The following is a 57671-nucleotide window of genomic DNA, read 5'->3' as shown; positions in this document are numbered from 1 at the left end:
GGTAGTGTTGCTTGTGGCCGCCACCGATATGACGGGTGGTGATGTGACCGTTGTTGTTACGACCAGCGGTCTTGGACTTCTTTTCGATCAGGCCGGCAAATGGACGACCCTTGTACAGGTCGCTGACGACCTTGACCATGCCACGACGACCAGGCGAGGTTGGTTTAACTTTTACGAGTGCCATTATTTAGCCTCCTCGGTGAAGTTGATCTCTTGACCAGGCTTCAGGCTGACAAATGCGCGACGTGTATGGTTGCGACGACCAACCGAACGGCCGGAACGCTTTTGCTTACCTTGACGATTCGCGACCTGAACGGACTCCACTTGGACCTTGAACAGCAGTTCGACCGCAGCCTTGACTTCCAGCTTGGTCGCATCTTGCATCACCAGAAAAACGACTTGCTCGTTTTTCTCGGCGACGAAGGTTGCCTTTTCAGAGATCACCGGCGCCAGCAGCACTTTCAGCAAGCGCTCTTCGCTATGTTTAATTGCGTTCATGCCAGCAACTCCTCAATCATGGCCAGTGCTTGCTTGGTGATCAGCACTTTCTTGTAGAACACCAGGGAGACTGGATCAGCTTGACGTGGCTCGACAATCAGCACGTTCGGCAGATTGCGCGATGCCAGCAACAGGTTTTCTTCCAGGCTGTCAGTAATGACCAGCACGGAGTCCAGACCCATGACCTTCAGCTTTTCCGACAGCAGCTTGGTCTTCGGTGCTTCGACCGAGAAATTCTCGACGATCGACAGACGACCTTCGCGAGCCAACTGGGACAGAATCGAGCAGACACCTGCGCGATACATCTTCTTGTTGACCTTGTGCGAGAAGTTTTCGTCAGGCGAGTTCGGGAAAATACGACCACCGCCGCGCCACAGTGGCGAGGACGACATACCAGCACGAGCGCGGCCAGTACCCTTTTGGCGCCATGGCTTCTTGGTTGTGTGGTGCACTTCTTCACGGTCTTTTTGCTTGCGGTTACCGCTGCGAGCATTGGCTTGATAAGCCACGACGACCTGGTGAATCAGCGCTTCGTTGTAGTCACGACCAAAGATCGTGTCAGGAGCAGCGACGTTCGATGCGGCTTGACCTTGATCATTCAGGAGCTTGAGTTCCATGAATTAGGCTCCCTTCTTGGCTTTAACTTTGACTGCCGGCGACACGACCACTTGGCCGTTCTTTGCGCCTGGCACGGCACCCTTGACCAGCAGCAATTGACGCTCAGCGTCGATGCGTGCGATCTCGAGGTTTTGCACTGTGCAGGTAACGTCACCCAGGTGACCGGTCATGCGCTTACCAGGGAAAACACGACCTGGATCCTGCGCCATACCGATGGAGCCTGGAACATTGTGCGAACGGGAGTTACCGTGGGATGCGCGACCGGATGCGAAGTTGTGGCGCTTGATCGTACCAGCGTAGCCCTTACCGATGGACACGCCTTGCACGTCCACTTTCTGGCCAGCTTCGAACAAGCTTGCAGCGACGATGTCGCCAGCTTTCAACTCGGCAGCCTTGGCTGCGTCAATGCGGAATTCTTTCAGGACGGTACCAGCTTCAACGCCAGCTTTGGCGTAGTGACCGGCAGCAGCTTTAGTCACACGCGAGGCGCGACGCTGACCGTATGCGACCTGAACAGCGGAATAACCATCCACTTCAGGCGTTTTGATTTGGGTCACGCGGTTGTTCGACACATCCAGCACGGTCACAGGAATAGAATCCCCGTCTTCCGTGAAGATACGCATCATACCAACCTTGCGACCAACAAGGCCTAGGCTCATTGTTTTTCTCCATTCCCGCCTGCGATTGGGCGGGGCTGATGTTTGTACTACTAAAATATGTGAAATCGCCGGGACAAAAAGCCAGCGCGACTCCACCGAAGCCGATCAGTATAACCGGGTAAATTTTTATTTGCAATACCCGATAGTGTCGTGGTATGTCAAAGCCTTATCCGGTCATACTTTTTACAACACCTGCCGCAAAAGTTTATTGCAGCTTGATTTCTACATCAACGCCAGCCGGCAGATCCAGCTTCATCAACGCATCGACAGTCTTGTCGGTCGGATCAACGATGTCCATCAGGCGTTGGTGCGTGCGGATTTCGAATTGATCGCGCGAAGTCTTGTTGACGTGCGGCGAACGCAGAACGTCGAAACGTTGGATGCGTGTCGGCAGCGGAACCGGACCCTTGACGACGGCGCCAGTGCGCTTTGCCGTGTCGACGATTTCCTGTGCGGATTGGTCGATCAGACGGTAGTCGAATGCCTTCAGGCGGATACGGATTTTTTGGCTAGGAGCTGACATGATTTTCCTTTAAAGAACGAACCGCGGATGACAACCATCCGCGGCAATGATAAATAACTACTACTGAAGCTATTACGCGTCTGGCAGGATCTTGGCAACCACACCAGCGCCGACGGTACGACCGCCTTCACGGATAGCGAAGCGCAGGCCTTCTTCCATCGCGATCGGGTTGATCAGCATCACGGTGATCGACACGTTGTCACCTGGCATGACCATTTCCTTGTCCTTCGGCAACTCGATCGAACCAGTCACGTCCGTTGTACGGAAGTAGAACTGTGGACGATAGTTGTTGAAGAACGGAGTATGACGGCCGCCTTCGTCTTTCGACAGAACATAGATCTCGCCGGTGAAATGCTTGTGCGGCTTGATCGAGTTCGGCTTGGCCAACACTTGACCACGCTCCACGTCTTCACGCTTGGTGCCGCGCAGCAGCACGCCGACGTTGTCGCCCGCTTGACCTTGGTCCAGCAGCTTGCGGAACATTTCAACGCCTGTGCAAACGGTGTCTTGTGTGTCACGGATTCCGACGATTTGCAGAGCTTCGCCGACCTTGACGATACCGCGCTCAACACGACCGGTCACAACGGTACCGCGGCCGGAGATCGAGAACACGTCTTCCACTGGCAGCAGGAAGGCGCCGTCAACAGCACGTTCCGGTGTCGGGATGTAGGTGTCCAGTGCTTCTGCCAGGGCCATGATCGCTTGCTCGCCCAGTGGGCCAGTGTCGCCTTCGAGGGCCAGCTTCGCCGAACCCTTGATGATTGGCAGGTCGTCGCCTGGGAATTCGTACTTGGTCAACAGCTCGCGCACTTCCATTTCGACCAGTTCCAGCAGCTCTTCATCATCCACCATGTCGGCCTTGTTCAGGAACACGATGATGTAAGGAACGCCAACTTGACGCGACAGCAGGATGTGTTCGCGTGTTTGCGGCATCGGGCCGTCTGCTGCGGAGCAAACCAGGATCGCGCCGTCCATCTGCGCGGCGCCGGTGATCATGTTCTTCACATAATCGGCGTGGCCTGGGCAGTCAACGTGAGCGTAGTGACGATTTGCTGTTTCGTATTCAACGTGGGCGGTGTTGATCGTGATGCCGCGTGCTTTTTCTTCCGGTGCCGCGTCAATTTGATCGTAGGCCTTCGCTTCGCCGCCGAATTTCTTCGACAACACGGTCGCGATTGCGGCTGTCAGTGTGGTCTTGCCGTGGTCAACGTGACCAATCGTGCCAACGTTCACGTGCGGCTTGGTCCGCTCGAATTTACCTTTTGCCATTTTGCATTTCCTTCAAAAAGAACGATTTTCTTAACAATTAAAAGCGCATCCCCGGCCAACGCAGGGGATGCGCAAAACTTAAATTACTTGGTCTTGGAAGTCACGATCGCGTCGATGACGTTCTTCGGCGCTTCCGAGTAGTGCTTGAATTCCATCGAATATGTCGCACGACCTTGTGTTGCCGAACGCAACGAAGTCGAGTAACCGAACATTTCCGACAGCGGCACTTCGGCCTTGATGATCTTGCCGCCACCGCCGGCGATTTCATCCATGCCTTGCACCATACCGCGGCGGGACGACAGATCGCCCATCACGGTACCGGCGTAGTCTTCCGGTGTTTCCACTTCCACGGCCATCATTGGTTCCAGAATGACCGGGCTGGCTTTGCGGCAACCATCCTTGAACGCCATCGAACCGGCCATGCGGAACGCATTTTCGTTCGAGTCAACGTCATGGTAGGAACCGAAGAACAGGGTAACCTTGACGTCAACCACTGGATAGCCGGCCAACACGCCGGAGTTCAGTGTTTCACGCACACCCTTTTCAACTGCCGGGATAAATTCGCGAGGAACGGTACCGCCCTTGATCGCGTCAACGAATTCGAAGCCCTTGCCTGGTTCTTGCGGTTCGATCTTCAGAACCACGTGACCGTACTGACCACGACCACCGGATTGCTTGACGAACTTGCCTTCGATTTCTTCGCAAGTCTTGCGGATGGTTTCGCGATAAGCAACTTGTGGCTTGCCGACGGTCGCTTCGACGTTGAATTCACGCTTCATGCGGTCGACGATAATGTCCAGATGCAACTCGCCCATACCGGCGATGATCGTTTGACCCGATTCTTCGTCGGTACGCACGCGGAACGACGGATCTTCTGCAGCCAGACGGTTCAGCGCCAGGCCCATCTTTTCCTGGTCAGCCTTGGTCTTTGGCTCAACAGCTTGCGAAATCACAGGCTCAGGGAAGACCATGCGTTCCAGCACGACCACAGCCTTGTCGTCGCACAGGGTGTCGCCGGTTGTGGTGTCTTTCAGACCAACCACGGCAGCGATGTCGCCTGCCAGCATTTCCTTGATTTCTTCGCGTTGGTTGGCGTGCATCTGAACGATACGGCCAATACGCTCTTTCTTCGACTTCACCGAGTTGAACACGGTGTCGCCCGAATTCAGGGTGCCCGAGTAGCAACGGATGAAGCACAGCTGACCGACGAACGGGTCAGTTGCGATCTTGAATGCCAGCGCCGAAAACTTCTCGGTGTCTTCCGCTTTACGCACGACCGGCTCGTCGTCTTCATCCAGACCTGGGACAGGCGGAATGTCGACTGGCGACGGCAGGTATTCGATCACGCCGTCCAACATGGCTTGCACGCCCTTGTTCTTGAACGCGGTGCCGCACATCATCGGAACGATTTCGCTGGCGATGGTGCGTTGACGGATCGCGGCCTTGATCTCTTCTTCGCTCAGATCGCCGTCTTCCAGGTACTTGTTCATCAGCTCTTCGGATGCTTCAGCAGCCGCTTCGACCATGTTCTCGCGCCATTTTTGAGCTTCTGCCTTCAGATGCTCAGGAATGTCACGGTAGTCGAACTTCATGCCCTGGCTGGCGTCATCCCAGTAAATCGCGCGCATCTTGACCAGATCGATCACGCCTTCGAAGTTGTCTTCGGCGCCGATAGGCACTTGCATAGGGATCGGGTTGGCCTTCAGGCGTGCACGCATTTGATCGTACACCTTGAAGAAATTCGCGCCGGTACGGTCCATCTTGTTGACGAACGCCAGACGTGGAACCTTGTACTTGTTCGCTTGACGCCAGACTGTTTCCGACTGTGGCTGCACGCCGCCGACTGCACAGTAGACCATGCAGGCGCCGTCGAGCACGCGCATCGAGCGCTCAACTTCAATGGTGAAGTCAACGTGGCCCGGGGTGTCGATGATGTTGATGTGGTGAGCCGGGAAGTTGTTCGCCATGCCCTTCCAGAAACAGGTCGTCGCAGCCGAAGTAATGGTAATACCGCGCTCTTGCTCTTGTTCCATCCAGTCCATGGTGGCGGCGCCATCATGCACTTCACCGATCTTGTGGTTCACGCCCGTGTAGAACAGAACGCGCTCAGTCGTCGTTGTCTTACCGGCGTCAATGTGAGCGGAAATACCGATGTTGCGGTAGCGCTCAATGGGGGTCTTGCGAGCCATGATTTATTCCTAAGTCTTTAATGCGCGAAACCGAGCGCCATTTTTGTAAAATAGTCGCTCGGCTCGAACAAATTTTAGATACAAGCGAAGTCTTTCCAAAAAGCCCGGAAAGCCCCGCACAGTCTTGTTAGAAGCGGAAGTGCGAGAACGCCTTGTTCGCTTCGGCCATACGGTGAACTTCGTCACGCTTCTTCATCGCACCGCCACGGCCTTCAGCCGCTTCGATCAACTCGCCACCCAGACGTTGCGGCATGGACTTTTCGCTACGCTTGTTTGCGGCTTCGCGCAACCAACGCATCGACAACGCCATACGGCGGACAGGACGCACTTCCACTGGAACCTGGTAGTTGGCGCCGCCAACGCGGCGGGACTTCACTTCGACCAGCGGCTTGCAGTTGTTCAGTGCAGCGGAGAACACTTCCAGCGGGTCTTTACCGGTTTTGGTTTGGATATGGTCGAACGCACCGTAGATGATGTTTTCAGCGACCGACTTCTTGCCGGACAACATCAACACGTTGACGAACTTAGCAACTTCAACATTGCCGAACTTTGGATCAGGCAGGATATCCCGCTTGGGTACTTCACGACGACGTGGCATTTCAATTCCTTTCAGTCTTCAGTTGAGCGCGCAGATAAACTCTTGCCGCACTCGCGGCGGCCATCATAGCCAACCACTTACTCGGCCCGTTACGGACCGACACATTTCACCAGGCTTGCGCCCGACAAAAAACAAATTACTTCTTAGCTGCCTTGGCGCGCTTGGCACCGTACTTCGAGCGAGCTTGCTTACGATCCTTGACGCCTTGGGTATCCAGAGCACCGCGAACCATGTGGTAACGCACACCCGGCAAATCCTTCACACGGCCGCCGCGCAACAGCACGACACTATGTTCTTGCAGGTTGTGGCCTTCACCACCGATGTACGAAATCACTTCGAAACCGTTGGTCAAACGCACTTTTGCAACTTTACGCAAAGCGGAGTTTGGCTTTTTAGGAGTCGTTGTGTAAACACGGGTACACACGCCGCGTTTTTGCGGGCTGTTTTCCAGCGCCGGCGATTTGCTCTTCACGATCGCGGAGACGCGTGGATTGCGAATCAATTGATTGATGGTTGGCATCGTTTTATATCCAACAAAATTTACGACGTTAATAACATTAATTCCAGGAACGGTTGCTTGGAATTAAACAAGAAACTTGCACGAAAGAAACCTGTGCACACCGATTTTAGAGAAAACGAGAGAAGCGCCGAAGAAAGCCGGAAGCAGACCAAAGAACGCTTAAGCCCAGGAGAGCCTAAATTCGAGAACTCGCGAGTATATGCCTGAAACGCAAAAGGGTCAAGGGCGGCTCCCCGCGCCCTGACCCCCGTGTCCGTTTTACGACGTTTTTGCCACTTTTTTCATCAAGCGGCAAAAGCATCATGATGCTTTTGCCAGACTGGCAACAATATTGCGCCAAGCTGTGGTCTCTTCCTTGTTGCGATCGCGACGCGAGAAGAAGTTGACAACCTGCTCACCCTTGGCGTCGTAGAACTCCACCGAAGTGATCACGCCGTCCTTGGCCGGACGCTTGACCACCCAGCCATGGTCGATGCCGGCCTGGCGCAGATGCAGGTTGAAATCCGGATCCAGCACGTTGTACCACTCTTCGGTCGCCTTCACTTTCGTGATCTTGCCGCTGAAGATCTGCGTCATGCCCGGATTGCTCACGAACACCATGATCGGCTGACCCTGCTTGGCGGCACTGTCGAGCAGGGTCAGCACCGACTGCGCACTGATGCGATAGGCGGCGTCCTTGCCGATCAGGTCCAGCGCCTGTTCACGCGTGATGCCGAGGTCCTTGAGCAGGCGCGGGAACTCATGCACGTCGCTGAGCTCGTTCCAGGTGTCGCGCAGCTCCTTGACGTCGACTTCGCCGTTGGGCTTCTTGACAACCTTGGTCGGCGCCTTGTCCACGCTCAGGTAAGCCAACTGCTCGGGCGCCTTGAAGTCGGCGACCAGCTTGTCGAACGCCGCCACGCCGGCTTCGTTGTCGAGATACACCTTGTTCACTGCGTTGCCGTGCACGTCGAAGAATTGCAGACTGCGGCTGGTCTTGCCTTCGCGGCCCGGCTGCACCACGGCGAATGCCGAGCGCCATTGGTCGGCGCCAAAGCGCAGATCGATCGGCCCGCCGGCGAATCCGGTGCCCGGAATCACGCGGCCGTCTGCATTGAGCTTGGCCTGGGTGACCGTGCCGACGCGCTCCAGCACGGCGGTGTCATTGCGCGTAATGGCCTTGATCTGGCCGAGCTCGTGCAATCGGTCGTACACCGCCTTGTAGGCGGGGCCGCCGTCGCGCAGACGGGTCACGCCCTTGCCGACATTGGTCGCCACCAGCTCGGCTTCCGAGACGTTAAGCTTCTGCGCGGCATCGCGCGGTTGCAGTTTGGGCTGCTCCACACGCAATGCCGACCAGCGTTCGGCCAGGTTGCTGTTCGGCGTGGTCGAGCACGCCGCGATGCTGATGACGCCTGCAGCCAGCAGCATCGCGCCCAGTTTGGTGTATTTCATTTCTTGCCTCTTTTCGGTTAAGTGGTTTTCAGCGGTTGACGAGTGATCAGTATTCGAACTTCATGCTGACGTTGAAGCTGCGGCCAGGTTCGGTGTAGGCATCCTTGTTGGTGGCACTGTCGGCCAGCGACAGGCCGCGGATATCGGTCCAGTTCCAGTACTTGCGATCGAACAGATTGCGAATGCCTGCGTACAGCACGGCGTTCTTGCTGAAGCGATAGCCCGAGCGCAGATCCATGACGAAGAACGACGGCGAAACGAAGTTGGTCGGCGTCACGATGTCTTCCTTTTTCTTGGCGGCGTTGTAGACCACATCGCTCTGCACAAACCACACCTGGCTGGGCTCGTAACGGACACCGGCGACCACCGACAACGGCGCCACCGATTCAAGTCCGGTCTTCTTGCCGGTCTGGTCGGTTGTCGTGCCCTTGGTATAGGCGAAGCCGGTCTTCAGCGAGATGCCGTTTTCCATGCGCCAGTCGAGACGCCCTTCAAAGCCGTGGATCGATGCTTTGGCGGCATTCACGTATTGGAAGATGGTCGGGTTGAGCACCGTACCGGCACCCGCCACGGACACCGAGTCGATGAAGTTGCGATACTCGCCGGCATACGCTGCGGTGCTGTAGCTGAACAGACCGACCGAGCTCGGCAGTTTGCCGCGGAAGCCGATTTCATAGGAGTTGCTGGTCTCCGGCTTCAGGTTCGGATTGGCGATTTGCGAATAACCCTGCGACGCATTGTTGAAGTAGGAGTTGACCTCGTGCGGCGACGGCGAGCGGAAGCCGCGCGCATATTGCACGTACGGTGCGAACGCTGGCGCGACTTCATAGATGAAGGCCAGGCGCGGCGAGAATGCACTGTCCTTGCTGGTCGACGCCGGCTGCTTGTTGGCGACGGCCTGCGCGTCGTATTTGGCGCTTGCTTCCGGCTTGATCTTGTAAGCGTCGTAACGCAGACCCGGGACAATGCTCAATGCGCCAATGCGCATGTCGTCCTGCACGTAGGAACCAAACACGCTGTATTCGGTTTTGGGGAAGTACTCGCAATATTGTGTGCCGGTGCAGGTAGTCCAGCCCGTGCCCGATGCCGCCATCTGCAACTTGGCCACACTAAGGTCGACGCCGTAGGTCAGCTTGTGCTTGACGATGCCGGTGTTGAAGCCGCTCTCGGCCAGCACGCCGCCGCCGAAGATGTCGTCCTGGTAGGTGATGTCACGGAAACGCGGACGGGTCGGCGCAGCGCCGTTTTCGAACGAATACTGATTGGTCTTCGAGTCGCGGTAGTAGAGGTTGGCGCGCAGTTTCTGGAACGCCGGATTATCTGCGTCGTCATGCTCGAATTGCAGTTGCAGCTTGTTGCTCTTGACGTCGCTGGTGCTTTGATAGCCGGTGATGGTGGGCGCTGCCACTGCGGACAGGCTGTCGCCGCGCAGTTTGTTTTCCACCGTTTCGAAACTCAGCTTGAGCAGATTGCGCGGATCGATCTTGAACACCAGCTTTCCCAGCGCCGAGCGATTATTGTAGGTGAGCGGATCAGCCTTGGTGCGCGCCGCTCCGGTGCCGCCGACGCTGCCGTTGGTTTCGGTTTCGTTACCGTGGCGCGCGTTCAGGACCAGCATGCCTTGCACGCGATCGTTGCCGAACGCCATGGTGCCCGTCGCACCGTAACTGCTGTCACTCGAATCGTAAGAAGGACGCAACGCAAAGTAGCTGCTTTTGCCGAAGACATTGAGCAGGTCTTGCGGGTCTTTGGTGACGAAGTTGACCACGCCGGTCAGGCCATCGCTGCCGTACATCGATGACGCCGGGCCACGCAGGATTTCGATGCGTTGATACAGATCGGTGTCGGTGTAGGCGCCACGACCGGCGCTCAATGTGCCTTGGCTGAATGCGCGCGGTAAGGCCACGCCGTCTTCCAGCAACATGACGCGATTGCCTTCCAGACCACGGATATTGATGCCTTCGTTGCCGCCGCGCCCCATCGTGGCGGACGCACCGGTCACGCCACCGACGCGATACACCGAACGACGCACTTCCACGCCCGGCTCATAGCGCAGCGCATCCTTGATATCCTTGGCGTTCTGTTGCTCGAGTTCTTCGGCAGTGATCACCGAAACGGTGGCTGCGACACGATTCAGGTCGCTGTCGACGCCGCGCGTGGCGGTGACGGTGATTTCATCGAGTGGGCGATTCAGCGCCGCCAGTTGTTGCGTGGTCTGTGGTGCGGCCTGTTGTGCGATCGCAGGCGCCATCGCCCATTGTTGCAGGACGACAGCCGTCGCCAGGACGAGTTTTTTCTTGCATAGCTTCATGATAACCATTCCCCTGAGTGAGTTCGGTTACTGGCATGTTGCTAGCTGGCTACCTGGATATTAGTACGAGATTTTTTGCCTGCCTCGCGACTGCACCGCGACATGTTGATCGCGTAGCGTCGTTTTATTTTGGTCGCGCGCGACGTCCGGTCCGATGAAATTGGAGGGCGGCGTTGCCGGGCATTCCTGAGGCGGATTATTTTTAATAAGAATAATTCTTATTCAAAGATTGTAGGACAAAACCTGAATCAGCTCAAGTTGATTCGTCAACATTTACGCTGCGATACATGGCGCAGCCGCACCGCAGTCCTTTGCCATATTTCCACCCATAAAAAAACGGCGCCGGAATTTCTTCCGACGCCGTTCTTCTTTGCCGCCTATCCGCCCGTGAGGGCAGATGCGCTGCTATTGCATCATTACGCTTCGCCGTCCGCACCACCGAAAGTCTCGGCAGGATGCGCTTCGGTTTCGGTCACACGCGCCACACGCTCGGATTCCAACAGCGCTGCGCGCTCGTCGGCTTCCCATGCGTCTTTTTCCTTGCGTGCACGGTGGAACGCCAGACCGGTACCAGCCGGGATCAGACGACCAACGATGACGTTTTCCTTCAGACCGCGCAAACCGTCGCGCTTGCCCATGATCGCAGCTTCGGTCAGGACACGTGTGGTCTCCTGGAACGATGCAGCCGAGATGAACGAGTCGGTCGACAGCGATGCCTTGGTGATACCAAGCAAAACGTTTTCGTATGTTGCAGGAATCTTGGTCGCGGCATTGACGCGATCATTTTCGTCCAGCAACTCGGAACGTTCGACCTGTTCACCGGTGATGTAGTTGGTATCGCCCGGATCCACAACCTGCACGCGACGCAGCATCTGACGCACGATGACTTCGATGTGCTTGTCGTTGATCTTCACGCCTTGCAAACGGTACACGTCCTGGACTTCGTCGACGATGTAACGCGCCAGCGCTTCGATACCCAGCAGGCGCAGGATGTCTTGCGGATCGGCAGGACCGTCGACAATCATTTCGCCCTTGTTCACCACCTGACCGTCATGCACCAGCACCTGCTTGTCCTTGGTGATCAGGAACTCATGCTTGGCGCCGTCCATGTCCGTGATTTCCAGACGTTGCTTGCCCTTGGTTTCCTTACCGAACGCCACAGTACCTGTGACTTCAGCCAGCATACCGGCATCCTTCGGCGAACGCGCTTCGAACAGTTCGGCAACGCGTGGCAGACCACCGGTAATATCGCGTGTCTTTTGCGATTCAGTCGGGATACGCGCCAGCACTTCACCCACGTGGACTTGCTGACCGTCCTTGACGGTAATCAGCGCGCCAACCTGGAAGCCGATCGTCACTGCGTGTTCCGTGCCGGCGATCTTGACTTCTTCGCCTTGCTCGTTCAGCAGCTTGACCTGTGGACGCAACACCTTGGCAGCGGACGAACCGCGGCGCTTGGCATCGATAACCACCAGTGTCGACAGACCGGTCACTTCGTCGATCTGCTTGGCGACGGTCGAACCTTCTTCGACGTTTTCGAACTTCACGGTACCGGTGTACTCGGTGATGATCGGACGTGTCAGCGGATCCCATGTCGCCAGTGCAGTACCGGCCTTGATGACCATGCCGTCCTTGACGATCAGGGTCGCACCGTACGGTACTTTATGACGCTCACGCTCACGACCGAGGTCGTCGGTGATCAGCACTTCGCCCGAACGGGAAATGACGATCAGCTCGCCCTTGCCGTTGGTGACGTAACGCATGGTCGCCGTGAAGCGGATGGTGCCGTTCGACTTGGCTTCCACCGACGAGGCCACTGCTGCACGCGATGCCGCGCCACCGATGTGGAACGTACGCATGGTCAGCTGAGTACCTGGCTCACCAATCGACTGCGCAGCGATAACGCCGACTGCTTCGCCGCTGTTGACCAGCACGCCGCGGCCCAGATCGCGACCGTAGCACTTGGCGCACAGGCCGTAGCGCGTGTCGCAAGTCAGCGGAGTGCGAACCTTGACTTCGTCGATGCCGAGGCGTTCGACTTCTTCAACGGTATCTTCATCCATCAGGGTGCCGGCTTCGTACAGCGTAGCCTGGGTTTCCGGATTGATGATGTCGGTAGCTGCAACGCGGCCGAGGATACGATCGCGCAGCGCTTCAATGACTTCACCGCCTTCAACCATTGCCTTCATGGACGCGCCGTTGGACGTGCCGCAATCATCTTCGATCACGACCAGATCCTGGGTCACGTCGACCAGACGACGTGTCAGGTAACCGGAGTTCGCGGTCTTCAGCGCGGTATCGGCCAGACCCTTACGGGCGCCGTGCGTCGAGATGAAGTACTGCAACACGTTCAGGCCTTCGCGGAAGTTCGCGGTAATCGGCGTTTCGATAATCGAACCGTCCGGCTTCGCCATCAGACCGCGCATACCTGCCAGCTGACGAATCTGCGCTGCGGAACCGCGGGCGCCGGAGTCGGCCATCATGTAAATCGCGTTGAACGACTCTTGCGTACCCTTGGTGCCGTCGCGGCGAACCACGTCTTCGACCTTCAGCTGGTCCATCATGGCCTTGCCGACGTCGTCGCCGGCCTTGCCCCAGATGTCCACAACCTTGTTGTAGCGTTCGCCGGCGGTAACCAGACCGGACGAGTATTGCTGTTCGATCTGCTTCACTTCTTGCTCTGCAGTCGCAATGATGGTCGCCTTTTGTGGCGGCACCAGCATGTCGTCCACGCAGATCGAGATACCGGCGCGTGTCGCCAGGCGGAAGCCCGATTGCATCAGTTGGTCGGCGAACACGACAGTCGCGCGCAGACCGCACTTGCGGAACGAAGTGTTGATCAGCTTCGAGATTTCCTTCTTCTTCAACGCGCGGTTCAGCACGGAGAATGGCAGGCCCTTCGGCAGAATTTCCGACAGGATGGCGCGGCCGACAGTCGTTTCGTAACGCTTGATTGTCTTGACGAATTCGCCGGTGACCGGATCCTTTGGATTTTCAACGATACGCACGGTGACGCGGGTAGCCAGTTCGACTTCCTTATTGTCGTACGCACGGATGACTTCCGAGACGTCCTGGAACAACATGCCTTCGTTTTTGGCGTTGATCGCTTCACGTGTCGCGTAGTACAGACCCAGCACGATATCCTGGGACGGCACGATCGACGGTTCGCCGTTCGATGGGAACAGGATGTTGTTCGACGCCAGCATCAGCGTACGCGCTTCCATCTGTGCTTCGATCGACAGTGGAACGTGGACCGCCATCTGGTCACCGTCAAAGTCGGCGTTGAACGCGGCGCAAACCAGCGGATGCAGCTGGATTGCCTTGCCTTCGATCAGGACCGGCTCGAACGCCTGGATACCCAGACGGTGCAATGTCGGCGCGCGGTTCAGCATGACCGGATGTTCGCGGATCACGTCTTCCAGGATGTCCCAGACGACCGGCTCTTGAATTTCGACCAGCTTCTTGGCTGCCTTGATGGTCGTTGCCAGACCCATCAGTTCCAGCTTGTTGAAGATGAACGGTTTGAACAGTTCCAACGCCATCAGCTTCGGCAGACCGCACTGATGCAGCTTGAGCTGCGGGCCCACCACGATGACGGAACGGCCGGAGTAGTCGACGCGCTTGCCCAGCAAGTTTTGACGGAAACGACCGCCCTTGCCCTTGATCATTTCGGCCAGCGACTTCAGCGGACGCTTGTTGGCGCCGGTCATCGCTTTACCGCGACGGCCGTTGTCCAGCAGCGAGTCAACCGCTTCTTGCAGCATGCGCTTTTCGTTGCGCGTGATGATTTCAGGCGCGCGCAATTCCATCAGGCGCTTGAGACGATTGTTACGGTTGATGACGCGGCGATACAGATCGTTCAGATCGGAGGTCGCAAAGCGGCCGCCGTCCAGCGGGACCAGTGGACGCAGTTCCGGTGGCAGCACCGGCAGCACTTCCATGATCATCCAGTCAGGCTTGATGCCCGAACGTTGGAACGCTTCCAGCACCTTCAGGCGCTTGGCGTATTTTTTGATCTTGGCTTCGGACTTCGATTCCTTCAGTTCCACGCGCAGGGTTTCTGCATCGCGGTCGATGTCGATCGAGCGCAGCAGTTCACGGATGCCTTCGGCGCCCATGAATGCGGTGAAGTCGTCGCCGTACTCTTCGTACTTGGCAGCGTAGTCGTCTTCCGACATGATCTGGCACTTCTTCAGCGGAGTCATGCCTGGATCGGTCACGACGTAGGCTTCAAAGTACAGCACGCGTTCGATGTCCCGCAGGGTCATGTCGAGGACCATGCCCAGACGCGACGGCAGCGATTTCAGGAACCAGATGTGGGCAGTCGGCGAAGCCAGTTCGATGTGGCCCATGCGCTCACGGCGCACCTTGGCCAGCGTGACTTCAACGCCGCATTTTTCGCAGATGACGCCGCGGTGCTTGAGGCGCTTGTACTTGCCACAGAGGCATTCGTAGTCTTTGATCGGGCCAAAGATCTTGGCGCAGAACAGACCGTCGCGCTCAGGCTTGAAGGTACGGTAGTTGATGGTTTCCGGCTTTTTGACTTCGCCGTAGGACCACGAACGGATTTTTTCCGGGGACGCCAGACCAATTTTGATCGCGTCGAATTGTTCGTTTTGCTGAACTTGCTTGAATAGATCGAGCAGTGCTTTCATGTATCACTCCAGTTGGCGTGAGAACGCTAGGTAATGCTGTGTATATCGAGACGGCCGCACCACAATCTGCGCACACCCTGTTCGCACCTGCGGGAGAGCCGTGGCTTGCGCCGGGTTCCGCATGTACCGGGACAGACTTGGTCGTCCTTGACTGCTTACAATTGCTTGTAGCTGCTTGCTGAACTGCTTACTTTACTACGTTGCCGCCTTTGTTTCAGGCGGCAGGATCAGACGGTGAAACAGGGCAAGACGGCCGCGCCGCCTTGCCCTTGGGAACATCAGTCGCGTTCGAGATCGATATCGATACCGAGCGAACGGATTTCCTTGACCAGCACGTTGAAGGACTCCGGCATGCCGGCGTCAATCACGTGATCGCCCTTGACCAGGTTTTCATAAACCTTGGTACGGCCGTTCACGTCATCGGACTTCACGGTCAGCATTTCCTGCAGCACATACGATGCGCCGTAGGCTTCCAGTGCCCAGACTTCCATTTCACCGAAGCGTTGACCGCCGAACTGCGCCTTACCGCCCAGAGGCTGCTGAGTAACCAGCGAGTAAGGACCGGTCGAACGGGCATGCATCTTGTCATCAACCAAGTGATGCAGCTTCAGGTAATGCATGTAGCCGACCGTCACGGAACGCTCGAAAGCTTCGCCGGTGCGGCCGTCATACATGGTGACCTGGTTCTTCGACGGGGTCATGCCCAGTTGCTTGGCGATGTGATCCGGGTACGCCAGATCCAGCATGCGACGGGTTTCATCTTCGTGCGCGCCGTCAAACACCGGCGTGGCGAACGGAACACCCTTCTTCAGGTTGGATGCCAGTTCCAGGATTTCCTCATCGCTGAACTCGTCGAGCGCTTCCTTCTTGCCCGATTCGTTGTAGATGGTCGTCAGGAACTTGCGCAGTTCGGCGATCTTCACCTGTGCAGTCAGCATTTCGCCGATGCGCAGGCCCAGACCCTTGGCTGCCCAGCCCAGATGGACTTCGAGAACCTGACCGACGTTCATGCGCGATGGCACGCCCAGCGGGTTCAGCACGATGTCGGCTGGTGTACCGTCGGCCATGTGCGGCATGTCTTCGATCGGCAGGATGCGCGAAACCACACCCTTGTTACCGTGACGACCCGCCATCTTGTCGCCTGGTTGCAGGCGACGCTTCACGGCCAGGTAGACCTTGACCATCTTTTGCACGCCTGGCGGCAGTTCATCGCCTTGGGTCAGCTTCTTGCGCTTTTCTTCAAACGCCAGATCGAACTGGTGACGCTTTTCGGCGATCGATTCCTTGATCGCTTCCAGAGCAGTCGCCATGTCGTCATCCGCCGGGCGGATGTCGAACCAGTGATACTTGTCCAGATCGTCCAGGTACGCCTTGTCCAGCTTGGTGCCCTTGACCAGTTTCTTCGGACCGCCGTTGGCGACCTTGCCGATCAGCATCTTTTCCAGACGCTGGAAGGCATCGCCTTCAACGATACGCAGCTGATCGTTCAGGTCCAGGCGATAGCGCTTCAGTTCATCGTCGATGATCTGTTGAGCGCGCTTGTCGCGTTGGATGCCTTCACGGGTGAACACTTGCACGTCGATGACGGTGCCGACCATGCCCGAAGGCACGCGCAGCGAGGTGTCCTTAACGTCCGAAGCTTTTTCGCCGAAGATCGCGCGCAGCAGCTTTTCTTCCGGTGTCAGCTGAGTTTCGCCCTTTGGCGTCACTTTACCGACCAGCGTATCGCCGGCTTCGACTTCAGCACCGATGTAGGTGATGCCGGACTCGTCCAGACGCGCCAGTTGGTTTTCAGCCAGGTTCGAAATATCACGGGTGATTTCTTCCGCGCCGAGCTTGGTGTCACGTGCAACCACCGACAACTCTTCGATATGGATCGAGGTGTAGCGGTCGTCAGCAACGACTTTTTCGGAGATCAGGATCGAATCTTCGAAGTTGTAGCCGTTCCATGGCATGAACGCCACCAGCATGTTCTGACCCAGAGCCAGTTCGCCCAGGTCGGTCGATGCGCCGTCGGCGATCACGTCTTGCTTGGCGACACGGTCGCCCACCTTGACGATAGGACGCTGGTTGATGTTGGTGTTCTGGTTCGAACGTGTGTACTTGATCAGGTTGTAGATGTCGACGCCGACTTCACCAGCCTGCGCTTCTTCATCGTTCACGCGGATCACCACACGGCCTGCATCGACGTAATCGACGATACCGCCACGCAGCGCTTGCACGGTCGTACCCGAGTCAACTGCAACGGTACGCTCGATGCCGGTGCCGACCAGCGGCTTTTCCGGACGCAGGCAAGGAACAGCCTGACGTTGCATGTTGGCGCCCATCAATGCGCGGTTCGCATCATCGTGTTCGAGGAACGGAATCAGCGATGCCGCCACCGACACGACCTGGCCTGGGGCCACGTCCATGTACTGGACGCGCTCCGGCGACACCAGAATGGTTTCGCCGGCTTCACGCGCCGAGACCAGTTCATCGGACAGCTTCAGCGAAGCGTCGATGGTCGCATTCGCCTGAGCGATGATGTAGCGGCCTTCTTCGATTGCCGACAGATAGTCGATCTGGTTGGTAACCTTGCTGCCCTCAACCTTGCGGTATGGGGTTTCCAGGAAGCCGTATTCATTCAGGCGGGCATACAGCGCCAGCGAGTTGATCAGGCCGATGTTCGGGCCTTCAGGCGTTTCGATCGGGCACACGCGGCCATAGTGGGTCGGGTGCACGTCGCGGACTTCAAAGCCGGCGCGTTCGCGGGTCAGACCGCCAGGTCCCAGGGCGGAAACACGGCGTTTATGCGTGATTTCCGACAGCGGGTTGGTTTGGTCCATGAACTGCGACAACTGCGACGAACCGAAGAATTCACGGATCGCTGCCGAGATCGGCTTGGAGTTGATCAGGTCGTGCGGCATCAGGTTGTCCGCTTCGGCTTGGCCGAGGCGTTCCTTGACGGCGCGCTCAACGCGGACCAGACCGGCGCGGAATTGATTTTCCGCCAGTTCGCCGACGCAACGGACGCGACGGTTACCCAAGTGATCGATGTCATCGACTTCGCCGCGGCCATTGCGCAACTCAACCAGAATCTTGATCACGGCCAGGATGTCTTCGTTCGACAGCGTCATGGCGCCAGTCAGTTCATCACGGCCGATACGGCGGTTGAACTTCATGCGGCCGACTGCCGACAGGTCGTAACGGTCTTCGCTGTAGAACAGGCCGTTGAACAGGGCTTCCACCGAGTCTTCGGTCGGCGGTTCGCCAGGACGCATCATGCGATAGATTGCCACGCGCGCAGCGGTTTGATCCGCTGTGTCGTCGGTACGCAATGTTTGCGAGATGTAGCCGCCCTGATCCAAATCGTTGGTGTACAGAGTCTGGACTGCATCGATGTCGGCTTCGCGCAGGCGGGCCAGCAGTTCTTCGGTCAACTCGTCGTTGGCCGAAGCGATGACTTCACCGGTGTCGCCGTCGACGACGTTCTTCGCCAATACGCGACCCAGCAGGTAATCTTCCGGCACGGAAATCTGCTTGATGCCGGCAGCTTCGATGTCGCGCACATGCTTGGCGTTGATACGCTTGTCTTTCGCGACCAGCGGCTTGCCCGCTTTGTCGAGAATGTCGAAGCGCGCCACTTCGCCGCGCAGACGCTCGGGCACGAATTCCATCTCGGCGCCTTCAGCGTGCAAGGTGAAATTGTCGAACACGAAGAAGTTCGCCAGGATCTGCTCGGACGTCATGCCGATGGCCTTGAGCAGGATCGTTACCGGCATCTTGCGACGACGGTCGACGCGGAAGAACAGGATGTCCTTCGGATCGAATTCGAAGTCCAGCCACGAACCGCGGTAAGGAATGATACGTGCGGAGAACAACAGCTTGCCGGACGAGTGCGTCTTGCCGCGGTCATGTTCGAAGAACACGCCAGGCGAACGGTGCAGCTGCGACACGATGACGCGCTCGGTGCCGTTGATGACGAACGAACCGGTGGTCGTCATGAGCGGCAATTCGCCCATGTAGACTTCCTGTTCTTTCATTTCTTTCACAACCGGCTTGGTTGGCGATTCCTTGTCCAGGATCACCAGACGCACCTTGGCACGCAGCGGCGACGCGAAGGTCAGGCCACGTTGTTGGCATTCCTTGACGTCGAACGGCGGCGCGCCCAACACATAGGACAAGAATTCGAGACGCGCGAAACCATTGTGCGAAACGATAGGGAAAATCGATGTAAAGGCCGATTGCAGACCTTCGTTCTTGCGTTGGGACGTTGTTTTGTCCGTCTGCAAGAATGTCTGGTATGACTCGATCTGAGTCGCTAGCAGGAACGGAACGTTGTGGACGTTAGCGCGTTTCGCAAAGGATTTACGAATACGCTTCTTCTCAGTAAATGAGTAGTGCATGGACACTCCGTGAGTGACAGGAAGGATAGAGAGTTCAGGACTCGCCCGGATTGCTTGTTGCCTTGTTGCTGCAATCCGTTAGCAGCGAAACCTCAAGTCTCAGCCCTTCAGTCTTGGTTGGCGCCTTCTCTTGCTTCACCGGCGAAGCTGGCAAGAAACTGCTGACCATTAACGAACTTGAATTCGACGCAAATTCGAATCGGACTCAAATTCACATACAAAATTACGAAACGACAAAGGAGCCAAAGCCGAATCCTTTTTTCAAAGGATTCTGCACTTTGACTCCGGTGGAACGATGCGCCGGCGAACCGGCGATATTCCAGCTCAAGTAAAAATTACTTGATTTCAGCTTTCGCGCCAGCTTCTTCCAGCTTCTTCTTAGCTGCTTCAGCATCTGCCTTAGGAATTGCTTCCTTGACTGGCTTCGGTGCGCCGTCAACCAGGTCTTTAGCTTCTTTCAAGCCCAGACCGGTGATTTCGCGAACTGCCTTAATGACGCCAACCTTGTTCGCGCCGATTTCGGCCAGAACAACGGTGAACTCAGTTTGCTCTTCAGCAGCAGCGGCGCCAGCGCCACCACCAGCAGGACCAGCGACAGCCATAGCTGCTGCGGAAACGCCGAACTTTTCTTCGAATGCCTTCACCAGATCATTCAATTCCAATACTGTCAGGTTGCCTACGGCTTCCAGGATATCGTCTTTGCTAATTGCCATTTGAAACTCCTAATTTTTTTCGATAAAACATCTAGTCGGTACTGACGCTAAAAAAGCGAAAGACACAGGGCCTTGCCAAAATCGCGACCGCCTGAGCGGTCAAACGACTTAAGCTTCGGCTTCGGCAGCCGGAGCTGCTTCTGCAGCTGGCGCTGCCGCTGTGCCGGATTCGGCTTCTTTTTTGGCTGCCAGAGCAGCCAGACCACGCGTAAATCCAGCAACCGGAACTTGCATCATGCCCAACAACTGGGCCAGCAATACTTCGCGGCTTGGGATATTTGCCAATGCGACAACCGCTGCTTTATCCAGCGATTTGCCTGCATAGTTACCCGCCTTGACAACCAGCTTGTCGTTGGTCTTAGCAAAGTCAGCGATGACTTTGGCTGCAGCAACGGCATCTTCCGAGATCGAATAGATCAGCGGACCGGTCATTTCAGAAGCGAGGTCAGCAAACGCGGAACCTTCAACGGCACGACGCGCGAGTGTGTTTTTCAACACGCGCAGGTACACGCCTTGGTCACGCGCTTTGGCGCGCAGTTGCGTCAAGTGACCAACCTGGATGCCACGGTATTCAGCCACGACGATAGTCTGTGCAGTTGCTACTTTTGCAGCGACTTCGGCGACAACGGCCTTTTTGTCATTCAGATTGAGACTCAAGATCAACCTCCAAAAATGATGCTTGGCGACGACACAGGCGAAAAACCTGCTTGCCTTACATCGGTTCGAACACGGCGTCCGACGTTAGGAGTTCATTGCAGCGTTTCGTGAAACATGAAACGCTGTGTGAGACTGCAAAACTTGTTCGGGGTCACCATCTGCGCTGGGTAATCAGAAACGCGAGTCTCCGACGTTTTAACTTTATGCCTGCCTGCTGCATGCCGCCCAACGGTCTTTGATTGCCTGAAGCACTTCACAATTGCAAAATGCTCCAGCCCAAAGATGCGCCTCGTCTCCTTGAGGAAACGAGGACTTGATTCTTTACTTAAGCCGACAGAGTCGATTGATCCACGCGGACGCCAGCGCCCATGGTGGACGACAGCGACACCTTGCGCAGGTAAACACCCTTGCTGGTGGCCGGCTTGGCCTTGTTCAGCGCATCGATCAGTGCAACCAGATTCGACTTCAGATCTGCATCGCTGAACGACTTGCGACCGATGGTGGCGTGAATGATGCCGCCCTTGTCGGTACGATATTGGACTTGACCAGCCTTGGCGTTCTTGACGGCGGTAGCCACGTCAGGAGTCACGGTGCCGACCTTCGGGTTAGGCATCAGGCCGCGTGGACCCAGGATCTGACCCAGAGTACCGACGATACGCATGGTGTCCGGCGAAGCGATCACGATGTCGAAAGGCATGTTGCCGGCCTTGACCATTTCGGCCAGGTCTTCCATACCGACCACGTCTGCGCCGGCTGCCTTGGCTTGCTCAGCCTTTTCGCCCGAAGCGAACACGGCGACGCGAACGGTCTTGCCTGTACCAGCCGGCAGAACCACGGAACCGCGGACGACTTGGTCCGACTTCTTCGCGTCAACGCCCAGTTGGACGGACACGTCGATCGATTCGTTGAACTTTGCTGTTGCGAATTCCTTGACCAGCGCCAGCGCGTTATCGAAAGGATAAGCCTTGGTGCTATCGATCTTGCCTTCTTGCGCCTTAGCGCGTTTTGTCAACTTAGCCATTACAGACCCTCCACCGTGATGCCCATGGAACGTGCCGAACCAGCGATGGTGCGCACAGCCGCTTCCAGATCAGCAGCGGTAAGATCCGGCTTCTTCTGGGTAGCGATTTCTTCCGCTTGTTTACGAGTAATCTTGCCAACCTTGTCTGTATGCGGCTTGGCGGAACCCTTTTGGATGCCGGCAGCCTTCTTGATCAGGATGGTTGCTGGAGGAGTCTTCATCACGAAAGTGAAGGACTTGTCCGCAAATGCAGTGATCACGACTGGAATCGGCAGACCCGGCTCAAGACCTTGAGTCTGGGCATTGAATGCCTTACAGAATTCCATGATGTTCAGACCGCGCTGACCCAGCGCCGGGCCGATCGGTGGAGATGGATTTGCTTTACCAGCTGGCACTTGCAGCTTGATAAAACCGATGATTTTCTTTGCCATGATGGCTCCTACGTTGATTGAGTGTTAGCGCCTGTTCATCTGCCTTGCGGCGTTTTTACTGGGGCTCCTCTGCTGCTGCAGGATTTGGGGAAACTTGCATTTCGCCGCGCTCCTGCGGGCGCTTGATATCTGTTGCTGCTTAGACTTTTTCGACCTGGCCGAACTCGAGCTCGACTGGTGTTGCACGACCGAAAATGGTCACGGAGACGCGCACACGGGATTTTTCGTAATTCACTTCTTCCACGTTGCCGTTGAAATCGGTGAAAGGACCATCCTTGATGCGAACCAGCTCGCCCACTTCGTACAAGACCTTCGGACGCGGCTTTTCGATGCCGTCCTGCATTTGCTGCATGATCTTGTCGACTTCATGCGGCGGAATCGGTGTCGGGCGATTGGACTTGCCGCCGATGAAACCGGTCACCTTGCTGGTGTTTTTCACCAGATGCCAGGTTTCGTCCGTCATTTCCATCTCAACCAGGACGTAGCCCGGGAAGAAACGACGTTCGGTCACCGACTTGTGGCCATTTTTCATGTCCACGACTTCTTCAGTCGGCACCAGGATCTGGCCGAACTGTTCTTCCATGCCGGCGCGGACGATGCGCTCGGTCAGTGCACGCTGCACACTCTTTTCCATGCCGGAATAGGCATGCACAACGTACCAGCGCTTTTTACTTGCGCTTGAAACGCTTTGCGCACCAATCGGTGCGCTGTCTTGTGTGCTATCGCTCATTTTTATTTCCAGCCCAAAATTACGTCATACAACAGGAATTCGAGCAACTTGTCCGTACCCCACAGGAAGATCGCCATGATCAGCACAAAGGCGAACACAATCGCCGTGATCTGCGTCGCTTCCTTGCGGGTAGGCCAGACAACTTTTTTGGTTTCACGTACCGATTCTTTGGCAAAGCCGACGAAACCGCGACCTTGCGAAGATGTCCAGGCGAAACCTACCGCCACCAGCAAGCCGGCCACCAGGGCCAGTGCGCGCACCGGCGTCGATTGACCCGACAACACAAAAAAACCGACCACACCCGCGATGACTGCTACGATTGCCAGGGCAACCTTGAGCTTGTCGCTTGATGTATTGACGGTTTGTACAGGCTGGTTAGACATTTATTTACTTTCAGTACCCTACTCACCTGAATCGGTGGCAGGGGCGGAGGGCATCGAACCCCCAACCTCCGGTTTTGGAGACCGGCGCTCTGCCAATTGAGCTACACCCCTACGATCAAAACACTGATCTGAACGGCTTGGCCAGCCAACTTACGCTTGCCGCTCAGACATCAACGCCGCGAGGCGGGAATTTCCCGAATCGCGGCGATTGCTACTCTTCTTATTACGCGTCTGGCAGGATCTTGGCAACCACACCAGCGCCGACGGTACGACCGCCTTCACGGATAGCGAAGCGCAGGCCTTCTTCCATCGCGATCGGGTTGATCAGCATCACGGTGATCGACACGTTGTCACCTGGCATGACCATTTCCTTGTCCTTCGGCAACTCGATCGAACCAGTCACGTCCGTTGTACGGAAGTAGAACTGTGGACGATAGTTGTTGAAGAACGGAGTATGACGGCCGCCTTCGTCTTTCGACAGAACATAGATCTCGCCGGTGAAATGCTTGTGCGGCTTGATCGAGTTCGGCTTGGCCAACACTTGACCACGCTCCACGTCTTCACGCTTGGTGCCGCGCAGCAGCACGCCGACGTTGTCGCCCGCTTGACCTTGGTCCAGCAGCTTGCGGAACATTTCAACGCCTGTGCAAACGGTGTCTTGTGTGTCACGGATTCCGACGATTTGCAGAGCTTCGCCGACCTTGACGATACCGCGCTCAACACGACCGGTCACAACGGTACCGCGGCCGGAGATCGAGAACACGTCTTCCACTGGCAGCAGGAAGGCGCCGTCAACAGCACGTTCCGGTGTCGGGATGTAGGTGTCCAGTGCTTCTGCCAGGGCCATGATCGCTTGCTCGCCCAGTGGGCCAGTGTCGCCTTCGAGGGCCAGCTTCGCCGAACCCTTGATGATTGGCAGGTCGTCGCCTGGGAATTCGTACTTGGTCAACAGCTCGCGCACTTCCATTTCGACCAGTTCCAGCAGCTCTTCATCATCCACCATGTCGGCCTTGTTCAGGAACACGATGATGTAAGGAACGCCAACTTGACGCGACAGCAGGATGTGTTCGCGTGTTTGCGGCATCGGGCCGTCTGCTGCGGAGCAAACCAGGATCGCGCCGTCCATCTGCGCGGCGCCGGTGATCATGTTCTTCACATAATCGGCGTGGCCTGGGCAGTCAACGTGAGCGTAGTGACGATTTGCTGTTTCGTATTCAACGTGGGCGGTGTTGATCGTGATGCCGCGTGCTTTTTCTTCCGGTGCCGCGTCAATTTGATCGTAGGCCTTCGCTTCGCCGCCGAATTTCTTCGACAACACGGTCGCGATTGCGGCTGTCAGTGTGGTCTTGCCGTGGTCAACGTGACCAATCGTGCCAACGTTCACGTGCGGCTTGGTCCGCTCGAATTTGCCTTTTGCCATCTTAGACTCCTAACGATTATGAGAATGTTCAGGCAACGCGCCCGATCGACTTGCTGACTTGCTGCAGCGCTTACGGTGAAACACCTGCTACCTGCTATACAACTGGTGCCCTTGACGTGGATTGAACACGTGGCCTCTCCCTTACCAAGGGAGTGCTCTACCACTGAGCTACAAGGGCATACCTGCCGACTGCACCAACTACCAAACGATGCAACCGGACAAAAAACTTTGGAGCGGGTGAAGGGAATCGAACCCTCGTCATAAGCTTGGAAGGCTTCAGCTCTACCATTGAGCTACACCCGCGAGGAACTGCCATCGAACACTTATCACTTCACAGCCGCAACAACTTTAAGACTGTTCCCAAAATGGTGGAGAGGGCTGGATTCGAACCAGCGTACTCGTAAGAGGGCAGATTTACAGTCTGCTGCCATTAACCACTCGGCCACCTCTCCGCGCAGGGAACTCAAAACTATAGGCGAACACTTTTCCCTTGTCAACTAAAATACGAGAACGGACGCATTATTTTTAGCTTCCGGCTATTCCCGGATCCCGACTGTTGTCCTGGGGCGATGCTCAACATGATTCCACGGGGCAATTTTCAGCAACATGATCATTCCGGGCAAGGCCAGGATGAAGCACAGGATGAAGAAATTGAACCATCCCATATAGGCGACGATGTACCCCACCGAAGAATTGACGAAAGTGCGCGGCACCGCCGCCAGGCTGGTGAACAGGGCAAATTGCGTGGCCGTGTAGCGTGGATCGGTCTCGCGCATGATGTAGGCGACGAAGGCCGCCGTGCCGAGGCCGACGCCAAAGGCTTCGATGCCGATCACCACCGCCAGCGCCACGGTGCTGGCGCCGACATGGGCCAGCCAGGCGAACCCGAGGATCGCCACCGCCTGGATCACGCCGAACACCCACAAGGCCTTGTTGATGCCGAGCCGGATCATCCAGACCCCGCCGATGATGCCGCCAACGACGCTGGCCCACAGGCTGGTGGTTTTCGACACCACGCCGATCTGCGTCATGGAAAAGCCGAGATCAATGTAGAACTTGGTCGCCAGCGCGGTCGCCATGCTGTCGCCGAGCTTGTACAGGAAGATGAAGGCCAGCACCCACAGCGCCTTGTTCCAGCCGCCGCGCGTGACGAACTCGCGGAACGGCATCACCACGGCTTCGCGCAGGTTCTTGGGCGGCACGCCGTAGACCACCGGCTCCTTGACCGCCAACGTGCACAGCAAACCCGGCAACATGAAGCCGGCTGTAATCCAGAACACGGTCTGCCACGGCATCAGATCGGCCAGCACCAGCGACAAGGCGCCCGGCACCATGCCCGACAGCTTGTAGGCGTTGACGTGGATGGCGCTGCCCAGGCCGAGCTCTTCTTCCGGCAGGATTTCACGGCGGTAGGCGTCGATCACGATGTCCTGGCTGGCCGACAGGAAAGCCACCACCGACGCCATGAAGGCGATCGTGCCGATCTGGGTCTGCGGATCCAGCATGCCCATGGCGCCGATGCCGAAGAACAGGCCGATCTGGGTAAAAAACATCCAGCCGCGCCGGCGTCCCATGCGGCCGAAATGGAAACGGTCCATCAGCGGCGACCACAGGAATTTCCAGGTGTAGGGAAACATCACGAGCGCGAACAAACCCAGCGCCTTGACGTTGAGCCCCGACTTGGCCAGCCAGGCCTGCAGCAGGCTCAGCAGGATGAACAGCGGCAACCCTGAAGTAAAACCGAGAAACACGCAGATCAGCATGCGACGGTTGAGATAGCTGTGCCACGAAATGCGGTTGTCGGTCATAAAAAGAAAAGGCGAGACGTCAGTACGGACAGGAAGAACCCCGCCCGCGGGACACCCGGGCGGAGACGTCTGCGGAGTATAAGGAATTTGCCGGCGCCGGTACGATTTTTCCTGCGGCGGCGCGGGCGATCGACATGGCGGGTTACTTCTTCTTGAGACGGAACACCGCCAGGCTGCCGCGCCAGTTCGGCAGGAAGGTCACCGGCTTGCCATCATGCAGCGCCACGCATTCCAGTACGTCGAGGCCGACCTCGTTGGCCAGCGCCTCGAAGTCCTTGATCGTGGCGCAACGCAGGTTGGGGGTGTCGTACCACTCGTAGGGCAGCGACTTCGACACCGGCATGCGGCCGCGCAGCAGCGCGACGCGGTGCGACCAGTAGGCGAAGTTGGGAAAGGATACGGTGGCTTCGCGGCCGACCCGGGCGATTTCGCGCAGGATGCCTTCGACGTCCTTGACCATCTGCAGCGCCGACAGGCACAGAACGTTGTCGAAGGCATTGTCTCCGAACATGGCCAGGCCGCCTTCCAGATCTTGCTGGATGACCGACACGTTGCGCGCCACACATTCCGGGATGCGGGCATCGTCGATTTCAATGCCGTAGCCGCTGCAGGCCTTGTCGGTCTGCAGATAGTCGAGCATCACGCCGTCGCCGCAGCCGACGTCCAGCACCTGCGAGCCGGCAGGAATCCAGTGCGCGATGAAGGCCAGGTCGGGGCGCAATACGCTCAGTTCAGGGAAATTCATGCGCTCTCCTCCATGGCGATTTCCGCCCAGACGCGTTGATAGTATTCGCGCAACAAAGTCATGTAACGCGCGTCGTCCAGCAGGAAGGCATCGTGCCCGTGCGGCGCGTCGATTTCGGCATAGCTGACGCGGCGCTTGTTGCTGACCAGCGCCTGCACGATTTCACGCGTGCGCTCCGGCGAGAAACGCCAGTCGGTGGTGAACGAAGCCAGCAGGAATTGCGCCTTGGTGCCGGCCAGCGCCTTGTTCAGATCGCCGCCGAAGTCGCGCGCCGGATCGAAATAGTCGAGCGCCTTGGTGATCAGCAGGTAGGTGTTGGCGTCGAAGTAGGTCGAGAACTTGTCACCCTGGTAGCGCAGGTAGGATTCGATTTCGAAATCCACACCATAGCCGAACTGGTATTCGCCCGAGCGCAGGTCGCGGCCGAATTTTTCCGCCATGTCGTCGTCCGACAGGTAGGTGATGTGACCGACCATGCGCGCCACCCGCAAGCCGTTTTTCGGCACCACGCCGTGCGCATAGAAATCGCCGCCGTGGTAATCCGGATCCGTCAGAATGGCCTGGCGCGCGACGTCGTTGAAGGCGATGTTCTGCGCCGACAATTTCGGGGTCGACGCGATCACCACACAGTGGCGCAGGCGATCCGGATACATGATGCTCCACGCCAGCGCCTGCATGCCGCCCAGCGAACCGCCCATGACCGCCGCAAACTGGGCGATGCCGAGTTGGTCCGCCAGGCGCGCCTGGGCGTTGACCCAGTCTTCCACTGTCACCACCGGGAAGCTCGCGCCATACGGCTTGCCGGTGGCCGGATTGGTATGCATCGGGCCGGTCGAGCCGAAACAGGAGCCGAGATTGTTGACGCCGATGACGAAGAACTTGTCGGTATCGAGCGACTTGCCGGGACCGACCATGTTGTCCCACCAGCCGACGTTGTCGGGCTCGTCCTGATAGACGCCGGCGACGTGGTGCGAGGCATTGAGCGCGTGGCATACCAGCACGGCGTTGGACTTGTCGGCATTGAGCGTGCCGTAGGTTTCATACATCAGCACGTAGTCGGCCAGCGCCGTGCCGTTCTTGAGCGGCAGCGGCTCGGGGAAATGCATGATTTGCGGCGATACGATTCCGATCGACATGGGCTCTCTTCGTTATCTTGCGGTTATGTCCGTCTACCGATTCAGGGGCCCGAAAACAAAAAAGCCCGGAGCTTGCGCTCACGGGCTAAATTCTGGGCTTGTCTGGTAGTGCACCAAGCTCGCTTTAGCCGTATTTAGATGGAACCTTGGGTTCCGGCGCCCGCAAGCTGAGGTTTGGAGAAACCATTCAAATCGGCGCAGTGGTGTAAGAATAACCAAGTCGGGGCATGCCGTCAAACCACCATTGCCGGCATGCCTGTCGTTCACTCAGCGGCGTCGTGAGGCGATCGCTTTGATTTCGGGTTCGCTGTTGATGGCCCGCAATTGCGCCATGGCCGCCTCGATGGCGGACGGTTCGGAAGCCTTCAGCACTTTTTTGACCTGCGGCTCCAGCAGGGTCAGGTCACTGTTGAGGATTTCCTGCTTGACCGACAACAGTTGCGAGGGATGCATGGAAAACTCCAGCAGTCCCATGCCCAGCAACAGCCGCGTCCATTTCACGTCGCCCGCCATTTCGCCGCACACCGCGACCGGGATATCGGCCTTGCGCGCCATCGAAATCACGCTCGACAACAGGAACAGCACCGCTGGATGCAGCGGATCGTACAGATGCGCCACTTCATGGTCGACGCGGTCGATCGCCAGGGTGTACTGGATCAGGTCGTTGGTGCCGATCGACAGGAAGTCGAGGCGCTTGATGAACATCGGCAAGGCCAGCGCGGCTGCCGGGATTTCGATCATGGCGCCGATCTCAATGTCTTCATCGAACTTCTGCTTGCGTTGACGCAATTGCTCCTTGGCCTGCTCGATCAGCGCCAGCGTCTGGTCGATTTCGAACGCGTGCGCCATCATCGGGATCAGCAGCTTGATCGGACCGAAGGCCGAGGCGCGCAAGATCGCACGCAGCTGCGTCAGGAACATCTGCGGCTCGGAGAGGCAATAACGGATCGCACGCAAACCCAGGGCCGGATTGAGCGCAGTCTGCTCGTCTTCGTCGAGCGGCTTGTCGGCGCCGACGTCGAGCGTGCGGATCGTGACCGGACGGCCCTTCATCGACACCACGGTCTGGCAATACGAATCGAACTGTTCGTCTTCGGACGGGAATTTTTCCAGATGACCGGCGCGCCCCATGAACAGGAATTCCGAACGGAACAGGCCGACGCCATTGGCGCCCGCTTCCAGCGCCGGAGCGCTGTCGGTGGGCAATTCGATGTTGGCCAGCAAGGTGATCTGCGTGCCATCCTGGGTGATCGCCGGGGTCTTCTTGAGACGGCCGAGTTTCTTGCGGTCGCGCAGCATGCGCTCCTGGCGCGCGCGGTATTGCGCCAGCACCAGCGGCGACGGATTGACGATGGCCACGCCGGCGTCGCCATCGATGATCAGCACGTCTTCCTGCTTGACCAGCACCGAGGCGTTGTTCATGCCGACTGCGGCCGGAATGTCGAGGCTGCGCGCGACGATGGCGGTGTGCGAATTCTGGCCGCCGAGGTCGGTGACGAAACCGGCGAAGGCGCCGTCGCGGAACTGCAGCATGTCGGCCGGCGAAATGTCATGCGCAACGACGATGATGCTGGCGGCGGCGCCCTCGCCTGCGGCCGGCGGCAGGCTGATGGCGGTGCCGGTCAACACTTTGAGCACGCGGTCGCCGACTTGCTGGATGTCGGCCTTGCGCTCGCGCAGGTAAGGATCTTCGATCTCGTCGAACTGCGCCGACAAGCCATCGATCTGCGTCACCAGCGCCCATTCGGCGTTGTAATAGCGATGCCGGATGATGTTGAGCGGCACTTCGGCCAGCATCGGGTCCGACAGGATCAGCGCATGCACGTCGATGAAGGCGCCCAGCTCGGGCGGCGCTTCCTTGGGCAAGTCGTCGCGGATGGTTTGGAGTTCCTGATGGACGGCGGCAATCGCGTTCTTGAGGCGCAGGACTTCGGCTTCGACCTGCTCTTCGGGAATCAGATAATGTTTGACGTCCAGCGCGGCCGGCGCGAGCAGATGCGCGCGGCCGATGGCGATCCCTTTGGAAACCGGGATGCCGTGTAAGGTGAAAGATGCCATCGCGTTTGTCTCCTGCGTTATTTTATTGTGCCGTCATCTGTGTTCGTGCGCGGTAGCTCTCAAAACCTTACCGGACAACGCCCGGTTTGGCAATCGTGCAGAAAAACAAGAGAGAAACAAACAGGAAAATTTCGAGACCTTGCTGCCTTGCTGCAAGACCAGGCTGGTTGGCTTGCTGACTTAGTGGATTATTGGCCTTCGCCGAAACGATCCAGGATCAGCGCTTCCAATGCATTGAAGCAATCCTGCTCGTCATCGCCTTCAGTTTCCAGCAGCACTTTGGTGCCCTTGCCGGCGGCCAGCATCATCACGCCCATGATGGACTTGGCGTTGACGCGGCGCTTGTTGAAGGTCATCCAGACTTCACACTTGTACTTCGACGCCAGCTGCGTGAATTTGGCCGAAGCGCGCGCATGCAGACCGAGCTTGTTGATGATCTCAAGTTCTTTTTGAATCATGGCAATTCTTTCTTTGTGCTTTTATTGGGATGAAACGCGAATACGGTTGTCGATCCGGACGGCGCCGCTCTGGCCGCCGGCCAATGCCATTTCCATGACCACGTCGAGCGTGTCGTTGCGGTAGGTCAGCGCGCGCAGCAGCATCGGCAGGCTGATGCCGGCGATGATTTCGACATTGTCGATGGCGCACAGGTAACCGGTGCAGTTGGACGGCGTGCCGCCCATGACGTCGGTGATGACCAGCACGCCGCTGCCGTCGTCGAGGCGATGCACGGCGTCAGCCGCCATGCGCTGCACCTCCACCGGGTTCTGGTCGGCGATGACGTCGATTGCTTCGATGCGTTCCGGCAAGCCGCGGAAGACATGCGTGGCCGCTGCAATGAAAGCCTGACCCAGCGGGGCATGCGTGAGGAGAAGGATACCGACCATGAATTTCTACACTATATATGTTGGCAGACGGGGCGCTGGTTGCACTGCTTCAGCTGCCGGCGACTGCGGTTTCCAGCGCATCGACGAACATGGCGGCAACATCGAAGCCGCTTTGCTGCGTGATTTCCTGGAAACAAGTCGGACTGGTGACATTGATTTCTGTTAAATAATTGCCAATAGCGTCCAATCCTACCAGCAACAACCCCCGCTGCGCCAATACCGGCGCCAGTGCTTCGGCGATTTCCAGCTCGCGCGGTGAAATCGGTTGCGCCACGCCGAGACCACCGGCCGCCAGATTGCCACGCACTTCCCCGCCTTGCGGGATGCGCGCCAAAACGTGCGGCACCACTTTACCGCCAATCAGCAGAATCCGCTTGTCGCCCTTGGAAATTTCCGGGATGAAACGCTGCGCCATGATGGTCCGGTTGCCGTTGTCGGTCAGGGTTTCGATGACCGAACCGAGGTTCATGCCGTCCTGGCCGATGCGGAAGATGCCCATGCCGCCCATGCCGTCGAGCGGCTTCAGGATCACGTCCTTGTGTTCGTCGTGGAATGCGCGCAGGCGCTTGGCGTCGCGCGTGACCAGGGTCGGCGCGGTGTATTGCGGGAACTGCGCGATCGCCAGTTTTTCATTGTGGCTGCGGATCGCTTCGGGCTTGTTGAAGACGCGCGCACCCTGCTTCTCGGCCAGCTCCAGCAGATACGTCGTGTAGATGTATTCCATGTCGAACGGCGGATCCTTGCGGATCACGATGGCGTCGAACTCCGACAGGAAAGTCGAGACCGGCTTGTCGGCGCGGTACCAGTCGTCGGCCTCGCCGGTGAGCGTGATCTTCGCGACGTTGGCGGTGACCAGGCCGCTTTCCAGCACGACATCGGTCTGCTCGAACGCGTAGATGGCGTGGCCGCGGCGAGCAGCTTCACGCATCATGGCGAAGGTCGAGTCCTTGTAGGTCTTGAAGGTGTCGAGCGGGTCGGCGAGGAAAGCGATTTTCATGAAATGTCCGTCAAAAATGTCAGCCAAATAAGATTAATAGACTTCCGGATTCGGATCGGTCTTTTCCATTTCCAGCGACGCCGCCAGCAGCGCCAAGCGCGCCACCACGCCGTACATGTAGAAGCGGTTCGGCGCGGCGGTGCCGGGCTTGGCTTGCAGGTCAGGCAAGGCATGCTGCTGCTGGAACGCCAGCGGCACGAAATGGGCGCCGGGGGCGTTCAGGTTTTCATTGATGCCGCGATCGGCATGCACGCGATAGAATCCGCCCACCACGTAACGGTCGATCATGTAGACCACCGGCTCGGCCACCGCTTCGTTGATGCGCTCGAACGAATGCACGCCTTCCTGAATCACCAGTTCATTGACTTCCAAGCCTTCCTTGCCCACCGCCAGCTTGCTGCGCTGCTTGCGGTTGAGATCCTTGACCTCGCTGGCGTCCTTGACCGTCATGATGCCCATGCCATAGGTGCCGGCGTTGGCCTTGACGATCACGAACGGCTGTTCCTTGATGCCGTATTCCTTGTACTTCTTGCGAATCTTCGACAACAGGCTGCTGACGTTGTCGGCCAGGCAATCGGAGCCGGCGTCTTCCTGCAGATTAAGCTCGCCGCATTTCGCATACAGCGGGTTGAGCATCCACGGATCGACGTCGACCAGCTTGGCGAATTTCTTCACCACGTCGTCGTAGGCCGAGAAGTGATTGCTCTTGCGACGCACCGCCCAGCCGGCATGCAGCGGCGGCAGGACATTTTGTTCATCGAGGTTTTCCAGCACCGATGGGATGCCGATCGACAGGTCGTTGTTGAGCAGCACGGTACACGGATCGAAGTTCTTCAGACCCAGGCGGCGGCCGTTCTTGGAGCGCTCGAGCGGCTCCAGCGTGATGGTGCTGCCGTCGGGCAGGTCGATCTGCTTGGGTTTCTTGATGTCTTCCAGCGTGCCCAGGCGCACATTGAGACCGGTCTGGCGGAAGATCTGCATCAGCCGCGCGACGTTTTGCAGGTAGAAGCTGTTGCGGATGTGATTTTCCGGAATCAGCAGCAGATTCTTTGCATCGGGGCAATATTTTTCAATGGCAGCCATCGCGGCCTGCACGGCCAGCGGCAGCATTTCCGGCGACAGATTATTGAAGCCGCCCGGAAACAGGTTGGTGTCCACCGGCGCCAGCTTGAAGCCGGCGTTGCGCAGGTCGACCGAACAGTAAAACGGCGGCGTGTGCTCTTGCCACTCCATGCGGAACCAGCGCTCAATCGCGGGAGTTGCACCCAGGATTTTCTTTTCCAGGTCGAGAAGCGGACCGTTGAGGGCGGTGACAAGATGCGGAACCATAAAAGACCTTCTGCGCGTGCTCGGTAGCGATTGGACGAATCAGACAAACTGCGGCTGGCGATCGATGGCAAGAACCGATAACAAAACCGACAGGAACCGGCCATTTTAGCGGGATTCTGGCTATTGCGTCCTTCGCCACGCGGCAATATCTGGTGGAGAGGTGTTTTACATGGCGGCGTTGTCGTTTTTTTAAAGAGACATAAAAAAAGCGCCCGGACCGGAGTCACGGGCGCTTCTGAAAGGGGCCGAAGCCCCCGGGAACTGATTAAGAGTGGTAAGCCGATTCGCCGTGGCTGGAGATGTCCAGACCTTCGCGTTCTTCTTCTTCCGTTACACGCAGACCGATCACGATGTCGACCAGCTTGTAGGCGATGAAGGAGACCACGCCCGACAAGATCACGGTAGTCAGCACGCCCTGGAACTGAATCCAGACCTGACCGCCGATCGAGTAGTCGGGAGCGACTGCGTTGGCGACGTAGTCATAGATACCTGTGCCGCCCAGGCTAGGCGCAGCGAACACGCCAGTCAGGATCGCACCCAGGATACCGCCCACGCCGTGCACGCCGAACACGTCCAGCGCATCGTCCGAACCCAGCAGCTTCTTCAGACCGGTGACACCCCACAGGCACAGCAGACCGGCCAGCAGGCCCATCACAACCGCACCGCAGACACCGACGAAACCGGCTGCAGGAGTAATCGCCACCAGACCGGCGACTGCACCCGACGCTGCACCCAGCATCGAAGGCTTGCCCTTGCCGATCCATTCACCGAAGCTCCACGACAGCACTGCAGCAGCAGTTGCCAGGATGGTGTTGACGAAGGACAACGCTGCACCGCCGTTGGCTTCCAGACCGGAGCCGGCGTTGAAACCGAACCAGCCGAACCACAGCAGCGAGGCGCCGACCATGGTCAGAGTCAGGCTATGCGGCTTGAAGGCTTCCTTGCCGTAACCGACGCGCTTGCCGATCACATACGAACCGACCAGACCGGCGATCGCAGCATTGATGTGCACCACGGTGCCGCCGGCATAATCCAGCGCGCCCTTCTGGAACAACCAGCCGGAGATCGCAGTCGCCTTTTCTGCAGCAGCAGCGTCGGTGAATGCATCCGGACCAGGCCAGAACCAGACCATGTGGGCCATCGGCAGGTACGAGAAGGTGAACCACAGGATCGAGAATGCGATCACGGCGGAGAACTTCACGCGCTCAGCGAAGGAGCCGATGATCAGCGCCACGGTGATGGCTGCGAACGCGCCCTGGAAGGCCACGAACGACAGTTCAGGAATCACGACACCCTTGCTGAAGGTCGCAGTGGTCGAGTCGCCGTTCAGGCCGTGCAGGAACAGACGATCGAAGCCGCCGAAGAACGCGTTGCCTTCAGTGAATGCGATGCTGTAGCCGTAGACGAACCACAGGATGTAGATCAGCGAGAAGATCACGAAACATTGCATCAGCACCGACAGCATGTTCTTGCTGCGGACCAGGCCGCCGTAGAACAGGCCCAGGCCCGGCAAGGTCATCAGGATCACGAATGCAGTACATACCAGCATCCAGGCCGTGTCGCCCTTGTTAGGGACCAGCACCGGCGCAGCTGCGGCAGCAGCCGGGGCTGCAGCGGCAGGAGCGGCTGCAGCAGCAGCCGGAGCCGCTGCAGGCGCTTCGGCTTTCGGTGCGTCAGCCTTTGGCGCTTCCGCCGCAGGAGCAGCCGCAGCGGCGGCTTCCGGCTTCGGCGCGTCTTGCGCCTGGACCGGGGCGGCAAAACTTACCGCCAACAACAACGTGCCGATTGCGAGCGCACTTGAAAACATTTTTTTGATACTCATTACTGTTCCCCCTTAAAGAGCGTCTTTGCCGGTTTCGCCGGTACGGATGCGGATAACGTCGAGCAGATCCTGTACGAAGATCTTGCCGTCGCCGATTTTGCCTGTACGTGCTGCAGCCTCGATGGCTTCCAGCGCGCGCTCGACGATGGAATCATCGACGGCGGCTTCGATCTTGGTCTTCGGCAGGAAGTCCACGACATATTCCGCACCGCGATACAGCTCGGTGTGGCCCTTTTGGCGGCCGAAACCCTTGACTTCCGTCACGGTGATGCCCTGCACGCCGATCGCCGACAAGGCTTCACGCACCTCGTCGAGCTTGAATGGTTTGATGATCGCTGTAATCAGTTTCATACCGACCTCAATTAGAAAGTTTTGCTCAGGGAAACCAGGAATCCGCTCTTACCAACGTTCTTGCTGCCATCCGATGCTGGTGTGACTGTCACGCCATCCTTCAGGTTGGTGCCGAGGTAGGCGACGCCCAGAGTAACGCCGGCCAGATCATCAAACGTCTTGCTCAGACCGAATTTCCAGTCCGTGTAGCTGTATTGTTCATTGGATACGCCGCCGTTGCTGCCCTTGACGCTCTGATGACCGAGGTGCAAACCGAGAATCACGCCGTACCAGGTGTCGATGTTGGCGCCCAGATCGAAGTACTGGCTGTACTTGCTGTTGACGTTGCCGAACAGATTGGTCAGCGATTGCGAGTACTTGAAGTAAGCAGGACCGTAGCCGACCTGGCCATACAGTTCGAATGTGTTGGCGTTCTTGGCTGGGATGTCCGCGTAGTTGTTACGTGGGTAGTAGTAGTACAGGCCGCCGACGTCATACGTGAAACCACCGCCGATATCACCGCGCTTGCCGCCGTAGATATCCCATTCGAGATTGCCCTTGCCGTTTTTACCTGCAGCTTCGACGCTGTCCTTGATCCATTTGATGTTGGTCAGCCATGTGCCGAGGTACAGGCCGGTCGGATTGTGCGTGTAGTCAGCTCCGACTTGCACAGCAGGTTTAAAGCGTGTTTGTGTCAGGCCGCGGTAGCGGTAGTCGTTGACGACTGCAGCGTTGAAGGTGACTTCATTATCTGGCTTAGGTGCGTCTTCCGCATGGGCGAAGCTGGCGACTAACGATGCTGCGACTGCTGTTGCAAGAATCAATTTTTTCATGGCGTCCCTCTGGGTTTCTGTTAAACAACAAATTGTTCATTTCTGCACAACCTGTATAGCAGGAGCCATGCCAACCCTTTTTTGGCGGTTTGCGTTACTTTTTTTAGCGCAAACCAACATTCCAATTAGGCATTTTTTATTTTTTTCCCAAAAACAGTGCATTAAAGTGAAACACAAACATCGCCGCACAACAATAGTGCGCGACAATTTCAACGCAACATTTTCCACAGAGAAATTTCTCGTTCTTTATGGTGCACGACTGGGTGCGGCTTTACCACCCAGCTGAGCACGCACGAAAATGTTGTAAAAATGCAATCAATCTCCACCAAGGACTTTCTTGCATAGAAGGCATCCAGGCCCGACGCGACCGGCGCTGAACGTTTCGGCGCGGCGCCATTCTCACCCACAGCATCGTTGCACCGATCATGCCGACGCCTCTTACCCTGCTTTGTTTTCCCGCAGGACAACGAAAGCGCTACACTTGTCGGATAGTCACTACTCAATCAAAGGACGCATCATGGACAAACCACAATTCTTCGAAGATATTCAGTCCAAAATCAACAAGGCCATCGAGAATTCTCCCGCCAAGGATATTGAAAAAAACGTCAAAGCCATGCTCAGCCAGGGTTTCTCCAAACTGGACCTGGTGACGCGCGAAGAATTCGACATTCAGGCGCAGGTGCTGGCCAAGACCCGCGCCAAGCTCGAAGAACTGGAAGCCCGTGTGGCCGAACTCGAAGCCCGCCAGAAAGCCTCCTGATCCGGTCCCGATGAGTCTTGCCGTATTAAAAAGCCGTGCGCTGGCGGGCATGCATGCGCCGCAAGTCACGGTGGAAGTGCACCTCGCCAACGGCCTGCCGTCGTTCACCATCGTCGGCCTGCCGGAAACCGAGGTCAAGGAATCCAAGGACCGCGTGCGCGCCGCACTGCAGAACGCGCGCTTTGAATTCCCAGCCAAGCGAATCACGGTCAACCTCGCACCGGCCGATCTGCCCAAGGAATCGGGCCGTTTCGACCTGCCGATTGCGCTGGGCATCCTGGCCGCCTCAGGACAAATGCCCGGCGATGGTCTCGATGAATACGAATTCGCCGGCGAACTGTCTCTGTCAGGGGACCTGCGTCCGATCCGTGGCGCGCTGGCGATGACGTACGCCATGCGCACCTCGCATCACAGCGATGGGCGCCGGCGCATCTTCATCCTGCCGCGCGAGAGCGCCGACGAGGCCGCGCTGGTTGCCGACGCCACCATTTTCCCGGCAGACTCGCTATTGCAGGTCTGCGCCCATTTCGCCGCCCCCGGCGCCGACAACGACGCCCGGCTCACCCGGCACCGGCCGACCCTCAAGCCTGCTGCGCCCGCCTATCTCGATTTCTCCGACGTCAAAGGCCAGTTGCAGGCCAAGCGCGCGCTTGAAGTCGCGGCGGCCGGCGGCCACAGCGTATTGCTGGTCGGTCCGCCCGGCACCGGCAAGTCGATGCTGGCGGCGCGCTTCCCCGGCATCTTGCCGCCCATGACCGATGAAGAAGCGCTCGAATCGGCGGCGGTGCAGTCGCTGACCAGCGGTTTTTCCGCCGCGCGCTGGAAGGTGCGTCCGTATCGCTCTCCGCATCACACCGCTTCCGGCGTGGCACTGGTGGGCGGTGGCGGCACGCCTCGTCCGGGCGAAATCTCGCTGGCGCATCGCGGCGTGCTGTTCCTCGATGAGCACCACATTAGGGCGTAACTTTGTTGTCTGTCCTAACGCAAGCTAAATCATTTGGATTTAGTCGATATTTACGTTGTGATAGTGATAGCGTTCGCGTGAATAAGAATCTACCTCAGGCTGAATGGGAGGGGGAAGTACTGCAGAACTTCCTGTGGAAAGCGCTACAGCATGCTGGACTAGGCGCAAGCGAGACTTAAGTCTGTTCCTCTCAGTAATTAAATCTGTCACCGAATCGAACCATTGCTGTTCTACCGCCCTTATCTCTCTTATGAGTTGAACCTCCTTCGCCTGAAGATCAGAAGTAGGTAAGCAGGAATAATACATACTCACGGGATAATCCAAGGCGCAAGCCATCGGGGAAAACATAGCAAATTGGCTTTCGCCTTTGCCATAACTCCAATCAGACCAGACTCGAAAAGAACAGGCCCACATTGCTTCTCGTTTTTCCTCGGAGGCCATCTGAGCGAATCTAATCATAATGTTAGCGATAGGGGCCGCTGCCTTATGAGAGTAACTCAACATAGGAGCCTCAAAGAATGCTGTCCAGTGACGCGAGTCTAAAGTCACAAGCTCGGAAGCTAACGCTTTTTCCAACAGCAAACCTTGTCCTGGATATTTAAATAGCGCACTCATCCAGCGGTTCCAACTTAAATCAGTTGTTTGGGAGACTTGTCGCAACAATGTCCCAAACGTGCAATCCGAACCGCCATCTGCTCGGCTTTCCGCGTTCTGATGTTGAAAGTGAGAAACGCTAACAAATTTAAACACGATATTCGGAACTTGAGTCGCGAAAACAATAGATTCAGCTCCTAGTACTTCGCAAACGAATGCTGAGAAAAGAACATCATCTTTTTCAATCACTACCTTAGCAAGAAGGCCGGGATCCGATCGATAAAGAAGAACAACGGCAGACCAAAAATCACCACCCACAAAGTTGATCATATGTGGGATTAACTGACCCAGTCGCTCAAAGTTATGTTCCTTAGCAGCGGACAATATTGCTTGATGCGCTTCCTCGAAATAGCTATCTGTGAACCCGGATCCAAAGACAGTACTCTCGACAAACCTAACCAAGTCAACTTTTAATGGCTCATCAACGACTCGGGTAGCAATGTGATTTAGGCCAGCAGAATTCGCATCAAGAGCATGTATGGTAACCAGCAACACCTGCAATTTCTTTAGTCTGGAAACCGCGCTTGAGTCCCAGTTCTGAAGTGCTTTTAGAACCCAACGTAAGGCGTTTTCCCAATCCATAATGGAGGTGCCATTCGGCACGATACCTGCAGACACCAACGGGCCGAGAAACGGGAAATTGCTATATATACCGTGCGCTAAAGATTCCGTTTCTACGGATTGACTGGTGTCTAGTTGCTCAAAGAATTTTCTGAGCGATTCAGGCATAACCGCCAAGCCTTCTTCAGTACTAGTATCGAATACGCTTCGCGCAAGGTTCTTTGCGATTGTGCTCATGGAGTTTTCCAGACCAAATAGTCATCGCTATTAAGTTCGTTCCACAGATCTAAAAAGGCCTGCCGTATCAGCTCTCCGTCTGAGACCTTCTGAAGAATGTGATGCTTTTGCCCAAAACTATTAACTGAAGTCCCCAAAGACCAGGCAGTCGCACCGCCACTTTCGCTAGGAAAGATCAAAAATCTGTCATGAAACTGCCAACCTGCATGCCCCTCTCGAATTCGAAACTCTAAATTCAGGCCTAGACCATTGCCTTGCGCACGTTGGAAAGTATCCTGCTGCTTTTCCCTCCACGATTGTGCGGAAGAAGTCGCTTTCAATGGCTGCATTCCCATCCACCGAGAAAATCTATGTGTGCGAAACCAATGCTCAACCTTTTGACACAGAATTCCCGCATTAGAATAGGGCGGCCTATTATTTCTGGCAACGGGAGGCTCCGCTCCTGCAGTGAGGGCCCTTAGATCTGCTCCAGCGTGCGGACAATAGAAAAGCGTATAGAGAATATCTTTCGCATCAAGAAACGGATCCCAGAGCCAAGCTCCGACATTGCCATGCTGGCGAAGTAGCCAATGTATGTCTTCAAACGCTTCGTCTGAACCAGCTCCTGACAAACCTCCGTATTGAACAAATTCTTTTCGTTCTCGAAGCTTATGCAAACTATCCCTAAATACTCGCTTTGTTCTCCACGGCTCGTTTGGCTTTGAATGAGGTGTACCGATAATGTTTGGTGCCGCCACCTTGTCTAACAAAGGAATGCTAATAGGTTTTGACGTACCATCCGCAGCAGGCAGAGTGAACTCCCTATTTGCTGCTGCCGAACCAACTAGGTGCATGTTCAAGGCAATACTAGTAATGAACAAGGTCTCCCCCGAAGCGCCAACCACTACTTCGTTAGGGTCATCCCAAAGGATATAGCGAGCACCGCCTCCTGGAGACGATATCGGAAATGTCACTGACGTGTTATTGGTATCTTTCGAACCGAAGCCCTCAATCGTTGAGTCTTCATATTTCTCGCAGGAGACGCGCAACTTCCGAGCCACGCTCCCTGGTTGCCAATGCGGATGGACGGAAAAATCACCACTCGATGAACTGGAAACCTTTGTTGTCACGACAGTGACAGGTAATTGAATTACGACGTTGCCCAGCCGATCCGATAGACCATCAATCCCGATCCGTGCATGTTCCAAAATGCGTGCAGCAAGCTCTTTCAGGAGCTTTGGCTCTTCCCAGAGAAACTTCACGTCCATCTTGGCGGAGTCGTAGAGCTCAAGAACGTGGGATCCATTCCAGAAATTATTTTTCAGCACCCCATTCCAAGGATGTGAATGAACCGAGTCAGAAGGAACAAATTGTGGCGGCACAGCGATGAGGTTTCCGACTTTAAGCGGAGACGTTGTTAGCTTCCATTCACCTGTCGCATCTAACTGCTGCAAAGAATTAACAATCTGCGAAATAGAAAGTCGATAGCGAACAATGCCAAATTTCCATGGGATACCTCGTAACTCAATTGCTTTTCTTCCATTGAGAAACTCTGGCTTTGCTGTAGCCTGAGAATCTGGCGATTCCCCTGGTTCAGCTACTAACAAACTTAGAAAATTCACAGCTTGCTTAGGCGCACCGCTGTTGAATCCGACGATCTCCGTTACTTCAAAGCTGCTGTAGTTCCCTATTAAATCAGGAGCGAGCAGTTTTTGGAGATGTACTACATGTTGGACGATACTCCAATTCATTTTTTCCTTTGACTACTAGGAGGGTCAATAGCTCATTCGGTATTTTTAGTGCTTGAGGGTGCCCCGCCACAAATTCTTCACATCTTTAGTTCCCCGGTACTGCGCTCAGAAACATTCATCGACGATCAATGATCTGTATTGATTAAATCGGTTTTTCTATGATTAGTCAGTCTACGCAAACCAATGCTTCCATAATTGCTCTACGCATACAAACATCATTACCGCCGCCGTCACCCCATAACAAGAGCAAAGAAGTGCAGTAGATGTTCCATAGCCCGCGTCGACGGCGGCTATATATGATGCGCCCCCAGCGAATGTAGTCAAAATGAATGACTGAATAAGAAATCGAAGCGCTCGCCTGCCCCACACACCATCGATGGACTTCTCGTGTGTTTTACCGACAAAATGTTTGGCTTCAAAGATATTGTAGGGCTGTACATTGAGCGGCTGAGAGAATTCCAATCGTGGAAGAGTAGAGTTAAAGTTGGCATTCTTTAACGCCTTTTTTATCTCTGTCGCTGAATAGGCGTACGCTGCCTTCTTCCCCAAACGAAAACCCAACACTTCCAGCAACGCTAATGGAGAAATGGGGTCTGGTTCGGCAACTAGAAGCGTTCCATCGTCTTTCAACAGCAACGCAGAGCGCTCAAACATCTCATGCAATTTGGCTGGAGGTAGATGCCTTAAAACCCCAAATATCATAATTAAATCTGCTTGCAAGACAAGCGGGACTTGTGTGATGTCTTTATATTTTGCGTGCGATTTTCGTGCGGGGTTTACTGCAACAAGACCAGGATGCAGAGCATCCCAAATCTTGCTTCTAAATCCGGTTGGAGTCCCCCCGATATCAAGAATCAGTGGGTGGCAAATTGATGGGAAGTAGTGATTGAGGATTCTTAGCGACAGCTTAAATGAACTAGATGGGGAACTAGCGTTCGCGATCTTTGATCCGCTCCAGTCAATTCGACTTCCAACAAATTTCAGAATCTCCAAGAGAATTCTAGCGATTATCCCGAGAATCAATATGAGAATAAAAGTAGTTAGGAATGCTAAAGAAAGCGGAATATCCATTTTTTCCCGTGTCTTTGTTATTAGGGAAGGGCCATCGTAGCGTCTAAGGCGACGTCTAACAATCGATTGAGGTTCGGTAGCATCTGCATCGACTCTCTACAACCTGTGCAGACATTGATCAACAAGACTCGTCGTTTCACTTAGTCTTTCTAGATACGAAACCGAATTCGATACGTGCCATATCTTTACGACCTTTTTTTGGGTAATACCTCGCATGCGCGAATCAATTGTTGCGCGTACGTAAAAGCTGCCGTATGTACTGATTTTTGTGTAAAGAAGAAAACCCATACTAAAAACATCACCAAAGTAATAAGAAGCGCGCTAAGTGGAGCCCGATCTATATTTAGTAAAGCAAGATAAGAACCACCGCTCAATGAAAGAATATGCGCTGAGAATAGTATCCAAAAAAAAGAAAATATGAGTATCACTAGGGCCAACGGCTTTAATCCAAGGGCGTTACGCCTGAAGCCATAGGTTACATTTTCGTCGGACAACATTTTGAATTTCTTCTTGTCGCGTGTTTTTTCCTTAAGCCACGATATGCATCCAGAATAGATATGGTCAGCTGCTGTTGGATCTGCCTCCTCGTCCGCTATAGAAGGCATATTGATTTTTAAATGTTCAGAAAGAAATGTGTGATATCTAGCCTTCGAAAAACTATCGATTTTCGAATCGCGATGCCGCAGCAACTGGGTTGTGGGAATACCCCCCCATTTTTTAAAGAGCTCACCCTCTAGACGTTTACCGAATTCTCGGCCCACACTACTTAGTAAATAGAAAATACCCAGAGATGCCAACAATGACATTAAGGCCGCATCGAACTTTCTTTCAATACCATAGAGACAAAATACAATCGCGATGACAGGTATGAGTGCAATAAATACTGGATAGAGACGCGCCTTTCTCTCGTAAGGATCAAGGGCTTTTATAAGCATGTCTAATCCCATGCTTCAACCTCCGAAGAGAATGACTCATAGGTTACCGCAACCCACCCAGGTCGATCAGGCATGTTTACGGGATGTCTTTTCGACTGCCCCTTAGTTACTAAGACCTTGTAACCTCGTCGCAAGAAAGCGTTCTTTACTACACGCCTAGGATGTGTCTCTGATTCTTTTGCAGCAGACGCGATAGCTGTTTTCTCGAGAGTAGTTCCTTTGGGCGTTGGCTGCCCAAATACGCGATTCATAGTCCCCGTTGAAACGTTGTTTCGGCTTCCATGATGAGGAATCTGAACAATGGTGACTTGATTCGGCAAATCAATTCCCAATCGAATTGATTGATCTGCTGCAGCATGCAATGCTCGGACACCGGCATCCCCGGTCAGTAAAATTCCTTTATTAGAAATTTTTCCAAAAAGAATCACGCTACTTTCGTTTTCAGCACTGGTTTCTACATCGTCGCGAAGGGTTTCGACATCCCAATGTTCTTCTATGAAATTGGCTACCTTATCTAAAACTCCCCTAACAAAAGTGCCAAATCCTTCAATAGCAACGGCTTCTTTTAATTCTGGAGATTTAGCAAATTCTTTAATCAGTTCATCTCTATACCAAGTTTTACTGGGCGAAAGAATTTGAAAGATGCCGCCAATAATCTCACCCGCAAAAGGCTCTTTTATCGAAATACCTTTTTCTTCGGCTAACTTCTCTAATTTGAAGGCCGCACCCATTTTTTCTTGGAGGCGCTTTGCCAAACTTTCATCTGTGATGCGACCGTCCCGAAAGTGATGGCGAATATCTTCGGAGTAGTTCCAAGGCTGATGCATCCATAGTTCACCCACCTCGAGTTCTTCCAGAACTACCGAAAGACCTGAGGCATGATCACCATCGGGATGAGAATTTACAACATAGTCAACGCGATTAGTTTCATAGTACTTTCTTATGTGGGCAACTAGTTGAGTGCCAGCCTCTTTGGTTCCCCCATCGTAGACTAGAACGCGATAGTTATCGACGCTACCGAATCGAATTGCAATGGCATCCCCGCTTCTCTGACCATTGCCGACCGCTAAAAAATCTACCTCGAATCCCTCGTTGTTTTGCACGAACATCCCCCTGCGTATTATCTTTGTGATTGAAAATATCTTGCTCCAATGCTTATCGAATACCGGACGATATTAGCAGCAAAACAATTCACAAAGAACTTACACTTAAGTTGGTAAATTTGCAGAACAACAGAGCGAAATCTCCGCTGGCGGCTTTATGACGCTCCTTTGTCTGCAGTTGCAGGCGACAGTAGATCTTGGATACTGAATTCGGTCTGAGCTGGACGCTCAAACCAGATCAAGTTGGTCCCCTGGTCCAGCAAGAAATTAATTTCGGCACCGCAAACAGTGCTACGACACCGGATGCAGAGATTTGGCAGCGTGGTTGAAAGGCCCTGACAATCCAATTGCTCTATGCGTCGCGCTTATTTTCGACAAGAGCGCTCGCAATTTGGTGCGCTCAATTTCTTGCTCCGCAAATAATTAGCCCAGCGTGGAGTTCATGCAGGTGTTTTTTTACGAATTGCGGAGCAAAAAACGAACTAAGTCATTGATTGACTCTGAATCTGGCCGGGACTTGTAATCAGGAGGGCCATATATGAAAAAAGCTCGCTCAAGCAAGCTTTTTTTGACAGGAATGTCGGCTTCTGGCCGTTCTCTGACTTTCGATCGGCACGTTCCCGCCATCTGCCTAAACCGCGGCGCTCTCCCGAGCCTTCGCTTGAGCGTTGAGTACAGTGAACTTCTCCAAAAATTCGGTTCGCTCATCGTTTTGTAACTCCGATGCCAGATCAAGCAATGCAGAAAGATTATCTATGATGGCGTTCTCCCGGATTACCGTTAATTGAGCTAGCGAGAAGAGCGCATACAATTCTGTAATTTCTGAAGACGTCAGATCAATATCCAACAGGGCCGTCAATACGGCGTTAGTAACGGCCTTCCGGTCGGGCACGACAGACCTGTCACTACTTGTCCGAATATGCGTATAGGAGCCAAATGCCAGTTGGAGAACGTATTTGATCGTTGTTGCTTTTCTTTCCCAGGAGGTCGCTGATTCGGTCGGGGCACTGTTTTTGGTATCACTCATTTGGGAACCTCACATGTCTATGCCAAAGTATGCCGGCGCCATCAACCGCGAAAAAAAACACCTCTATTTCTCTGTATCAAAGTGGGACTGTTATCTAAAGGAACTAGGTTTGCCGTCGCTTTTGATATCGATGGATTCCTTTGCCTCCATGACGGCATATTGAAGGGCATCCTGTCGATATTTGATGGGTGCATGCCGCGCTGACTCCAGACGAATCCGATTAATATCGGTCTGCCACAGCCATCCTCCTGTCAGTGGCTGAACCATTTGGATTTTGACTTGCTGACCTTTGTATTCGAATTCTTCGTCTGACATGATCACCCTCCTAGGGGTTAGGTCTTTTTCAGTTGTATGAATCCTTTGATTACTTCAACAGTTTTTTCCATAAAGACAGTGGCATCTGCCGACGGAACAAGAGTAGCTTCAATCGTATCAAGCTGCATCTGCAAAACCGCATGAAACTGTTGCGATTGTTCTGTCGTCTGTATTGCACAGAGCGAGTAAAGAACGGCTTTTAAACCGGTAATTTCCCCTCGCACCTTATCCCATTCAAGGTTAGTCATTCCTCGGCCTCCATATCAAGAAGTGGCTGTCGTCACGCCAATACAAGAGGAATAGTTGCATGTAATTGCCAGACGACGCAATTCTCTTTTATTTATTACGTTAGACGTGTATCCAGGAGTTGCGAGACGGCCCAAGCTGCTGTTGAACATGGAAATCTATAGCTAACTTGAAGCGCAATTTGCGGCTGCTCAGTGGATAAGCGTTCCGCATTTTTTTGATTCTAATTTCCACAGGGAAAATAATTTTTTCCTCTACGGCGCGCTTCTTTTTCGGTTAAATTAGACACAGCAAGGCTCAGCTGGGGCTGCGACAATACTTGGGGGAAAGAAGATGCCTAAGACTGACCAACACTTCCTAGTCGTCGATGATTTTTCGACGATGCGCCGAATTGTAATGGGCCTACTCAAGGAACTTGAGTACACCAAGATGACTGACGCGGATGATGGATCCAGTGCTTGGAAGCTCCTGGAGTCAGGTTCGGTCCCCGTGTCGTTTGTCATCACGGATTGGAACATGCCCGTCATGGATGGCCTCACGCTACTCAAGAAAATTCGCGGTACTCCAAAGTTTGCGAATTTGCCCGTTCTGATGATTACTGCCGAAGCCAAGAAAGAGAATATCGTCATGGCAGCGGAATCAGGCGCGGATGGCTATATCGTCAAGCCCTTCAACGCTTCGACATTGAACGACAAGATTGAGAAGATCGCCGCACGTCGTGCTCAATTGGCCTCGTAACTCTCCTACCTAGCAAAGCAATCACGTTCCGTTATCTTGCGGAGAAACTCCGACTAACGGCCTGCTGCTCGGATACGTACGATAGAGTTCGCTATCTATCCGCCCAACGTTCGGTTCAATTGGAGGACCGACTAGTCGGCATTTAGTGAAAGAGATATCTGACTTCTAAGAATGGGAGGCATATGGAGCAAGAAGAATTTAACTACAAAGACAGGAAAGTCCTCATTCAGCTAGTACAGCCTCAAACAGGAAAATGGCTTTACCGAATTTCAATAGATAACTGCTGGCGTCCTACCGCCAAACGGAGCCCTATGAGCTACAAGGAAGATGTTCTTCGTCTTGGTATCGAAGCCGCAAAAAAATGGATCGATAAAATGCCACCGATCGAGCAGTAAGCCGATCCAAGTCGCAAGGAACTAGCGTTCGGCAAAGCATTTGATTCATATCGTCTGACATCGACGGAGCGTTTTCGCTAGCTGCGGGATGGCGATTTTCATCCTCGATCTCAGTGAATCCACAGCAGTCTGAGTCCACAATGAGAAAGCCCCCAGACCTCCGATTGGGAAGAAGTCTAGGGGCTTGGCCATGAGGGGATGGCCGGCTGTTGGGGAACAGCTGAGTCAACGATAGCCGAGTACGAATCCAAATGAACTAGCGATCAGGCGCGCAATTCTGGGCTATTTCGCGCGTTTTCAGCCGGCAATACCACCTCTCGGCACTGTGATTTCGCCGGACGCCGACGTATCCTAAATCTGTAAATTCCTATCGGTATCCTCTGATTTTTCTTGTTCTTTATAATGAGTTCAAAATTAAAGTCATTGTGTGGGAGAACACGGGATGTCAGACGTTTCAATTGTGCGGCGATTTGTTGCGCTCATCCAAACGTACGCGATCGTTGCTGAAGAAGGAGACCAGGTCGACGACAAAGTGCGCGAAACAGTTGTGAAGGCCTGCAATCATTTTTGCATTACGGTTGGCGAAGTCCCTGAGGAGCTTCTTTCCGATTTTCGGAATCAGTTGGAAGCAATTCGGCATGCGCTCTATCCAGACGAAAGCACAGCTACGCGAGTTTTTGACTTGGCTATCGCAATGCTGCCTCGAACGATATAGGTCTTTCAGACCAAGGGGATAGAACCATTCCCGCTGAAATTCCGCAACCGGCCAGCACCGGCCATCGAGCGATGGCCGATGGTCTTGGTCCAGCCCGAGGGGTTCACTCCATTTGCCACATAAATTGCACCGAGAATTGACCCACGTTTAGAACACAATTCTGCTTATGACCATAAGCAGGAGATCGGAGTGATCGACGTGGCATTACTAGGTATTATTCGACGCTGGCACCTTCGTGACCAGGTCCCATTGCGAGAGATCGCCAGACGTTTAGGCATCTCGCGCAACACCGTCAGGCGGTATATCCGAGCTGAAACCATCGAGCCAGCCTATGCAGATAGGCGTCCCCGGAGCTCTCTAGACAAATACACACTAAAACTCTCAGCGTGGTTAAAGACTGAGGCGGTTAAATCACGCAAGCAGCGCCGTACCTTAAAGCAGCTCCACTTAGAGCTGCGATCATTGGGTTACGAGGGGTCGTACGATCGCGTTGCAGCCTTCGCGAGACGCTGGAAGGTGGATCAATTGGAGAGGGTCAATTCCGCGAGCAAATCAACAAAGAATATTCTGCATTTTTCAATCTTTACTGATTCATTGTGCCTAGACGTGCTCGCCATCGAAAATCCAAAAGTCGGTTATGTTGAAAACTAAGACTCAACTTGACTGGACATCGCCATCCGGCCATTCCACTTAGCTTCCTGTGCATAGTACGAGTACATCGTCGGAATTTTCCAGACTCGATTGTGCTGATGGGCATTCCAGAGAATCAATAGCATCGCCAACTCTGCACCCTATATCAATCGACCAGCTCTCCATGTCTTTCCTTTTTTGTGACGTCGTGCAAGTCGAGAACGAGTTCAGAACTACTGCGAGTGCAGTCCCAAATATTGGGGCTGTCTCTTCGACAAAAATTTTATATATCGTTTTGTGAACTCCTAAATCTTCTTCCGGCGGCCCTAATATCTTGCGGTTGAATCTCGTATTCTGCTTTTGGTACATAAATACCCTTTGCTGAACGTTCCAGATAGCAAATATTAGGAAAATGCCCAATTAGTCCATGAAGATAGCTTACAAGGAGAATGGCAAACGTTGCCTGCCCCGGAGGTATGATCGTGATAGAAAAAGATCCATCTATCCTAATAGGAAGGCTTGATATAAGTTGGGAAATTTGTTTTTCGATATCTTCATCAAATGAAATCTCAACTGGTCTAACGTCAATAACCTTAGTATGAATGCCTTCCAGCTCTTTGCGAGCCGTAAGATTAAGTGGATGGCCTGAAAAGTTGATGAGTGCCGAAATCACGATAGCCCTTTCTCCGTCATAGCGAAGCCATTCTCAATTAGTAGATGAACGATGGATCCCTTTTGGTCGTCAATATGATATGTGTAATTACTCTTGGAGCGACGATTGTAGATAACAATTCCATTGTCGAATAAGTACATGGATGACGCGTTTGAGGTCGGCTGTATCTGTATTAATTTTATTTTCTCAAGCAGAGCCTTGTCGTCTTGCACTTCTACTTTCAGCCAGTCGACGCCAGACTTTTCTGAAGGAGTGTCATGATAGGCGATGATTTTTATATCGGCGCCCGCTTTTAGCCTGTTGGCAAGAGACGTCATGAATGAGAACAATGATTCTCTGTGCTCCGAACGAAACTTGTCTGGATGCGTAAATTCTCTTAGATATATTCTTGCGTAATTGCAGTCTCTAATCTGTTCTTCTATTTCCGCAAACCACTGTGCACTTGTTATATTTTCATTTTTTTCTTGACGGCCGCTCTTGAAGTAGCAACAAGCGACGATCATGGCTAACATCATCGCGACCAAAAGCCATATCTTGATATTAATCTCGGAGCGAAGGAGAGCTGGGATCTTGGTTTCCCAGTCCGGGATAAATGTAATCGCAATAACGCTAGCAGTCCCGAGAATAAGGGCCGCTATGACTTTACTCCAAACTGGGTCTTTCCAAATTTCTCTGCGATTAAGCTGCATATCATGTTGCCTGGTAATGTATTGCCGTACATTTAACAAATCACTCGCGCCGATGGACGGAGTGGCCGTTATGCCTTATCGCCGCGCGGTCGCTTAGCCGCATAAACGATGCCATCCGACGAATCGCCCGATTTAACAGGGATATAAAACTCCGTGTAGACGGGCAGAGACAGCTAATAGCTGATGGCAACTCAGTGTAGAGAACAATTTCCTTTCCGGCAACAAAAGGCTATGACACCGTGTTAGATGACCGCTTGTTGATTTGCGTCGAAAACTGTGACCCCCTTAGCCGCATAATTTGCACCGAGAATTCACCCACGTTTAGAACACAATTCTACTTATGACCATAAGCAGGAGATCGAAGTGATCGAGGTGGCATTACTTGGCATCATTCGACGCTGGCACCTTCGTGACCAGGTCCCATTCCGAGAGATCGCCAGGCGTTTAGGCATCTCACGCAACACAGTCAGGCGGTACATCCGCGCGGAAACCATTGTGTTCCTTTGCTCGCCGAATTGACCCTACCTAATTGATCCACCTTCCACTGCCTAGCGAAGGCAGCAACGCGATCATACGAACCTTCAAAACCCAACACACATAGATCTGCATGCAACTGTCGCAGACTGCGCCGTTGTTTCCGGGATTTACTGGATTCTGTTTTAAGCCAAGCGGATAACTTGAGGGCGTATCTGTCCAGCGCGCTCGGTGTATTGCGTTCTGCATAGACAGGCTCTACCGCTTCAGAGCGTAGATAGCGTCTCACCGTGTTTCTCGAAATACCGAGTCGTCTGGATATTTCTCTTAAAGAGACCTGGTCGCGAAGGTGCCAGCGTCGAATAATGCTTAGTAGTGCCACGTCGATCACTCCAATCTCCCACCGAATTGCTTAGGTAGGATTGTGTCTTAAACGTGGGTCAACTTTAGATGCAAAATTGGAGCTAAATGGAGTGAACCCCTCGAGCTGGACCAAGGTTGACCGAGAAACTAAGCCGCTTGCCGAGCGAGTTGTGCTTCGAATTGGTTCGGTGATTGATATCCCAGCGCCGAATGCATGCGCCGTTCGTTGTATATCTCTTCAATGAAGTATGGCAGCCTCATGGCCACATCGCTGAATTTCTCATAACCCGCCAGATAGACCTCTTCGACTTTAAGCGTCTTCATGAAGCTTTCGGCTTGTGCATTCTGGTAAGGATTGGCCGGCGCGCTCATCGAGCCAAGCAAACCGAACTGTTCCAACGCCTCCCGATACAAGGCGCTAGCGTATTGGCATCCACGATCTGTGTGATGAATGCATGTACCAGACGGCGGCTTACGACCATTGTAGGCCGTCGTCAGCGCAGCCAGGGCCAGAGGCGTGTCTATGCGTTTGGATATGGCATAGCCGATCACCTTGCGACTGCAGGCGTCCAGAACGACTGCCAGATAGATAAAGCCAGAAGCGATACGGATGTAGGTAATATCGGCCACCCAGACGCGATCCGGCTCCGCAGGGATGATATTGCGGTAACGGTTAGGGAATACCGCGAGATTGCTCTCAGAGCCTGTAACAGGCTTGAACCTGCGCCGGTGATGCGCATGCAGATCGTTCTCCCGCATGACTCTGGCTACACGCTTGTGATTGATAATGTGGCCCTGTGCCTTGAGCTCCAGGGTGATGCGCCGATAGCCGTAACCGGGAAACACATCATGGATATCGCCAATCAACTCCGCCAGCTCTAGATCATTTAGCTGCTTAGCTGTCTGCGTTGGCTGATAGTAATAAGTGCTTCGTGGCAGATCGATCATTTGGCAGCCTCGTCGGATGGAGCAGGCCTGGGGCCGCTGATGATCGATGAGTTCTCGTTGTTGCTGACGAGTTGCAGCCGTGGTGTTTTTTTAAGGAGATCGAGCTCCATCGTGAGCTGGCCGACCTTCCGCTCCAAAGCGGCAATGTGCGCTTCATACTCCGCAACCGTTGATGCAGCGGCGTCTTCCCGATCCAGCTCGCCGCGATCAAACTGCCCCAGCCACATCTGCATGAGATTGGCTGACAAGTTGTGCGTCTTGAGCGCCTCTCGCCGCCCAAGTTTGCCGCTACGAACGTCACTGCAGATCTGAATCTTGAACTGCAGACTGTGCCGCCGATATGGTCCTCGTTCTGCCATGGTGTCGCTCCTCCTGAGAAGGCTCGACAAGCGTATCACTTCATCGACTGGCCTAGGTCCAGCCCGAGGGGTTCACTCCAAAAGTGGGTCAGTGTTAGATGCAAATCAACAGGGCACGTCTATTCGTTGGTCGATTGTCCGCGTTGCTGAACAGCCGATGTCCATGTTGTTGAACTATGTGACCAAATTCATTGGAATATGCAGCAGTTCACGAAGACCAAGCAAAGAGAATATTTTTCTCGTAGAAGATACGCTGACTCAATCTCGAAGGATTAGCGATGGATATAAAGGATGGTGTTCTCCAAATTTTCGATGTTGATCATGGTGCCTGCGCCCTGTTGACCATGCCCACCATGCAATCTGGCATTTGCAAAAGGGTGCTAATCGATTGCGGCCACTCTTCAAATTTTCAAGAAGGCTCTTGGCATCCAGGAAATCATCTTCGCCAATATGGCGTTAGCCATATCGATTTATTGATTTGTACAAACTATGATGAGGATCACGCAAGTGGTGCGCCGAATCTTCGTGATCAAGGAATCACCGTCGGCTGCATTTTAGGGAATCCATCCGTCCCCCCCGAAATAATTGACCACCTCAAAACCGAAGATGGAATGGGGAATGGCATTTCCCTAATTGTAGAAACTTTAAAAGAAAGGCGAGATCAAGGTCTAGTTCAAACGCCGCCGATTATTCCTGGATTAGATCTTAGCTATTTTTGGAATTATTGGCCTGAATGGGACACCGAAAACAATCTTTCGTTGGTTGCGCATCTAAACATACTTGGATTTAATTTTTTATTTCCAGGAGACATGGAAAAATCTGGTTTCCTGAACATGCTAAGCGAGCCAAAATTTTCTCGGCTTATGCCTGGAATTAACGTGCTTATAGCTGCTCATCATGGGCGAGAAAATGGAAAGTGCGAATCCATGTTCGACGAATATGGATGCAACCCAGCCTTGGTGGTGATCTCTGATTGTGCCAAGAGACATCAGTCCCAAGAGACAGTTTCGTACTACGCTACTAAAGCTCGGGGAATTTTCGGATTTCGAGGACAAGATAGGCGACGTGTACTAACTACACGACGCGATGGTGAAATTATTTTTCGATTTGAAAACGGCCAATGTTTTGTACTTTGATTGTCTCTCTAAAAGCATACCGGTTTGCTTGAGCATCATGTAGTGCATGATGCTCCGGTAGTTGATTCTTCTCATGGTAATCGTAACGCAAGAGCTCGTTAATTTGATCCGAAACGAGCCTCGGCTTACACCACGAAGGAACGTTATTATCGAGCGCCTGCCGGAATAGTTCCCAATCGGTCTGATAGTCAAAGCAAATCTCCACATCTTTGCTACCAGACCTAACCAGGTTCAACCAGTTGGTTATCCTCGAATAGATGTCACTCAAAGTGCATTCAGCGTGCGGAGTCTGCCCCAACATTGGCAGTACAGCCTCACGTACAAATTCGCTGCAGTCCCGTATCGAGAAGGGCAATTCAGCATAGAACTCCTCTCCTGATTCGGCTGCAAGCCCAATGCTGATCAATTCCGGATCCTCAAAATTGGTAAACTCAGTATCAATGAATATTTTCAATGCCATAAGATGCAACTGTAATAGCCGTCCAATTTATGTGTCCTTGTTAATTCTTGTCCCCGAGCAGAAACTCTGGATGGGAAGATAGCAGCTGTGCATATAGTTTATTTATGACATCCACTTCAGGAGCTTCTTTTAAGGACAATTGAAGTTTCTCGAATAGATCCTGTATTGCAGCACCGTCCCCGCCCGTTAATATCGACGAGTCTTGAGCAAGAGCTCGAGATAACCACTCTAGTCCGGGTAGGCAGAGCTGTTCCACCAAAGGAATAATCAAACGTCTAATGGCTTTGTTAGACGCGACTGCGAGAACGCGGTGTCGGGCCAAAAGATCACCAATGAAGCTAAAAAAATTCTCAGATAAAGCCCCTTGCGCAGCTCTGGCAGTTAACTCGTACAACTCATCGGTAAATCCACTCATCAACGCCGGCTCGATTGCATCGAACAGTTCATTGGCCGCCGTAACGGTCTCGGATGAAACAGATTCCCCCTTCTGAAGAGCTATAGCAACATCCTTCAAAGCGTCACGGAATTGCGTTCCCAATTTCAAAGGTATAGGCGACGTGCTTAACTTGAGAATGAGTTTTGTCCATGGGCCAAAAGACATCAAATCCGTTGCGAAGTCCTCTCGAGAGACACCAATGAGTGAAGTTCTGCACCATTTAACAAAAAGTTCATTTTTCCCAATTAAAGTGTTTTCAATTAAAGATTCGTAAAAATCCAAATGTTTATCAGTTAAAGGGGTCGATACAATTTTCTCAATAACATCCGCCCTACCAATCTCTTCTCCAAGAAAATTCCATACCAGCAAACTATCTTTCCCGGCCGCTTTAAAGGAATAGAGAATAAAAATAGCTTTTCTAACTAAATCTGAACCATTCAATACTAAAGAAATATTTTCTTCATTTGTGAGTTGCACTATTAGCTCTACCGCTAGCGGATAAGCAACTCCCTTCGACCACGCAATCTGGAAGATTGACTCACGGCCATTTTGACTGTCTAGAAATTCGCATAAAGTACTTAGCAATTCAGGGCGAGTCGAGGGCGATCTTAAAAACTCAGAAACTGCCGCATAACCTGGCACACTATTACCTACAGCAGCAGGAGACTCGGCAGCCGGATTTTCGTTTAGCCAAATAGCAATAAGTACGGATGAAACTCGATCTTGCCTTTCCGCAACGAAGGTCTGATAAAGAAAATGAAGTATCCAACCGTCATTGATATTTTTCGCCAGTCCATCCTTAAAGGTTGCATCGACATGCGATACCGTTGACAAGAGTGAGTAGGAGAGATATATCTCCTGGGTCGAAATAGATGTAGTGGCCGATATTCGAGTAAGAACAAGATCTATCACTTTCGATAAATATTTTGTTTTTTCGACTTTAATATATCGTAGAAGCGTTTGGTAAATCGAGAAGCTAAAACGGCCAAAGCCAATTTCATCCTTCATATACTCAAATATATTCTCATCACCTCGACTAGGCCCAACTGAATCTAGGACGAGGTTATCCTGGCCCCACATGTAGCTACAGAGCTCGATCCAGAATCGATCATCACAAAGAATTGTGACTTCCGGTATCGACCAAGTCTCGTCAAAGTAATCTTTAATTTCGCAGCTATTCCGTATATCGGAAATCGTCTTCAATATCGGTTTGTACTTAGCAAGCTCATCCCCTAGCTCGAGTTTGTTTGTTATATCGTCAAACCATTTGCTTGTCCGATGGAGGCTTTTCTGAAAAGTGACGCGAAATTGGCGGGCCGAGTCCAACTGAACAAAAGCGTCTAACGCTGCTGGAAGTAATTCTTCGTTTAACGGCCAATAGGGTAATTCGCCAATAACGAGTCCTATCTGTTGCAGGATTTCTTGCTGACTTTCAAATTTCGCTTCTTTCAGTATGTTGCTTTTGAATAGGGACACAATAATTCTCAGCACGTAACTCAGGCTATGAGGCATGTCCTCTCTGATAACAGAGCCAAAATTTACCTCTAGAATTTCTGAGAATCCACGTCTAGTTCGATATTCCTCCGCCAGTTCCTTTCCTAATCCGTCAGTAAGAACCTCCTTCAAACGTGGAATTAACAGTATTTGGTTGGCACTATCTACATCTAGATTAAACGTAAGAGCAGCCAACGACCCACCGACATCGGGACCGAGAATCGAGATCTGCTTTCCAGTGGGCAATGTTCGCTTAATCAACTCCTTGGATATTTCTCTACCGTTGCGTTTTAAGACGGCGAAAAGAGCTTGATGTTCGAGAGGAATTATCCCTTGCCATTGTAGGTCAGTGGCAACGATGTCGTTGATCAACGTCACGAGCTCTCGAGGGCCTGGTGGGCTGTCTACTGACAGCTCATCAGCGAATAATAAATAAATTCTATAGAAAGAAGCGCTCTCTTTTGCTTGAGGGAATGCGCTTCCTAGCAACTCGTTTAAATAGGTCTTCCAGTTGGAAAGTACTGGAGGTGGCACGTAAAATTTAACCTGAATGACCTTTTCTAAGAATTGCTCTTGAGATTGAGCAGAACGATTTCGCTGATCGTCCTTATCTACAGCTAACCCAAGGGGTGCATACGGTATCACCACCCACAACTGAATGAACCAAGGTTCTTTTGAAAATTGGGGATTGTCTATGAAAGAACGTAACATCGCCCATATGCCAGCAGATTCACTTGAAGAGATCCGATCTAGATTATCAAGAACGATAATCATACGTCGATCATCTTCGCTTAGCGCATTGGTAAGGAGACGACTAAATACATTTTGAAACTCGAGCGTAGTAGGCTCACTAGTCTCGATAGTTTTAGTTAATTCCTCAGTAGACGCCTTTTGATAAAACATCGTGAGCAGGCGCTGTTGATCGTTGGCGTTCCCTTTGGCTTTTCGCCAAAACCAGAAAAGAACACAACCAGGAGAAGCCAAAATAACTAAACCTATAATTAGCACCAACCAAGAAACTGGAGCCTTATTTAACCCTCCTGAAATCAAAGACATTCCCAAAGGCAATAACAGTAAAAGCGGAAGAAGAATCCGTCCAATAGAGGTAAGAACGGGCATCGTCTCTTTTTTAGATTCTTTAATTCTTCTCGCCAGCTTTCCTTTTTCATCTTCCCATTCTTTAGTGCTATCTTTTTTAGATGAAGCTCCATCACCAATCCAGTGCTTCGCTAAACAATGATCAATTAAGCCCTCTAAGAATGCCCGCCGAAGAGGATCCCCTTGGTGTGCCCAAGCATCGAAATTAAAGATTAAAAATGGCGGTGAATTGCTGGCCTGAGTGATCGTCTTTGATAGAAGTCTGATAATCGTAGATTTACCAGCCCCCCAACTTCCCTCAAGACCGATCGTCTTTCCACCAGGTTGCGTATCAATAGCTTCATACATCGCGTCTGCGATTCGTTGATGTGATTGAAGCTTGTCTAAATCTGACGGCGTGTCCGTTAAAAGTTGAGGCCGTTTGAACTGTAGTGTTTCTTTTTGTGTGGTCAAATCAGTTCACCTAAATTGAAGATTGAGGATCCGCAGTAGTTTTCTAAT

General features: G+C 53.9%; 50 protein-coding genes, 4 tRNA genes and 4 pseudogenes (1 of these 58 running past the window's edge). 8 read left to right on the top strand and 50 right to left on the bottom strand.

The genetic code is table 11. The annotated features are described in order from the left end of the window. From rplB to E4P32_RS23470, 35 genes are all read right to left on the bottom strand, one after another. On the bottom strand, positions 1–184 hold the beginning of the coding sequence (rplB, locus tag E4P32_RS23640; protein WP_116436328.1) for a 50S ribosomal protein L2. Its footprint begins 641 nt before the window's first position; the window shows 184 of its 825 coding nt (coding positions 1–184); the start codon lies at positions 182–184; its stop codon lies off the left edge, out of view. Then, positions 184–498 (bottom strand): 50S ribosomal protein L23, encoded by a 315-nt coding sequence (rplW, locus tag E4P32_RS23635; protein WP_116436327.1) that lies wholly within the window; start codon positions 496–498, stop codon positions 184–186. The genes rplB and rplW overlap by 1 nt, the downstream gene beginning before the upstream one ends. Then, complete coding sequence (gene rplD, locus E4P32_RS23630) at positions 495–1115, bottom strand: 50S ribosomal protein L4 (protein ID WP_116436326.1); 621 nt, start codon at positions 1113–1115, stop codon at positions 495–497. The genes rplW and rplD overlap by 4 nt, the downstream gene beginning before the upstream one ends. A 3-nt stretch (positions 1116–1118) precedes the next feature. Further along, the gene (rplC, locus tag E4P32_RS23625; protein WP_116436325.1) at positions 1119–1775 is read right to left on the bottom strand and encodes a 50S ribosomal protein L3; all 657 of its coding nucleotides are present in this window, start codon (positions 1773–1775) and stop codon (positions 1119–1121) included. Between the two features lie 205 nt (positions 1776–1980). Continuing rightward, the gene (rpsJ, locus tag E4P32_RS23620) at positions 1981–2298 is read right to left on the bottom strand and encodes a 30S ribosomal protein S10 (RefSeq protein ID WP_116436324.1); all 318 of its coding nucleotides are present in this window, start codon (positions 2296–2298) and stop codon (positions 1981–1983) included. A 72-nt stretch (positions 2299–2370) separates the two neighbouring features. After that, complete coding sequence (gene tuf, locus E4P32_RS23615; RefSeq protein ID WP_116436317.1) at positions 2371–3567, bottom strand: elongation factor Tu; 1197 nt, start codon at positions 3565–3567, stop codon at positions 2371–2373. Between the two features lie 83 nt (positions 3568–3650). Beyond that, the gene (gene fusA / locus E4P32_RS23610) at positions 3651–5756 is read right to left on the bottom strand and encodes an elongation factor G (RefSeq protein ID WP_116436323.1); all 2106 of its coding nucleotides are present in this window, start codon (positions 5754–5756) and stop codon (positions 3651–3653) included. 127 nt (positions 5757–5883) lie between these two features. Further along, positions 5884–6354 carry a 30S ribosomal protein S7 gene (gene rpsG, locus E4P32_RS23605; protein ID WP_016836042.1) on the bottom strand — a complete coding sequence of 157 codons (471 nt, stop codon included), beginning with the start codon at positions 6352–6354 and terminating at the stop codon, positions 5884–5886. Between the two features lie 136 nt (positions 6355–6490). Then, positions 6491–6874, bottom strand: coding sequence for a 30S ribosomal protein S12 (rpsL, locus tag E4P32_RS23600; protein WP_016836043.1), 384 nt, complete (start codon positions 6872–6874; stop codon positions 6491–6493). Positions 6875–7174: 300 nt separating this feature from the next. Then, the gene (locus E4P32_RS23595) at positions 7175–8308 is read right to left on the bottom strand and encodes a ChuX/HutX family heme-like substrate-binding protein (RefSeq protein WP_116436322.1); all 1134 of its coding nucleotides are present in this window, start codon (positions 8306–8308) and stop codon (positions 7175–7177) included. Positions 8309–8354: 46 nt separating this feature from the next. After that, positions 8355–10619, bottom strand: coding sequence for a TonB-dependent hemoglobin/transferrin/lactoferrin family receptor (locus E4P32_RS23590; RefSeq protein ID WP_116436321.1), 2265 nt, complete (start codon positions 10617–10619; stop codon positions 8355–8357). Between the two features lie 416 nt (positions 10620–11035). Continuing rightward, positions 11036–15274: a DNA-directed RNA polymerase subunit beta' gene (gene rpoC / locus E4P32_RS23585; RefSeq protein WP_116436320.1), complete on the bottom strand. Its 4239-nt coding sequence runs from the start codon at positions 15272–15274 to the stop codon at positions 11036–11038. Between the two features lie 278 nt (positions 15275–15552). Continuing rightward, complete coding sequence (gene rpoB, locus E4P32_RS23580; RefSeq protein WP_116436319.1) at positions 15553–19659, bottom strand: DNA-directed RNA polymerase subunit beta; 4107 nt, start codon at positions 19657–19659, stop codon at positions 15553–15555. Positions 19660–19994: 335 nt separating this feature from the next. Further along, positions 19995–20372, bottom strand: coding sequence for a 50S ribosomal protein L7/L12 (gene rplL, locus E4P32_RS23575; RefSeq protein ID WP_016836048.1), 378 nt, complete (start codon positions 20370–20372; stop codon positions 19995–19997). Positions 20373–20480: 108 nt separating this feature from the next. Beyond that, entirely contained in the window at positions 20481–21029 is a 549-nt protein-coding gene (gene rplJ, locus E4P32_RS23570; protein WP_116436318.1) for a 50S ribosomal protein L10, read from the bottom strand. Between the two features lie 325 nt (positions 21030–21354). Next, positions 21355–22050: a 50S ribosomal protein L1 gene (rplA, locus tag E4P32_RS23565; protein WP_016836050.1), complete on the bottom strand. Its 696-nt coding sequence runs from the start codon at positions 22048–22050 to the stop codon at positions 21355–21357. Next, positions 22050–22481 (bottom strand): 50S ribosomal protein L11, encoded by a 432-nt coding sequence (gene rplK, locus E4P32_RS23560; protein WP_016836051.1) that lies wholly within the window; start codon positions 22479–22481, stop codon positions 22050–22052. The genes rplA and rplK overlap by 1 nt, the downstream gene beginning before the upstream one ends. 139 nt (positions 22482–22620) lie before the next feature. Then, positions 22621–23211, bottom strand: a complete 591-nt coding sequence (gene nusG / locus E4P32_RS23555; protein ID WP_029363887.1) for a transcription termination/antitermination protein NusG — start codon at positions 23209–23211, stop codon at positions 22621–22623. Positions 23212–23213: 2 nt separating this feature from the next. After that, positions 23214–23594: a preprotein translocase subunit SecE gene (secE, locus tag E4P32_RS23550; protein ID WP_016836053.1), complete on the bottom strand. Its 381-nt coding sequence runs from the start codon at positions 23592–23594 to the stop codon at positions 23214–23216. Positions 23595–23629: 35 nt separating this feature from the next. Then, a tRNA-Trp gene (locus E4P32_RS23545) sits at positions 23630–23705 on the bottom strand. Between the two features lie 112 nt (positions 23706–23817). Then, positions 23818–25014, bottom strand: a complete 1197-nt coding sequence (tuf, locus tag E4P32_RS23540) for an elongation factor Tu (RefSeq protein WP_116436317.1) — start codon at positions 25012–25014, stop codon at positions 23818–23820. A 103-nt stretch (positions 25015–25117) separates the two neighbouring features. Beyond that, positions 25118–25192: transfer RNA gene (locus E4P32_RS23535), tRNA-Thr, on the bottom strand. A gap of 51 nt (positions 25193–25243) precedes the next feature. Beyond that, positions 25244–25317: transfer RNA gene (locus tag E4P32_RS23530), tRNA-Gly, on the bottom strand. 63 nt (positions 25318–25380) lie between these two features. Then, positions 25381–25466: transfer RNA gene (locus E4P32_RS23525), tRNA-Tyr, on the bottom strand. Between the two features lie 84 nt (positions 25467–25550). Beyond that, positions 25551–26822 (bottom strand): AmpG family muropeptide MFS transporter, encoded by a 1272-nt coding sequence (locus E4P32_RS23520; protein ID WP_116436316.1) that lies wholly within the window; start codon positions 26820–26822, stop codon positions 25551–25553. Between the two features lie 142 nt (positions 26823–26964). Then, entirely contained in the window at positions 26965–27567 is a 603-nt protein-coding gene (metW, locus tag E4P32_RS23515) for a methionine biosynthesis protein MetW (protein ID WP_116436315.1), read from the bottom strand. After that, positions 27564–28703 carry a homoserine O-acetyltransferase gene (locus E4P32_RS23510; RefSeq protein ID WP_116436314.1) on the bottom strand — a complete coding sequence of 380 codons (1140 nt, stop codon included), beginning with the start codon at positions 28701–28703 and terminating at the stop codon, positions 27564–27566. The genes metW and E4P32_RS23510 overlap by 4 nt, the downstream gene beginning before the upstream one ends. A 267-nt stretch (positions 28704–28970) precedes the next feature. Beyond that, positions 28971–30761, bottom strand: coding sequence for a phosphoenolpyruvate--protein phosphotransferase (gene ptsP, locus E4P32_RS23505; protein WP_116436313.1), 1791 nt, complete (start codon positions 30759–30761; stop codon positions 28971–28973). 188 nt (positions 30762–30949) lie between these two features. Beyond that, entirely contained in the window at positions 30950–31219 is a 270-nt protein-coding gene (locus tag E4P32_RS23500) for an HPr family phosphocarrier protein (protein WP_016836057.1), read from the bottom strand. Between the two features lie 21 nt (positions 31220–31240). Next, positions 31241–31648: a PTS fructose transporter subunit IIA gene (locus E4P32_RS23495; RefSeq protein ID WP_116436312.1), complete on the bottom strand. Its 408-nt coding sequence runs from the start codon at positions 31646–31648 to the stop codon at positions 31241–31243. Positions 31649–31697: 49 nt separating this feature from the next. After that, positions 31698–32645: a glutathione synthase gene (gene gshB, locus E4P32_RS23490; protein WP_116436388.1), complete on the bottom strand. Its 948-nt coding sequence runs from the start codon at positions 32643–32645 to the stop codon at positions 31698–31700. Between the two features lie 33 nt (positions 32646–32678). Continuing rightward, entirely contained in the window at positions 32679–33974 is a 1296-nt protein-coding gene (gene gshA / locus E4P32_RS23485) for a glutamate--cysteine ligase (RefSeq protein WP_116436311.1), read from the bottom strand. Between the two features lie 265 nt (positions 33975–34239). Continuing rightward, on the bottom strand, positions 34240–35796 hold the full coding sequence (amt, locus tag E4P32_RS23480; protein ID WP_116436310.1) for an ammonium transporter: 1557 nt from the start codon (positions 35794–35796) through the stop codon (positions 34240–34242). Between the two features lie 12 nt (positions 35797–35808). Further along, the gene (locus E4P32_RS23475) at positions 35809–36147 is read right to left on the bottom strand and encodes a P-II family nitrogen regulator (protein WP_007884397.1); all 339 of its coding nucleotides are present in this window, start codon (positions 36145–36147) and stop codon (positions 35809–35811) included. Positions 36148–36158: 11 nt separating this feature from the next. Then, positions 36159–36959: a TorF family putative porin gene (locus E4P32_RS23470; protein ID WP_116436309.1), complete on the bottom strand. Its 801-nt coding sequence runs from the start codon at positions 36957–36959 to the stop codon at positions 36159–36161. Positions 36960–37476: 517 nt separating this feature from the next. Here E4P32_RS23470 and E4P32_RS23465 point away from each other — a divergent pair. Both E4P32_RS23465 and E4P32_RS23460 read left to right on the top strand, forming a co-directional pair. Continuing rightward, a complete protein-coding gene (locus tag E4P32_RS23465) occupies positions 37477–37719 on the top strand; it encodes an accessory factor UbiK family protein (protein ID WP_016836063.1) in 243 nt (80 codons plus the stop codon). Positions 37720–37729: 10 nt separating this feature from the next. Then, positions 37730–38665 (top strand): annotated as a pseudogene (locus E4P32_RS23460) (YifB family Mg chelatase-like AAA ATPase); the annotation flags it as partial. Between the two features lie 57 nt (positions 38666–38722). On the opposite strand, the gene E4P32_RS23455 reads toward E4P32_RS23460, so the two are convergent. The 8 genes from E4P32_RS23455 to E4P32_RS23420 form a co-directional block, all read right to left on the bottom strand. Then, positions 38723–40135, bottom strand: a complete 1413-nt coding sequence (locus tag E4P32_RS23455; RefSeq protein ID WP_116436308.1) for a hypothetical protein — start codon at positions 40133–40135, stop codon at positions 38723–38725. Continuing rightward, positions 40132–41865, bottom strand: coding sequence for a VPA1262 family N-terminal domain-containing protein (locus E4P32_RS23450; protein WP_116436307.1), 1734 nt, complete (start codon positions 41863–41865; stop codon positions 40132–40134). The genes E4P32_RS23455 and E4P32_RS23450 overlap by 4 nt, the downstream gene beginning before the upstream one ends. 171 nt (positions 41866–42036) lie before the next feature. After that, entirely contained in the window at positions 42037–42936 is a 900-nt protein-coding gene (locus E4P32_RS23445) for a hypothetical protein (RefSeq protein WP_116436306.1), read from the bottom strand. Positions 42937–43121: 185 nt separating this feature from the next. Next, entirely contained in the window at positions 43122–43883 is a 762-nt protein-coding gene (locus E4P32_RS23440) for a hypothetical protein (protein ID WP_135008793.1), read from the bottom strand. Next, the gene (locus tag E4P32_RS23435; RefSeq protein ID WP_199525689.1) at positions 43874–44974 is read right to left on the bottom strand and encodes an MBL fold metallo-hydrolase; all 1101 of its coding nucleotides are present in this window, start codon (positions 44972–44974) and stop codon (positions 43874–43876) included. Before E4P32_RS23435 ends, E4P32_RS23440 begins: the two co-directional genes overlap by 10 nt. Positions 44975–45605: 631 nt before the next feature. Continuing rightward, complete coding sequence (locus E4P32_RS23430; protein ID WP_116436303.1) at positions 45606–46001, bottom strand: hypothetical protein; 396 nt, start codon at positions 45999–46001, stop codon at positions 45606–45608. 90 nt (positions 46002–46091) lie between these two features. Further along, on the bottom strand, positions 46092–46316 hold the full coding sequence (locus tag E4P32_RS23425; protein WP_116436302.1) for a hypothetical protein: 225 nt from the start codon (positions 46314–46316) through the stop codon (positions 46092–46094). Positions 46317–46333: 17 nt separating this feature from the next. Then, entirely contained in the window at positions 46334–46564 is a 231-nt protein-coding gene (locus tag E4P32_RS23420) for a hypothetical protein (protein WP_116436301.1), read from the bottom strand. A 331-nt stretch (positions 46565–46895) separates the two neighbouring features. On the opposite strand from E4P32_RS23420, the gene E4P32_RS23415 reads away from it, so the two are divergent. From E4P32_RS23415 to E4P32_RS23400, 4 genes and pseudogenes are all read left to right on the top strand, one after another. Continuing rightward, entirely contained in the window at positions 46896–47300 is a 405-nt protein-coding gene (locus E4P32_RS23415) for a response regulator (protein ID WP_116436300.1), read from the top strand. A gap of 182 nt (positions 47301–47482) precedes the next feature. Further along, the gene (locus E4P32_RS23410) at positions 47483–47695 is read left to right on the top strand and encodes a hypothetical protein (protein WP_116436299.1); all 213 of its coding nucleotides are present in this window, start codon (positions 47483–47485) and stop codon (positions 47693–47695) included. A gap of 442 nt (positions 47696–48137) precedes the next feature. Beyond that, a complete protein-coding gene (locus E4P32_RS23405; RefSeq protein ID WP_116436298.1) occupies positions 48138–48410 on the top strand; it encodes a hypothetical protein in 273 nt (90 codons plus the stop codon). Between the two features lie 189 nt (positions 48411–48599). After that, positions 48600–48923, top strand: a pseudogene (locus E4P32_RS23400) (helix-turn-helix domain-containing protein); the annotation flags it as partial. Between the two features lie 400 nt (positions 48924–49323). Here the strand turns inward: E4P32_RS23400 and csx15 are convergent. Beyond that, positions 49324–49713 (bottom strand): CRISPR-associated protein Csx15, encoded by a 390-nt coding sequence (gene csx15, locus E4P32_RS23395; protein WP_135008792.1) that lies wholly within the window; start codon positions 49711–49713, stop codon positions 49324–49326. Continuing rightward, positions 49710–50402: a hypothetical protein gene (locus E4P32_RS23390; RefSeq protein ID WP_116436297.1), complete on the bottom strand. Its 693-nt coding sequence runs from the start codon at positions 50400–50402 to the stop codon at positions 49710–49712. The genes csx15 and E4P32_RS23390 overlap by 4 nt, the downstream gene beginning before the upstream one ends. A 372-nt stretch (positions 50403–50774) precedes the next feature. Between E4P32_RS23390 and E4P32_RS23385 the strand changes: the two are divergent. Further along, a pseudogene (locus E4P32_RS23385) lies at positions 50775–50897 on the top strand (helix-turn-helix domain-containing protein); the annotation flags it as partial. A 34-nt stretch (positions 50898–50931) separates the two neighbouring features. Here the strand turns inward: E4P32_RS23385 and E4P32_RS23380 are convergent. The 3 genes and pseudogenes from E4P32_RS23380 to E4P32_RS23370 all read right to left on the bottom strand — a co-directional run. Then, positions 50932–51267: pseudogene (locus E4P32_RS23380) on the bottom strand (helix-turn-helix domain-containing protein); the annotation flags it as partial. A gap of 119 nt (positions 51268–51386) precedes the next feature. Beyond that, a complete protein-coding gene (locus E4P32_RS23375; protein WP_233526762.1) occupies positions 51387–52205 on the bottom strand; it encodes an IS3 family transposase in 819 nt (272 codons plus the stop codon). Beyond that, a complete protein-coding gene (locus E4P32_RS23370) occupies positions 52184–52546 on the bottom strand; it encodes a transposase (protein WP_116436295.1) in 363 nt (120 codons plus the stop codon). The genes E4P32_RS23375 and E4P32_RS23370 overlap by 22 nt, the downstream gene beginning before the upstream one ends. Positions 52547–52824: 278 nt before the next feature. Between E4P32_RS23370 and E4P32_RS23365 the strand changes: the two genes are divergently transcribed. Next, complete coding sequence (locus E4P32_RS23365) at positions 52825–53682, top strand: MBL fold metallo-hydrolase (protein ID WP_135008791.1); 858 nt, start codon at positions 52825–52827, stop codon at positions 53680–53682. Here the strand turns inward: E4P32_RS23365 and E4P32_RS23360 are convergent. Both E4P32_RS23360 and E4P32_RS23355 read right to left on the bottom strand, forming a co-directional pair. Next, on the bottom strand, positions 53642–54142 hold the full coding sequence (locus E4P32_RS23360; protein WP_116436294.1) for a 3'-5' exoribonuclease: 501 nt from the start codon (positions 54140–54142) through the stop codon (positions 53642–53644). The genes E4P32_RS23365 and E4P32_RS23360 overlap by 41 nt on opposite strands. 40 nt (positions 54143–54182) lie before the next feature. Continuing rightward, on the bottom strand, positions 54183–57623 hold the full coding sequence (locus E4P32_RS23355) for a P-loop NTPase fold protein (RefSeq protein WP_135008790.1): 3441 nt from the start codon (positions 57621–57623) through the stop codon (positions 54183–54185). Positions 57624–57671: the final 48 nt, after the last annotated feature.

Origin of the sequence: Herbaspirillum sp. 3R11, assembly GCF_004563925.1 — a bacterium.
Lineage (GTDB): Bacteria > Pseudomonadota > Gammaproteobacteria > Burkholderiales > Burkholderiaceae_D > Herbaspirillum.
Note: the sequence above shows the minus strand (reverse complement) of the source record. Positions and strands in the feature narration are given on the sequence as shown.

Excerpts from the sequence above, each read along its gene's own strand:
- E4P32_RS23415 (WP_116436300.1), top strand. The coding sequence starts at position 46,896 with ATGCCTAAGACTGACCAACACTTCCTAGTCGTCGATGATTTTTCGACG.
- E4P32_RS23370 (WP_116436295.1), bottom strand. The coding sequence starts at position 52,546 with ATGGCAGAACGAGGACCATATCGGCGGCACAGTCTGCAGTTCAAGATT.
- E4P32_RS23405 (WP_116436298.1), top strand. The coding sequence starts at position 48,138 with ATGTCAGACGTTTCAATTGTGCGGCGATTTGTTGCGCTCATCCAAACG.
- E4P32_RS23465 (WP_016836063.1), top strand. The coding sequence starts at position 37,477 with ATGGACAAACCACAATTCTTCGAAGATATTCAGTCCAAAATCAACAAG.
- E4P32_RS23420 (WP_116436301.1), bottom strand. The coding sequence starts at position 46,564 with ATGACTAACCTTGAATGGGATAAGGTGCGAGGGGAAATTACCGGTTTA.
- tuf (WP_116436317.1), bottom strand. The coding sequence starts at position 3,567 with ATGGCAAAAGGTAAATTCGAGCGGACCAAGCCGCACGTGAACGTTGGC.
- rpsG (WP_016836042.1), bottom strand. The coding sequence starts at position 6,354 with ATGCCACGTCGTCGTGAAGTACCCAAGCGGGATATCCTGCCTGATCCA.
- secE (WP_016836053.1), bottom strand. The coding sequence starts at position 23,594 with ATGTCTAACCAGCCTGTACAAACCGTCAATACATCAAGCGACAAGCTC.
- E4P32_RS23410 (WP_116436299.1), top strand. The coding sequence starts at position 47,483 with ATGGAGCAAGAAGAATTTAACTACAAAGACAGGAAAGTCCTCATTCAG.
- E4P32_RS23430 (WP_116436303.1), bottom strand. The coding sequence starts at position 46,001 with ATGAGTGATACCAAAAACAGTGCCCCGACCGAATCAGCGACCTCCTGG.
- E4P32_RS23470 (WP_116436309.1), bottom strand. The coding sequence starts at position 36,959 with ATGAAAAAATTGATTCTTGCAACAGCAGTCGCAGCATCGTTAGTCGCC.
- nusG (WP_029363887.1), bottom strand. The coding sequence starts at position 23,211 with ATGAGCGATAGCACACAAGACAGCGCACCGATTGGTGCGCAAAGCGTT.
- E4P32_RS23440 (WP_135008793.1), bottom strand. The coding sequence starts at position 43,883 with ATGGGATTAGACATGCTTATAAAAGCCCTTGATCCTTACGAGAGAAAG.
- E4P32_RS23500 (WP_016836057.1), bottom strand. The coding sequence starts at position 31,219 with ATGATTCAAAAAGAACTTGAGATCATCAACAAGCTCGGTCTGCATGCG.
- E4P32_RS23590 (WP_116436321.1), bottom strand. The coding sequence starts at position 10,619 with ATGAAGCTATGCAAGAAAAAACTCGTCCTGGCGACGGCTGTCGTCCTG.
- E4P32_RS23450 (WP_116436307.1), bottom strand. The coding sequence starts at position 41,865 with ATGAATTGGAGTATCGTCCAACATGTAGTACATCTCCAAAAACTGCTC.
- tuf (WP_116436317.1), bottom strand. The coding sequence starts at position 25,014 with ATGGCAAAAGGCAAATTCGAGCGGACCAAGCCGCACGTGAACGTTGGC.
- E4P32_RS23425 (WP_116436302.1), bottom strand. The coding sequence starts at position 46,316 with ATGTCAGACGAAGAATTCGAATACAAAGGTCAGCAAGTCAAAATCCAA.
- rpoB (WP_116436319.1), bottom strand. The coding sequence starts at position 19,659 with ATGCACTACTCATTTACTGAGAAGAAGCGTATTCGTAAATCCTTTGCG.
- rplD (WP_116436326.1), bottom strand. The coding sequence starts at position 1,115 with ATGGAACTCAAGCTCCTGAATGATCAAGGTCAAGCCGCATCGAACGTC.
- E4P32_RS23475 (WP_007884397.1), bottom strand. The coding sequence starts at position 36,147 with ATGAAACTGATTACAGCGATCATCAAACCATTCAAGCTCGACGAGGTG.
- E4P32_RS23510 (WP_116436314.1), bottom strand. The coding sequence starts at position 28,703 with ATGTCGATCGGAATCGTATCGCCGCAAATCATGCATTTCCCCGAGCCG.
- E4P32_RS23365 (WP_135008791.1), top strand. The coding sequence starts at position 52,825 with ATGGATATAAAGGATGGTGTTCTCCAAATTTTCGATGTTGATCATGGT.
- E4P32_RS23520 (WP_116436316.1), bottom strand. The coding sequence starts at position 26,822 with ATGACCGACAACCGCATTTCGTGGCACAGCTATCTCAACCGTCGCATG.
- E4P32_RS23495 (WP_116436312.1), bottom strand. The coding sequence starts at position 31,648 with ATGGTCGGTATCCTTCTCCTCACGCATGCCCCGCTGGGTCAGGCTTTC.
- E4P32_RS23445 (WP_116436306.1), bottom strand. The coding sequence starts at position 42,936 with ATGGATATTCCGCTTTCTTTAGCATTCCTAACTACTTTTATTCTCATA.
- E4P32_RS23360 (WP_116436294.1), bottom strand. The coding sequence starts at position 54,142 with ATGGCATTGAAAATATTCATTGATACTGAGTTTACCAATTTTGAGGAT.
- ptsP (WP_116436313.1), bottom strand. The coding sequence starts at position 30,761 with ATGGCATCTTTCACCTTACACGGCATCCCGGTTTCCAAAGGGATCGCC.
- gshB (WP_116436388.1), bottom strand. The coding sequence starts at position 32,645 with ATGAAAATCGCTTTCCTCGCCGACCCGCTCGACACCTTCAAGACCTAC.
- rplC (WP_116436325.1), bottom strand. The coding sequence starts at position 1,775 with ATGAGCCTAGGCCTTGTTGGTCGCAAGGTTGGTATGATGCGTATCTTC.
- rplW (WP_116436327.1), bottom strand. The coding sequence starts at position 498 with ATGAACGCAATTAAACATAGCGAAGAGCGCTTGCTGAAAGTGCTGCTG.
- rpsJ (WP_116436324.1), bottom strand. The coding sequence starts at position 2,298 with ATGTCAGCTCCTAGCCAAAAAATCCGTATCCGCCTGAAGGCATTCGAC.
- E4P32_RS23390 (WP_116436297.1), bottom strand. The coding sequence starts at position 50,402 with ATGCAGCTTAATCGCAGAGAAATTTGGAAAGACCCAGTTTGGAGTAAA.
- fusA (WP_116436323.1), bottom strand. The coding sequence starts at position 5,756 with ATGGCTCGCAAGACCCCCATTGAGCGCTACCGCAACATCGGTATTTCC.
- rplA (WP_016836050.1), bottom strand. The coding sequence starts at position 22,050 with ATGGCTAAGTTGACAAAACGCGCTAAGGCGCAAGAAGGCAAGATCGAT.
- rpsL (WP_016836043.1), bottom strand. The coding sequence starts at position 6,874 with ATGCCAACCATCAATCAATTGATTCGCAATCCACGCGTCTCCGCGATC.
- rplL (WP_016836048.1), bottom strand. The coding sequence starts at position 20,372 with ATGGCAATTAGCAAAGACGATATCCTGGAAGCCGTAGGCAACCTGACA.
- E4P32_RS23595 (WP_116436322.1), bottom strand. The coding sequence starts at position 8,308 with ATGAAATACACCAAACTGGGCGCGATGCTGCTGGCTGCAGGCGTCATC.
- rplK (WP_016836051.1), bottom strand. The coding sequence starts at position 22,481 with ATGGCAAAGAAAATCATCGGTTTTATCAAGCTGCAAGTGCCAGCTGGT.
- amt (WP_116436310.1), bottom strand. The coding sequence starts at position 35,796 with ATGAGTATCAAAAAAATGTTTTCAAGTGCGCTCGCAATCGGCACGTTG.
- gshA (WP_116436311.1), bottom strand. The coding sequence starts at position 33,974 with ATGGTTCCGCATCTTGTCACCGCCCTCAACGGTCCGCTTCTCGACCTG.
- rpoC (WP_116436320.1), bottom strand. The coding sequence starts at position 15,274 with ATGAAAGCACTGCTCGATCTATTCAAGCAAGTTCAGCAAAACGAACAA.
- E4P32_RS23455 (WP_116436308.1), bottom strand. The coding sequence starts at position 40,135 with ATGAGCACAATCGCAAAGAACCTTGCGCGAAGCGTATTCGATACTAGT.
- metW (WP_116436315.1), bottom strand. The coding sequence starts at position 27,567 with ATGAATTTCCCTGAACTGAGCGTATTGCGCCCCGACCTGGCCTTCATC.